Genomic DNA, 55,506 nt, shown 5'->3' with positions numbered 1-55,506 from the left:
ACCGGCCGCGAAAAAGCCAGTGAAAGCCGCACCGCAGGGTAGGAAAAGTCCTACACGGCGCGGAGGCGTAAACTTGCCGGTCTAATCCCCAGCTCGAGGCTATCCATGGACGCCAGCAAGGTCGACCGCTACGTCAGCGAAAAATGGGACGACGAAATCGTCCCGCAACTGGTTGAATACATTCGTATTCCCAACAAATCGCCGATGTTCGATGCGGACTGGGTCAAGCACGGCTACATGGACGACGCGGTCAAGCTGATGGAGTCCTGGGCGCGCGCCCAGACCATCCCGGGCATGCAGATCGAGGTGGTGCGCCTGGAAGGCCGCACGCCGCTGATCTTCATCGACATCCCGGCCTCCCAGGGCGGCAGCAACGAGGATTGCGTGCTGCTGTACGGCCACCTCGACAAGCAGCCGGAAATGACCGGCTGGGACGCCGACCTCGGCCCCTGGAACCCGGTCATCAAGGGCGACCGCCTGTACGGCCGCGGCGGCGCCGACGACGGCTATGCGATCTTCGGTTCGCTGGCCGCGATCATGGCCCTGCAGGAACAGCAGCTGCCGCACGCGCGCTGCGTGATCCTGATCGAGGCCTGCGAGGAATCCGGCAGCTACGACCTGCCGGCCTATGTCGACCACCTCGCCGACCGTATCGGCAAGCCTTCGTTGGTGGTGTGCCTGGATTCGGGCTGCGGCAACTACGAGCAGCTGTGGTGCACGACCTCGCTGCGCGGCCTGGCCGGCGGCAACTTCACGGTCAAGGTGCTCAGCGAAGGCGTGCACTCCGGCGACGCGTCCGGCATCGTGCCGTCGAGCTTCCGCCTGCTGCGCCAGCTGCTGTCGCGCCTGGAAGACGAGACCAGCGGCAAGATCCTGGTCGAAGGCCTGTACGTGGACGTGCCCGAGGAACGCCTGGAGCAGGCGCGCCAGGCTGCCAAGGTGCTGGGCAACGCGGTCTACGACAAGTTCCCGTTCCTGCCCGGCATGAAGCCGATGGCCAGTGAGCTGTCGGAACTGGTGCTCAACCGCACCTGGCGCCCGGCGCTGTCGGTCACCGGCGTGGACGGCATGCCGCCGCTGTCGTCGGCCGGCAACGTGCTGCGCCCGCACACCTCGGTCAAGCTCAGCCTGCGCCTACCGCCGACCCTGGACGGCAAGCGCGCCGGCGAGCTGCTCAAGGAAGTGCTGGAACGCGACCCGCCGTACGGCGCGCAGGTGACGATGGAGCTGGAGAAGGCCTCGACCGGCTGGAACGCGCCGGCGCAATCGGGCTGGCTGACGCGCGCCATCGACGCCTCCAGCCGCGAGTTCTTCGGCCAGCCGGCGATGTACATGGGCGAAGGCGGCACGATTCCGTTCATGGGCATGCTCGGCGAGAAGTTCCCGGGCGCGCAGTTCATGATCACCGGCGTGCTCGGCCCGCACTCCAATGCGCACGGCCCGAACGAGTTCCTGCACATCCCGATGGGCAAGCGCGTGACCGCCTGCGTCGCGCGCGTGGTCGCCGAGCACCATGCGGCCAGCCAGCGCGGCGAAACCAGCGGCGTGGCCGCGGTGGCCGGCGGCGAGCAGCACGGCGATCACGGCTGCTGCTGATCGCGACAGCGCCGATCGGGAGACCACCGATCGGCGCGATGCGCCGTGCCGGAGCCGACAGGTCCGGCGCGGTCGGATGAAGCGGTGCACGGTATGCGTCGGCTTGCGATGGATCGCGGCGCACCGGGGTCACTGCACGGACCCGCCGCTGCGGTCGTGGAGCGAGACGACGCGGCCGGTGTTGGCGGCATCAGGTTGGTGCCGATGAACGGCCGATCGCCAGGCAGCTCGCCGGCGACAGGCACGCTTGTAGTGCCCGCACTGAGATCGCGCCCCCGAAGCGCCGCGCCGCGACACCGCGCTCACCCTCCTGACTGCTAGGATCGCCTGGCATCACCACGACCCTGAGGAGGGGAAGGCTATGGGCGGTATCGTTTATACGATCATCATCGGTGCGGTCATTGGTGTGCTGGCTCGTTTCTTCAAACCGGGCGCCGACCCGATGGGTTGGATCCTGACCATCCTGCTCGGCATCGCCGGCGCCTACATCGGTAGCCTGCTCTATGGCGGCGCCGGACTGATCGGCTTCATCGTCTCGATCATCTGCGCAATCGTGTTGCTGTTCCTCTACGAGATCATCCGCAGCAAGACCGCGAAACGCTGACGACGGTTCGCGCGGCGATACGGGCGCCCCGGCTTTGGTCGGGGCGTTTGCGTTTTTGGGGGGAGTTATCGCGCTGCTGCAGCGCCCCCTTCTCCCGCTAGCGGCGCCCGAAGGGTGTGCAAGGCTGAGAAGCTGCCCGGAGGGCGGATGAGGGTGGTGGGGCGAGGTTGATCTGCGCACTTGCGGCGCTGCCCTCACCCCAACCCCTCTCCCGCAAGCGGGAGAGGGGCTCCAGTGCGTAGTTGAATGGATCGGCAGCGCGCGTTTGCGGCAGCGGCAGGATCCCCTTCTCCCGCTAGCGGCGCCCGAAGGGTGTGCAAGGCTGAGAAGGTGCCCGGAGGGCGGATGAGGGTGGCGGAACGAGGTTGAACTGCGCGCTTGCGGCGCTGCCCTCACCCCAACCCCTCTCCCGCCAGCGGGAGAGGGGCTCAGGTGCGCAATCGTTCGAGAGGGAGCACGCGATTGCAGAGTCGGCGGTGAGCGAGGCTCGGGCTCGCGGAGCCATGCACCGCCCGCTCACCCCAGCAACCGATCAATCACCCGCTGCGCCAACGCCTCGGCATCCTGCTCCACCGTGCTCAGCACCAGCTCCGGCGACTCCGGCGCTTCGTAAGCCGAATCGATGCCGGTGAAATTGGGAATCTGCCCGGCGCGGGCCTTGGCGTACAGGCCCTTGACGTCGCGTTGCTCGGCCACCGCCAACGGCGTGTCGACGTAGACCTCGACGAACTCGTCCGGACCGAACAGTTCGCGCGCCATGCGCCGCTCGGCGCGGAACGGCGAGATGAAGCTGACCAGCACGATCAGGCCGGCGTCGGTCATCAACCGCGCGACTTCGGCGACGCGGCGGATGTTTTCGACCCGGTCCTCGTCGGTGAAGCCCAGGTCCTTGTTGAGGCCGTGGCGGACGTTGTCGCCGTCGAGGATGTAGGTGTGGTGGCCGAGCGCGTGCAGGCGCTTCTCGACCAGGTTGGCGATGGTCGACTTGCCCGAGCCCGACAGGCCGGTGAACCACACGCAGCGCGGCGTCTGCGCCTTGCTGCGCGCGCGTGCGGCCTTGTCGACGTCGACGTGCTGCCAATGGATGTTGCCGGCGCGACGCAATGCGAAATCGAGCGTACCAGCGGCGACGGTGGCGTTGTCTTCGCGATCGATCAGGATGAAGCCGCCGAGCGCGCGGTTGTCGCCGTAGGCCTCGAACGCGACCGGCTGGTCGAGGTTGAGGTTGCAGTAGGCGACCTCGTTGAGTTCCAGATGCTTGGCGGCGAGCTGCGCCTGGGTGTTGACGTCGATCTTGTGCTTGATCTCGGTGACCGTGGCGCTGACCGTGCGCGTGCCGATCTTCAGCCAGTACGGCCGCCCAGGCAGCAGCGGGCTCTCGCCCATCCACAGCAGGTGCGCGGCGAACTGATCGGCGACCTGGGCCGGCGCGGCCGCCGAGGCGATCACGTCGCCGCGACTGATGTCGAGTTCGTCGTCCAGGGTCAGGGTGATCGCCTGGCCGACGCCGGCCACGGCGAGGTCGCCGTCGGCGGCGACGATGCGCGCGACCTTGGAGCGCCGGCCCGAGGGCAGCACCGCGATCTCGTCGCCGGGCCGCACTTCGCCCGCGGCGACGGTGCCGGCGAAGCCGCGGAAGTTCTGGTTCGGCCGGTTGACCCACTGCACCGGCAGGCGGAAACCGATGTCGGCTTCGTCGCGGCCGACGTCGACGGTTTCCAGGTGCTCGAGCACGCTGATCCCGCGGTACCAGGGCATGGCTTGCGAGCGCTGCAGCAGGTTGTCGCCGCGCAGCGCCGACAGCGGAATCGCGGTCACCTGGGTGATGCCGCGCTGGGCCGCGAGTTCGCGGTACTCGCCGGCGATGGTTTCGAACACGCCCTGGTCGTAGCCGACCAGATCCATCTTGTTGACCGCGAGCAGGACGTGGCGGATACCGAGCAAGGCCGCGATATAGGTGTGGCGACGGGTCTGGGTGAGCAGGCCCTTGCGCGCATCGACCAGGACCACGGCCAGGTCGGCGGTGGACGCGCCGGTGGCCATATTGCGGGTGTACTGCTCGTGGCCCGGGCAGTCGGCGACGATGAACTTGCGCCGCTCGGTGCCGAAGTAACGGTAGGCGACGTCGATGGTGATGCCCTGCTCGCGCTCGGCGGCCAGGCCGTCGACCAGCAGCGCGTAGTCGATCTCGCCGTTCTGGGTGCCGTGGCGGCGGCTGTCGGCGCTGAGCGCGGCGAGCTGGTCGTCGAACAGCAGGCGGGTGTCGTGCAGCAGGCGCCCGATCAGGGTGCTCTTGCCGTCGTCGACGCTGCCGCAGGTGATGAAGCGCAGCAGGCCCTTGGATTCGTGCAGATGCAGGTAGGCGGCGATGTCTTCGGCGGCGGCCATCAGAAATAGCCCTCCTGCTTCTTCTTCTCCATCGAGGCGGAGGGATCGTGGTCGATCACCCGGCCCTGGCGCTCGGAGGTGGTCGCGACCAGCATCTCGGCGATGATCTTCTCCAGGCTGTCGGCCTCGGATTCGATGGCGCCGGTCAGCGGATAGCAGCCCAGCGTGCGGAAGCGCACCCGGCGCAGTTGCGGGCGTTCGCCCGGCTCGAGCGGCAGGCGTTCGTCGTCGACCAGGATCAGCGCGCCGTCGCGTTCGACCACCGGACGCTCGGCGGCGAAGTACAGCGACGGCACCGGGATGCTCTCGCGGTAGATGTAGAGCCAGACGTCGAGTTCGGTCCAGTTCGAGATCGGGAACACGCGCACGCTCTCGCCGCTGCGGATGCGGGTGTTGTAGAGGTTCCACAGTTCCGGGCGCTGGTTCTTCGGGTCCCAACGGTGTTGTTCGTTGCGGAACGAAAAGATCCGCTCCTTGGCGCGCGACTTCTCCTCGTCGCGGCGGGCGCCGCCGATCGCGGCGTCGTGGCGCGCCGCATCCAGGGCCTGCTTCAGGCCCTGGGTTTTCATCACGTCGGTGTGGACGCTGGCGCCGTGGCTGATCGGGCCGATGCCGCGGGCCAGGCCGTCGGGATTGGTGTGCACGCGCAGGTCGACGCCGGTTTCGGCGGCGCGGCGGTCACGGAAGGCGATCATCTCGCGGAACTTCCAGCCGGTGTCCACGTGCAGCAGCGGGATCGGCGGGCGCGCCGGGTAGAAAGCCTTGAGCAGCAGGTGCAGCAGCACCGAGCTGTCCTTGCCGACCGAATACAGCATCACCGGGTTGCGGAACTCGGCCGCTACCTCTCGAAGAATGTGGATGCTCTCGGCTTCCAGGCGGTCGAGATGGCTCAGATCCAAGGTCGGGCTCGTGGCTGTGGGACGTGCGAAGTCGCCGCGCCGGGGCCCGGCGCGACCGGGACTATCTGACCACAGAAGGGAATCGGGAGACATGCCAGAGGACGACGTACCAGCGAACGGGCCGCCATTAGGCGGTCGCGGCCGCCTGGGCCGGAAATGAGCGCAGGGCATGAATGCATAACCGAGCATCCTTTCCGCGCGCGCCGCCCGGGTCCTAGCCTGCAGGCTCCGAACCTTGCCGTTCCCTACCCCGAGCCCGCCCTCGCCATGCCCGCGCCCGCGTCCGCGCTACTCGCCAACCCAGCCTCCCCGCTGACCGAGGACCGGCAGTCTGCGCTGCTGCGCCTGACCGACGGCCTCGACCGCGACGGCCTGTGGTGGTTGTCCGGCTACGCCGCCGGCCTGGCCGCGCGCACCGCCGGCGGCGCCCCGGCGCCGTCCCCGCTCGCGCCCGAGGCCCGCACCGGCGAGCGCCTGACCGTGGTCTACGGCAGCCAGACCGGCAATGCCAAGCGCCTGGCCGAACAGCTCGCGGCCCAGGCCGAACAGGCCGGCCTGTCGGTGCGCCTGCTGCGCGCCGACGCCTACCCGACCCGCGAACTCAAGAACGAGCGCCACCTCTACCTGGTCGTCAGCACCCAGGGCGACGGCGATCCCTCCGACGACGCCCGCGGCCTGGTCGAGTTCATCGCCGGCAGGCGCGCACCCGAGCTCAAGCAACTGCATTACGCGGTGCTCGGCCTGGGCGACTCCAGCTATCCGCAGTTCTGCGCGATCGGGCTCAAGCTCGACGCGCGCCTGGCCGAACTGGGCGCGACCCGGCTGCTGGCCCGCGCCGATGCCGACCTCGACATCGAAACCGTCGCCACGCCCTGGCTGCAGAACGCTCTGGCCGCGGCCAAGGAAGCGCTGAAGCCGAGCACGCCGCGCGCCACGGTGACGCCGCTGCGCCCGCTGGCGGCCACGCCGGCCCACAGCCGCGAGACGCCGTTCGCGGCCGAGCTGCTGGTCAACCAGCGTCTGACCGTGGGCGGCAGCGACAAGGACGTGCGCCATATCGAGCTGTCGCTGGAAGGCTCCGGCCTCAGCTACGCGCCCGGCGATGCGCTCGGCCTGTGGCCGCGCAACCCGCCGGCGCTGGTCGAAGCGGTGCTGCGCAGCCTCGAGCTGGACGGCGACGGCGAGGTCGAACACGGCGGCCAGCGCCTGCCGCTGCGCCAGTGGCTGGGCGAGAAGCGCGAACTGACCAAGCTGGCGCGGCCCTTCGTCGCCAGTCACGCCGCGCATGCGCGCAGCGACGAACTCAACCGCCTGCTGGCGCCGGACAACGCCGCCGCATTCACCCGCCTGCTCGCCGACAGTCAGGTCATCGACCTGCTGCAGCGCTACGAAGGCCATTGGTCCGGCGAGGAACTGGTCGCCGCGCTGCGTCCGCTGACGCCGCGCCTGTACTCGATCGCGTCCAGCCAGAAGCTGGTCGGCGACGAAGTGCACCTGACCGTCGCCCATGTCGAATACGCCAGTGCCGGCGGCACTCGCTGGGGCGCCGCCTCGCACCTGCTCGCGCGCAGCGAAGAAGGCGCGCGCCTGCCGGTCTTCGTCGAACACAACGAACGCTTCCGCCTGCCCCGCGACGGCGCTCGCGACGTGATCATGATCGGCCCCGGGACCGGCGTCGCGCCGTTCCGCGGCTTCGTCCAGGAACGCGCCGCCGACGGCGCCGACGGCCGCAACTGGCTGCTGTTCGGCAATCCGCATTTCCGCAGCGACTTCCTCTATCAGACCGAATGGCAGGCGGCGCTCAAGTCCGGCCAGCTGCATCGCCTGGACCTGGCGTTCTCGCGCGACCAGGCCCACAAGATCTACGTCCAGGACCGGCTGCGCCAGGCCGGCCGCGATCTCTACGACTGGCTCGAAGGCGGCGCCCATTTGTACGTCTGCGGCGATGCCACGCGCATGGCCCGCGACGTGCACGCCGCGCTGCTGGCGGTCATCGCCGAACACGGCGGCAAGAGCGCCGAAGACGCCGAAGACCACCTCAACGCCTTGCAGCAACAGGGCCGCTACGCCCGGGACGTGTACTGATATGGCCGCGCATTCGGTCGAAGACATCAAGCGCGGAAGCTTGCGCCTGCGTGGCAGCCTGCTCGACAGCCTGGCCGACCCGGTCACAGGCAGCCTGCGCGAGGACGACCAGACCCTGATCAAGTACCACGGCAGCTACCAGCAGGACGACCGCGACATCCGCGAGGAACGCCGCCTGGCCAAGCTGGAACCGGCCTACAGTTTCATGATCCGTACCCGCACCCCGGGCGGCGTGGTCAGCCCGGCGCAGTGGCTGAAGCTGGACGCCATCGCGACCACCTACGCCGAACGCGGCCTGCGCATCACCACGCGCCAGGCGTTCCAGTTCCACGGCGTGATCAAGACCGAACTCAAGCCGACCATGCAGGCGATCAACGCCGCGCTGATCGATACCCTGGCCGCGTGCGGCGACGTCAACCGCAACGTCGCGGTCGCCGCCAATCCGCAGCGCTCGCAAGCGCATGCGGCGGTGTACGCGCAGGCCGCCGCATTGTCCGAACACCTGCTGCCCAACACCCGCGCCTACTACGAGATCTGGCTGGACGAGGAGCGCGTCGTCGGCAGCGGCGGCGAGGAAGAACCGATCTACGGCAACGCCTACCTGCCGCGCAAGTTCAAGATCGGCTTCGCGATCCCGCCTTACAACGACGTCGACGTGTTCGCCCAGGACCTGGGCTATATCGCGGTGCTCGACGAAGCCGGCGAACTGCTCGGCTACAACGTCAGCGTCGGCGGCGGCATGGGCGCGACCCACGGCGATCCGGAGACCTATCCGCGCCTGGGCAACGTGATCGGCTTCGTCACGCCCGACCAGGTCGTCGCGGTCGGCGTAGCGGTGGTCACCGCCCAGCGCGATCATGGCAACCGCGCGGTGCGCAAGCGCGCGCGCCTCAAATACACCATCGACGACCATGGGCTGGACTGGTTCCAGGCCGAAGTCGAACGCCGCGCCGGGTTCCCTCTCTCCCCGGCGCGGCCGTTCGCCTTCATCCACAACGGCGACCGCTTCGGCTGGGTCGAAGGCGAGGACGGGCGCGCGCACCTGACCCTGCGCATCCCCGCCGGCCGCATCGTCGACGGCGAATCGGCCGACGGCAGCCAGGTGCGCCATCTCAGCGGCCTGCGCGAACTCGCGCAATTGCTGAGCGAACACGAAGACGGCGCGACCGCGGAATTCCGCATGACGCCCAACCAGAACCTGACCGTGGCCGGGATCGCGCCGGGCCTGCGCGAGCGCGTCGACGCGCTGATCGCGCAGTACGCGCTCGACGGCTATCGCGAGGCCAGCCCCTTGCGTCGCAACGCCCTGGCCTGCGTCGCCCTGCCGACCTGCGGCCTGGCCATGGCCGAAGCCGAGCGTTACCTGCCGGAGCTGATCGGCAAGGTCGAAGGCCTGCTGCATAACCATGGCATCGGCGACGCGCCGATCCATCTGCGCATCAGCGGCTGCCCGAACGGTTGCTCGCGTCCCTACCTGGGCGAGATCGCCCTGGTCGGCAAGGCGCCCGGCCGCTACAACCTGATGCTGGGCGCCGATCACCGCGGCCAGCGCCTCAACACCCTGTACCGCGAGAACATCGCCGAGCCGGAGATCCTGGCCGCGCTCGATCCGCTGTTCGCCGGCTACGCCGCGCAACGCCAGCCCGACGAAGGCTTCGGCGACTACCTGCTGCGCAGCGAAACCGTCGCGATTCCGCCCCACGCCATCCGACCGGGCATCCCCGTCACGGTCGTCGCCACCGAGGTCCGCGCATGAGCCCTCCCGATCCGATCACCGCCGCCGAATCGCCGCGCGCGCTGGCCGATCTCAACCGTTGGCTGGAGCGCCTGAGCGCGCAGGACCGCGTGGCCTGGGCGCTGGAGAACACCGCCGGCGAGCATGCGCTCTCGTCCAGCTTCGGTGCGCAGGCCGCGGTATCGCTGCACATGGTCACCCGGCAGGCACCGAAGATTCCGGTGATCCTGGTCGACACAGGCTATCTGTTCCCGGAGACCTATCGCTTCGTCGACGAGATGAGCCAGCGCCTGGACCTCAACCTCAAGGTCTACCGTCCGCAGATCGGCGTCGCCTGGATGGAAGCGCGCATGGGCCGTATCTGGGAACAGGGTGTGGACGGCATCGAGCGCTACAACCGCTTACGCAAGGTCGAACCGATGCAGCGCGCCTTGAACGAACTCGGTGTGCGCACCTGGATCGCCGGCCTGCGCCGCAGCCAGTCCAGCACCCGCGCCAACCTCGACATCGTGAGCCTGCGCGACGGCCGCTGGAAACTGCATCCGCTGGCCGACTGGACCGATCGCGACGTCTGGCATTACCTGCAGACGCACGACCTGCCCTACCACCCGCTCTGGCACGACGGCTACGTGTCGATCGGCGACGTCCACACCACCCGCAAGCTGGAAGCCGGCATGCGCGAGGAGGACACGCGCTTCTTCGGGCTCAAGCGCGAGTGCGGCCTGCACTTCGACGATGAAGGGACGGCGGAGCAGGCGGCTTAGGGCGCGCGGGTTTCAAGAGCCCCCTCCTGCCCCAGCAAAGCCGCGCAATCCCGCAGCGCCATCTCGCGCAGCACGCGCGCCAGTTCCGGCGCCCCCAGCACCAGATCGCCGGCCAGCCATGCGCTGATCGTGCCGAACATCGCCTCGGCCACGTAGACCGCCGCCGCGCGACGGCGTGGTGTCGGCGCCGACGGATGCAGGCGCGCCAGCTGCCGCTCGATCAATATCGCCAACACTCGCGCCATCGCACGCCGCGACGACTCGCGCCGGTACGCGCGCGCGTTGGCGCGATTGCCCCAGAAGTGCTGCAAGGTCGCCAGCACCCGGGCCGGATCCGCGTCGGCATCGACCGCCACGGCCAGGCCCTCGAACGGGTAACGCACGGTATCCAGCAGCAGGTCTTCCTTGCCCCGATAGTGCTCGTACAGGGTCGAGCGGCCGACGCCGGCACGCGCGGCGATGTCGGCCACCGAAATCTCGTCGTAGCCATGCGCGAAGAACAATGCGACGAAGGCCTGGCGCAGGGCTGCGAGCGTACGCTCGACGCGCGGGTCGTCGGGGGCGGCGCTCATGCGCTTTCCGGACAATCGCGCGGATGCGTCCGGAAACGCCCGCGACCGCGTCCGCCGCACCAGCGACCACGGCTAGGCTGCGCAGCAACGCAGACCGGAACCCCGACGCCGATGAATTTCCCTAGCGACATGCACGCCCCCGTCCGCATCCCGTCCAGCGATCGAGCGATCGGCTCGATCATCGGCATCGCCACCTTGTTGGCGATCCTGATGATGGCACACCACCCGACCGTGTCCGCTCACGGCATGCCCGAGGTGGTCGCCGAGATCGCGCGTAAAGCCGCGCTCGACCGTTACGTCCACGGCGGCCTGATCGCCTTGCTGGCGGCGTTGCTGTTCGGCTTCGGCGAATACTCGGCGCGCGCGGGCATGGATCGGCCATTGGTGCGCGCCGCCTTGCTGGCCTACGCCATCGGCGTGGCCGCCAGCATCGGCGCGGCGCTGATCAACGGCATCGTCGCCCCCGAACTGAGCCTGCGCTATGTCGGCGCCGACGCTTCCGCATTGGAGCAACTGCGCCACCTGCTGCGCCTGTGCTGGCGCGGCAACCAGGCCTTGGCCGGCCTGGGCGAGATCGGACGCGGGCTGGGCGTGGTGCTGTGGTCGTGCGCCTTGCTGCACTTGCGCCGCAATCGCGTGCTCGCCGCGTTCGGCCTGTTGGCCGGCGGTGTGCCGGCGCTGGCGATCGCAGCGGGCGCACTGCGCCTGGACTTGCACGACGCGATCCTGGCCCTGTCGGCGCCGGCGGCGTGGAATCTCGCGCTGGCGGTGCAATTGCTGCGCGGCAAAGCCTGAGCCGAACGCTACGCTCAGGCAGCGGTCGTGCGCATCAGTTCTTCCCAGCTCGGCGCGAGCGGCCACTGCGCTTCCAGGTTGCCCTCGAGCACCCGGCGCAGGTCGCGACGGTCGATGTGCGGGGCCAGGCCGTGCAGCAGTTCCAGCGCGTAGTCGCGCAGCACGCGCGCGCGCGGGATCACCGCCCAGGTCACGCATTCGGGCAGCGCGTCGGGCGCGGTGAGCGCCTTGAGGTCCTCGTCGCGGCCGGTCACGGCCATTTCGGCGAGCACGCCGACGCCGAGGCCGGCGCGCACGTAGGTCTTGATCAGGTCGGCATCGCGCGCGGTCATCGCCAGTTGCGGCTCGAAACCGCCAGCCGCGAAGGCGCGCCGCAGCGAGGACTCCGGACGGGTCGAGGATTCGTAGCTGATCAGCGGATGCGCGGCCAGTTCGGCCAGGGCCGGAGCGCGCTTGAGCGACGCCAGCGCATGCGTGCGCGGCACCAGCACCACCCGCCGCCAACGGAACAGCGGCACCGCCAGGCCGCCCTCGGGCGCGGCGCCGGCGGTGCTGATCACCGCCAGATCGGCGTTGCCGTGCGACAGATGCTCCAGGACTTCGCCGTCGGCGGTCGCCTGCAGATGCACGCTGACCTCCGGGAAGCCGCGCTTCACGTTCGCGATCACCGGCGGCAGCACGTAGCGGGCCTGGGTGTGGGTGGTCGCCAGGACCAGGCGGCCGGCGTGCTGGCCGCGTTCGTTGGCGGCGTAGGCGCGGATGTTGCCGGCCTCGTCGAGGATGCGGCGCGCATGCGCGAGCACGCGTTCGCCGGCCGGGGCGATCGCCTCCAGGCTGCGGCCCTTGCGCACGAACAGCTGGAAGCCCAGTTCGTCCTCCAGCTGCTTGAGCTGCTTGGACAGACCGGGCTGGGTCGCGTGCACGCGCTCGGCGGCCAGGGTGATGTTGAGGCCGGAGTCGGCGATCGCGACGAGGTAGCGGAGTTGGGTCAGGGTCATAACGGCGGTATCCGAAGCAGGGAGATCACGGGACGACGGCAGGCGGCGGCGCGGCGGCAACACCCGGGCATCCGGCAGGACCTCGCGTTCACGTTTATCTCTCTATTCGGATGAAAGGATTTATAGCCTAAGCCGCCCCATGGCTCCTGTCCAGTAGTGTCCGCCCGCCGGGGGCGCGGCGCTCATGCCGTTAGGGCATGGGCACAGGCGGGGGCGTCATTTCCCCCGCCGGGCCGGGATTTGTAGGTTCGATCCATCGTCCCCGGCCTGTCGCGCCCCGACCCAGCCCATGAGCACCCGTCTTTTTCCCTTGTTCGCCGCCCTGCGCGGCCGCGCCGTTCTCGTGGTGGGCGGCGGCGCGGTCGCGCAGCGCAAGGCCGAGGCCTTGCTGGAGGCCGGCGCGCAGGTGCGGGTCGGCGCGCCCGCGCTGCAGCCGGCCCTGGCCAAACTGGCCGCGCAGGGACGCATCGAGCACCTGCCCGGCGAATTCGCCGAGCACTGGCTGGACGAGGTCTGGCTGGCGATCGCCGCCACCGACGACGTAGCGGTCAACCGCGCCGTCGCCGCGGCCGGCGAAGCGCGCCGGGTCTGGGTCAACGTAGTCGACGACGCTGAGGCCTCGAGCTTCCACGTGCCGGCCAGGGTCGAGCGCGGACCGCTGCAGATCGCGATTTCCAGCGGCGGCGGCGCGCCGATGCTGGCGCGGCACCTGCGCGAACGCCTGGAGACCCAACTCGATCCCTCGCTGGGCGAACTGGCCGAGTTGCTCGGCCGCGAGCGCCTGCGCATCCGCGCGCGCCATCCCGAACTGGGCGCGCGCCGGCGCTTTTTCGATCGTCTGCTCGACGGCCCGCTGCCGGCCCTGCTGCGCCAGCGTCGCGAACGCGCGGCCGAACGCGCCTTCGCCGCCGCGCTCGAAGAACGCGACCCGGGCGCGCGCAAGGGTTCGGTGGTGCTGGTCGGCGCCGGCCCCGGCGACCCGGGCCTGCTGACCCTGCGCGGCCTGCGCGCGCTCAACGAAGCCGACGTGATTCTGCACGACCGCCTGGTCAGCGCCGACGTGTTGCGTCTGGCCCGGCGCGACGCCGAGCGCATCGAAGTCGGCAAGCAAGCCGGCGACCACCACACCAGCCAGGACCGCATCCACGAACTGATGCTGGAACACGCACGCGCCGGCAAGCGCGTGGTCCGGCTCAAGGGCGGCGACCCGTTCGTGTTCGGTCGCGGCGGCGAGGAAATCGAAGTGCTGCGCGCCCACGGCATCGCCTACGAGGTGGTGCCCGGCATCACCGCGGCGCTGGCCTGCGCGGCCTATGCCGGCGTGCCGCTGACCCATCGCGAGCACGCGCAGTCGGTGCGCCTGGTCACCGCGCACTGCAAGGATTCCGACGACACGCTCGACTGGGCCGCGTTGGCGCAGGAGCGGCAGACGCTCGCGGTCTATATGGGCGTGGCCGGCCTGGACAAGCTGCGCGACCGCCTCATCGCCCACGGCCGCGCGCCCGACACGCCGTTCGCGCTGATCGAGAACGGCTCGCGCGCCAACCAGCGCACCGTCGTCGGCAGCCTGGCCGAACTGCCCGATGCCGCGCTCGCTCACGACGTGCGTTCGCCGGCGCTGCTGATCCTGGGCGAAGTCGCGGCCCTGGCCGAACGCCTGCACTGGCACGGCGCACCGCCGCTGCGCTACGCGCCGGCGCTGGCCGCGGCGGCCTGAGCTGCGTCCCTACCCCTCTCTCCGCTCTTTCCGGATCGCCGCCATGGCCCTGTACGACAGCATCCTCGATACCATCGGCAACACGCCCATCGTCAAACTGCAGCGGATCGCGCCGGCGCACGTATCGCTGTACGCCAAAGTCGAATCCTTCAATCCCGGCGGCTCGGTCAAGGACCGCCTGGCGCTGGCGATCGTGCTCGACGCCGAACGCAGCGGCGCGCTCAAGCCCGGCCAGACCATCGTCGAAGCGACTTCGGGCAACACCGGCATCGCCCTGGCGATGGTCGCCGCGGCGCGCGGGTATCCGTTCGTAGCGGTGATGACCGAAACCTTCTCGGTCGAACGACGCAAGTTGATGCGCGCGTACGGCGCCAAGGTGATCCTGACTCCCGCCGCCGAACGCGGCAGCGGCATGGTGCGCAAGGCCGCGGAACTGGCGGCCAAGCACGGCTGGTTCCTGGCGCGCCAGTTCGAGAACCCCGCCAATCCGGCCTATCACCGCAGCACCACCGGTCCGGAAATCCTGCGCGATTTCGCCGGCAAGCGCCTGGACTACTTCGTCACCGGCTGGGGCACCGGCGGCACGCTCAGCGGCGCCGGCCAGGTGCTCAAGCTGGCCCGCCCCGACCTGAAGATCATCGCCTCCGAACCCGCCGGCGCCTCGTTGCTGAGCGGCAAGGACTGGCAGCCGCACAAGATCCAGGGCTGGACCCCGGACTTCGTACCGGCCGTGCTCGACCGCGGCGTCGCCGACGAGATCCGCCCGGTGGACGATGTGCTCGCCCGCGACACCTCGCGCCGCCTCGCCGCCGAAGAAGGCGTGTTCGTCGGCATCTCCGCCGGCGCCACCGTCGCCGCGGCGTTGCAGGTCGCCGAGCAGGCACCGGCCGGCACGGTGCTGCTGGCGATGCTCCCCGATACCGGCGAGCGCTATCTCTCGACGTTCCTGTTCGAAGGCGTCGCCGAGGGCTCGGATGACGAATGGCTGGCGTCGTTGGAACGGGAAGCCGTAGAAGCCTGACACCGGCGCGTTCGCGTTACGGCTGGATGCGAGCCATCAGCACGTAGTTCTCTCCTCCGCACCTTCGTTCACCACGGGCGCGAATACCGCGCTGAAGTCAGCGTATCCCCGCCCTGCGCGGGGTGACGGAAACCGGGCATCGCCACGATGCCCGTAAGCCCACTGTCGCGGCCTCCCTAGCGCCCTCACCGCCATGCCGCTCAACGATCGCGGTTGCGGTTGCGGTTGCGGTTGCGGTTGCGGCTGCGGCTGCGGCTGCGGCTGCGGCTGCGGTTGCGATTGCCGTTGCCGTTGCGGTTGCGGTTGCCGTTGCGGTTGCGGTTGCGGTTGCGGTTGCGGTTGCGGTTGCGGTTGCCGTTGCCGTTGCCGTTGCCGTTGCCGTTGCATTGGAATCCATTGAGCCGCACTACGACGAGCAACCGTAGACCCGAAGGGCGGCGCGCAGGACGCGCGCCGTTTTTCGAGGAACAGGATGTTCCTTCGAAAAATCACCGCGCCAGCTCCGAATTCGCACGGGAGGGNAGACCCGAAGGGCGGCGCGCAGGACGCGCGCCGTTTTTCGAGGAACAGGATGTTCCTTCGAAAAATCACCGCGCCAGCTCCGAATTCGCACGGGAGGGTTGTCTAGGCAAGCCCTTCTCTTTGGTTACTTTCTCTTGGGCTAGCAAGAGAAAGTGACCCGCTCGCGCAGCGGGCGGAAGCCTTTGCTTAAGAACGAAACCCACGAAGTAGCTGGGATTCGCAATCGCGGCTTACGCCGCTCCCACAGAAAGCGAAGCAAAGCCAATCCGAATCGAAGCCAGCGCGTTAGCCGAAGGTCGCGGTCGCGGCTCACGCCGCTCCTACCCCAAGGCGAGTGGCAAGAGAAAGTGACCCGCACGCGCAGCGGGCGGAAGCTGTTGCTTAAGAACGAAACCAACGCAGCAAACGGAATTCGCGATCGCGACTTACGCCGCTCCCACAGAAAGCAGAAAGCGAAGCCGATCCGAATCGAAACTCGCGCAGCAGCCGAAGGTCGCGGTCGCGGCTCACGCCGCTCCTACCCCAAGGCGAGTGGCAAGAGAAAGTGACCCGCACGCGCAGTGGGCGGAAGCTGTTGCTTAAGAACGAAACCAACGCAGCAAACGGAATTCGCGATCGCGGCTTACGCCGCTCCCACAGAAAGCAAAAAGCAGAAAGCGAAGCCGATCCGCATCGAAACTCACGCAGCAGCCGGAGGTCGCGGTCGCGGCTCACGCCGCGCCCACCCCAAAGCGAGCGGCTGACTCGCATGCCCATCGGACTGCAGCCTTCGACTTAAACCCAAGGCCATAGCGCACCCAGCCAATCAACTCCAAAAAGGCGAAGAGTGCGAACCGTCGGCGACCCCGCATACCTCCACCCCCACCTCAACGTTTACCCTGTGCCCTGGCGGCCCACCCCCGCCCGGAGCCCCCATGTCCCACCCCGAATCACCCGACCGCGCCGACGCGCGCCTGAACTGGGCCCGCGCCGCCACCGGCGACGAGGGCCTGCAACTGCAGCGCGCCTCGGTCGACGCCGGTTTCCGCAGCTACTGGCGCGCAGCGCCCGAGGCCGCCGGCACGCCGGCCAGCGTCATCGTCATGGACTCGCCGCCCGCGCTGGAGGACGTGCGCCCCTGGCTGCGTCTGCGCGAACTGCTGGAACGCGGCGGCGTGCGCGTGCCGCGGGTGCTGGTCGAGGACGTGGAGGCCGGCTTCCTGTTGCTCGAAGACCTCGGCGGCCCGACCCTGGCCCAGGTGATCGATGCCGACAACGCCGACACCCACTTCGAGGCCGCGATCGACCAGTTGCTGAAGCTGCAGGCGATCGCGCCGCCCGAAGGCATGGGCGAGTTCGGCGAGGCCCTGCTGCAGCGCGATGCCGGATTGTTCGAAGAATGGTTCCTGCGCCGCCACCTCGGCCTGGAACTGGACTGCGACGACAGCGATCGACTGGAACTGGTGCAACGCCGGCTGATGGACAACGCCCTGGCGCAGGCCCAGGTGCTCACCCATCGCGACTTCATGCCGCGCAACCTGATGCCGGTGCAGCCAGGCCCGGCGGTGCTGGATTTCCAGGACTGCGTGCGCGGGCCGGTGGCCTACGACGCGGTCAGCCTGTTCAAGGACGCGTTCCTGAGCTGGCCGCTGCAGCGCGTCGACGGCTGGCTGGCGCGCTACCACGAGCGTGCTGTGGCCGCCGGGGTGCCGGTGCCGCCGCTGGCGCGTTTCCGCCGCGACGCCGATTGGCTGGGCGTGCAGCGTCACCTGAAGATCCTCGGCATCTTCGCGCGCCTGCACTACCGCGACGGCAAGACCAAGTACCTGCCCGACGCGCCGCGCTTCATCGCCTACCTGGACGAAGTGCTGCCGCGTCATGCCGAGCTGCAACCGCTGGCGGAGTTGCTGGACGCCCGCATCCGCCCGGCGCTGGCGAGGATTCCGGCATGAAGGCGTTGATCTTCGCCGCCGGCCTGGGCGAGCGCATGCGCCCGCTGACCGACACCACGCCCAAGCCGCTGCTCGCCGTCGCCGGCAAGCCGCTGATCGAATGGCACCTGGAAAAACTCGCGGCCTGCGGCGTGCGCGACGTGGTGGTCAACACCTCGTGGCTGGCGCAGCAGTTCCCGCAGGCGCTCGGCGACGGCGCACGCTGGGGCCTGCGCATCGTCTATTCCTATGAAGGCGCCACGCCGCTGGAAACCGGCGGCGGCATGCTGCACGCCCTGCCCTTGCTCGGCGATGCGCCGTTCCTGCTGGTCAACGGCGATGTCTGGACCGATGCCGACTTCGCGCGCCTGCCGCGCGAGCCGGCCGGCCTGGCGCATCTGGTGATGGTGGATCGGCCGCCGCAGGCGACCCAGGGCGATTTCGCGCTCGACGCCGACGGCCTGGTGCGCAGCGACGGCGAGCAGCGCCTTACCTACGCCGGCCTGGGCGTCTACCGGCCGCAACTGCTCGACGGTTGGCGCGCGCACAGCCGCGACGCCGGCGCCGACGAAACGCCGCCGCGCTTCCGCCTGGCGCCGATCCTGCGCGCACACATGGCCGGCGGCCTGATCAGCGGCGAACACCACCGCGGCCGCTGGACCGATGTCGGCACGCCGCAACGGCTGGCCGAACTCGACGCGGCCTTGTCGGGCTAAGCGGATCTGATACACGCCAACGTCTGCGGCGGCGACACGCGGGACGAAGCGCTGCGACGGCGCTGCGGGCCGGCGAACCCGAGCCGCACAGGCGTCCCGCATAGGCACGGCGTAAGCCGCGATTCGTGTCGACGCACGAATGCGTTCGACGCAGGCCCGTGTTGCAGCCGCGGTGCGCCGCTCCTGCACAGAAGCCCCCCACCGCAACACGATCCAAGCTATGCAAGGTCACCGGATCTGGCACCACGAGCGAACGTCTTTCACTGTAGGAGCGGCGTAAGCCGCGACCGCGACACCTGCCTGCGTCGGATGCCCAGTGTTTCCGCGCTACTGCAATCGCGGCTCACGCCGCTCCCACAGGCCCGGAGATTCAGCGCTGCTCCAGCGTCTGCCGCAGGAACGGCACCGTGATCCGGCGCTGGGCCGCGAGCGAGGCGCGGTCGAGGCGGTCGAGCAGCGCGGTCAGGCCGGCCAGATCACGGTCGACGCGCTTGAGCAGCCATTCCAGCGCGGCCTCTTCCAGCACCAGGCCGCGGCGTTGCGCGCGTTGGCGCAGCACTTCGGCGCGGCCGTCGTCGTCCAGCGGCGACAGCGCGATGCGTGCGCATTGCGAGAGCCGCGAGCGCAGGTCCGGCAGGCTCAGGGCGAGGCCGTCGGGGGCGTCGCGGCCGGCGTAGATCACCGCGGCGCCAGCGGCGCGGGCGCGGTTGTGGGCGTCGAACAGGGCGACCTCGTCCTCGCGCGTGCCGGCGATGACGTCCAGGCCGTCCAGGGCGAGCAGGTCGTTGCCTTCCAGCGCGTCGAGCGCGTCGCGCAGGCGCCCGGCGGCCGCGACCAGCGGCAGGTAGGCGGCGCGGCGTCCGGCCGCTTCGGCGGCGGCGCAGGCGGCGAGCAGCAGGTGGGTCTTGCCGACGCCCGCGGGCCCGGCCAGGTACAGCCAGTCGCCGCCGGGCTGCTCGGCCAGCGCGCGCAGTTGCGCGATCGCCCCGGCCGGCGCGGCGACGAAGGTATCCAGTCGCTGATCCGGCGGGTAGCGCAGCGCCAGCGGCAGCTGCTTCGCGCTCATACGGACGTATTCACTCGGCTTCGCGCTCGCTCGGCGCCGTCACGATGTGCGGACCCGGCTCCAGCAGGATCGCCGACGGCGTGCCCGCGTACAGGCGGCTGTGGGTGTAGCGTTCCTGGGCGTAGCGCAGCAGCACGTTGGCGACCGCCGCCACCGGCAGCGCCAGCAGCATGCCGAGGAAACCGAACAGCTGGCCGCCGGCGAGCACGGCGAAGATCACCGCCACCGGATGCAGGCCGATGCGGTCGCCGACCAGCTTGGGCGTGAGCCAATAGCCTTCGATCAGCTGGCCGATGCCGAACACCGTCAGCACGCCGGCGACGTACCTCCAGTCGCCGTACTGGACCAGCGCGGCGATGGTGCCCAGGATGATGCCGCTGGCCGGGCCCAGGTAGGGCACGAAGGTCAGCAGGCCGGCGATCAGGCCGATCAGGATGCCCAGGTCCAGACCCACCGCCCACAGGCCCAGGCCGTACATCACGCCCAGGATCAGCATGACCAGGAACTGGCCGCGCAGGAACGCGCCGAGCACGTCGCTGGACTCGCGCGCGAGGCGGCCGACGATGTCGAGGTGGTTGCGCGGAATCAGCGAAGCCACGCGCGCGACCATCAGGTCCCAGTCGCGCAGGAAGAAGAAGGTGATCACCGGCAGCAGGGCGATGTTGGCGGCCATGCCGATCAGGGCGAAGCCCGAGCGCGACAGGTAGCCCAGCAGGGTGCTGGCGACGCCGCCGGCGCGCTCCCAGTTGCTGCGCAGCAGCTGGGTGATGTGTTCCAGGTCCAGCCAGTTGGTGATTTCCAGACCGCTGCGCGCTTCGACCCACGGCAGCGCGGTGTTCATGAACCAGTCGCGGTAGCTGGGCAGCGAGGCGATCAGGGTGGTGATCTGGCGTTCGATCAGCGGCACCAGGATCACCAGCACCAGCAGCACCAGCAATGCCATCGCGGTGAACACCAGGGTCACGGCGACGTTGCGCGAGCGTCCGGCGCGTTCGAGCCGGTCGACCAGCGGATCGCCCAGCCAGCCCAGCAGGGCCGCGACCACGAACGGGGTCAGGATCGGCGCCAGCAGCCACAGCAGCCAGCATGCGCCCAGGCCGAGCGCGGCCCACTGCAGGCGGCGCAGGAATTGGGCGATGTCGTGCAGGGGCGAGGTTTCCATCCGGGGATCCTGTCGGTTCGAGCGTGCGACGCGCCGAGGAGCGGCGCGTCGCGGTTCGTGATTCAGCGCAGCCGGTCGACCAGCCGGTCAATCCAGCTGGTTAACCCAGCCGATCAACGCAGCCGGTACACCGGCGGCTGGCCTTCCAGGCCTTCCTGCGCCTCGAGCACGTCGTCGCCCTGGGTCATGCGATTGAAGCCCTGCAGGCCGGAGATCAGGTCCAGCTCGAACTCGACCCCGCCCGGGGTCGCGCGCACCGGGGTGATCCGGCGCACCACGGCCAGCCGCTGCAGGTAGCCGGACAGGCGGATGAAGTCGTCGCTGCTGGTGAGGCCGGTGAAGGTGACGCGGTAGATGCCCGGCGGGCCCGCGGCGGTGCCGCGCTTGGCGTAGCGGCGCATCAGGGCGTCGGCGGCACCGTCGGCGCCGCCGGACATGGCGCGGCGGGCGTCGGGCTCTTCGCTGGACCAGGTCGACAGCACCTTGCCGCTGTCGACGAAGATCCAATCGGCCTTCCAGCCGGCCTTGGAGCGATAGAGCTTGCCGATCAGCTGCATCGGCGGGCTGTAGCGGGCCGAAGCGCGCGCCACCGCGGCGCTGTCGCCGCGCCAGATCGCACCGACCGTGGCCTGTTCAGCGGCGTTGCCGGTGGGCAGGCCGAGCCGGTAGCCGCGCTCGATCGCGCGGTTCAGGGTCGAACGGGCGGCGTTGGCCTGGGCCAGGCTGACCAGGCGCGGGCCGCTGCCGTCGTCGATGGCCAGCCACAGCACCGGCTTGGGGCGCGGGGTCGGCCAGACCGGCAGGCCCAGCACCGAGGCCAGGCTGTCGACCTGGGACTGGTCGAAATTGACCACCAAAGTCGTGCGGTAGCTGGGCGCCCCGGTCGGGCCCACGCCCTCGTCCTGGCGGTAGTCGTAGCCGGCCACGTAGTCCTTGGCGCGGCGCAGTTCCTGGCCCACGCCCGGGCGCGCGGCCGCGCCGCGGTCGCCGGAGAGCTTGCCCAGCACCTGCGCCAGCGCGCGCGCGAAACCGGCGTTGCGCTCGGCTTCGCCCTGGCCGTTGACCGGCACCTCGGCCGCATAGACGCCCTCAGCCTTGGCACGATCGCCTTCGACACGCTGCGCGAAGGCGGCAGAGCTCGCCAGCAGCAGGGTCGCGACCAGAAAAACGCGGATTGCCCGAACCATCGCTGTCCCTACATAGGTGCGTAATGGAGGAAATGGTGCCGTAGTGGGGCCGCAACGTCCATTCACACGCTCCGCGACTGTTAAAATATCGGGCTCGTCCTCTTCAAACGCGCCCGCCGGAGCCGCCGTGACCGCTTCCACCCCCGACGCTCCCACTCCCCTGACCTACCGCGACGCCGGTGTCGACATCGACGCGGGCAATGCCCTGGTCGAACGCATCAAGCCGATGGTCAAGCGCAGCTTCCGCCCCGAAGTCATGGGCGGGCTGGGCGGTTTCGGCGCGCTGTTCGACTTGTCCGGCAAGTACCGCGAGCCGGTGCTGGTCTCCGGCACCGACGGCGTCGGCACCAAGCTCAAGCTGGCGCAGCAGCTCGGCCGCCACGACAGCATCGGCATCGATCTGGTCGGCATGTGCGTGAACGACATCCTGGTGCAGGGCGCCGAGCCGCTGTTCTTCCTCGACTACTTCGCCACCGGCAAGCTCGACGTGGACACCGCCGCGGCGGTGGTGAGCGGCATCGCGAGCGGCTGCGAGCAGTCCGGCTGCGCGCTGATCGGCGGCGAAACCGCCGAGATGCCCGACATGTACCCGCCGGGCGAGTACGACCTGGCCGGCTTCACCGTCGGCGCGGTCGAGAAGTCGCAGTTGCTCGATGGCAGCCGTGTCGGCGAGGGCGATCTGCTGATCGGCCTGGCCTCCAGCGGCCCGCATTCCAACGGCTACTCGCTGATCCGGCGCATCTACGACCGCGCCGGCCGCCCGGCCGACACCGACCTGGGCGGGGTCAAGCTGATCGACGCGCTGATGGCGCCGACTCGCCTGTACGTGAAGCCGGTGCTGGAACTGCTGCGCGGCAACGGCGGCGAGCACACGATCCACGGCATGGCCCACATCACCGGTGGCGGCCTGACCGAGAACATCATCCGCGTGGTGCCCGACGGCCTCGGCCTGGACATCGACGCCGCGTCCTGGGAACTGCCGCCGGTGTTCCAGTGGCTGCAGCGCGAAGGCGCGGTGCCGCAGGAAGAAATGTGGCGCACCTTCAACTGCGGCATCGGTTTCGTGCTGATCGTGGCGCCGCAGGACGCCGCCGCGATCGAAGCCGAGCTGCAGCGCATGGAGCTGGCCCACTGGCGCATCGGCAAGGTGGTCGCGCGTGCCGATGGCGAACGCGTGCATATCGGCTGAGCCGCGGGTGAGGTACGCGCAGGGACGCATGAGCACGGTCCAACGGATCGCGCTGGGCGCGGTGCTGGTCGTGTTCGCGATCAGCTGGATCGCGCCGACCAGCCCGTTCGAACAAGGCATGCACAGTGTGCTGACGGTGGTCGGCCTGGCCTGGCTGTGGCTGCACAACCGGCGCTGGCCGATGCGCGACAGCCACTTCGTCGCGATCTGCGTCTTCATGATCGCGCACTGCGTCGCCGCGCGTTGGCTGTATTCCTACGTGCCTTACGACCGCTGGATCCAGTGGCTGAGCGGCGGCTGGTCGCTGGATCGCGCGCTGGGCTTCGAACGCAATCACTTCGACCGCCTGATCCATTTCCTCTACGGCGTGTGCTTCGCGCCAGCGGTGCGCGAATACTTCCGCCAGCGCTGGCCCGCCCTGAGCGCGCGCCAGGCGTTCGTGCTCGCGGTCGCCGCGATCATGTGCACCAGCCTGATCTACGAATGGATCGAATGGGCGATCGCGCTGGCTATGTCGCCTGAGGCGGCCGAGTCCTACAACGGCCAGCAGGGCGATGTCTGGGACGCGCACACCGACATGTTCCTGGCGACCCTGGGTGCGCTGGCGGCATGGCCGCGCCGCCGCCGGGCATGAGCGCGAGCGAGCCTTCGCCCCTGCACGACTTCGCAGGCCGCGTCGCCGCGGTCGGCTGGAACGCCTACGCCCGTCCCGATGGGATCGACGCCGCCGCGGTGCGCGACGCCCTGGCGCAAGCCCTGCACGCGCACGACCGCAGCAGCAGCGAGCGCGCCTATCGCGCCGTGCTGCAGGCGGTCGGCGACGATCGCGCCGGCAGCTACTGCGCGGTCGCGGTCGCGGTGCTGCCGTTCCTGGGCGAATTGATGCGCCACGGCGACAGCTGGCCGCGCAGCACGGCCCTGGAAGCCTTCGTCGACCTCGCCCTGTCGTTCGAGCCCGACGCCGGCCAGCAGGCGCTCGTCGCCGAACTGGCGCGGCAGGCGCGCGCCCTGCGCCCGGTGCTGGAAGCCATCGCCGCGCAAGGCGGCGCCGACGCGGTCACCGCCCATCAGGCCCTGCTGGGCCTGGAACCCGGCCCGGACTGAGCGCGGGCGCGCACGGCCCTGGGTTTCTTGCGACACTGGCCGCGCGGACGGCCTGGCCGCGCGGACCCGCGCGGCGCACGGCCGACCTTCATGGAGGATGCATGGGCGCCTGGGGCATCGGTTCGTTCGACAACGACAACGCCTGCGACTGGCTGCTGGACCTGATCGACGGTGAGGATCTCGCGCCGCTGCGCGTGGCGATTACGCAGGTGCTGGCCGACGACGACTATCTGGATTCGGATGTCGCGGTCGAGGCCCTGGCGGCGATCGAAGTGCTGGCCGCGACCCTGGGCCGCCCGACCGCCGCGATCACCGACGAGGACGATCTGCGGGCCTGGCTGGCGCGGCTGCAGCCGCAGGCCGACACGGCGCTGGTGCGCGAAGCCCTGCGCGCGATCGACCGGATCCTGGCGCCGGAATCGGAGCTGCGCGAGCTCTGGGAAGAAACTGAGGACTACGACGACTGGCGCGCCGACGTCGGACGCCTGCGTTCGCATTTGACCGCGTAACCCCGCGCGGCCGGGCGACGGCCGCCGCTCTGAACAGATTCGTTCGACCGGATTCGCCTGACCGGATTCGAGCCCAGCGAGCGGGCACGCTTCGCAACGCCTGGCGGCACTCGATCCGCGCACCGGCGTCGGCCGATGGCCCTCCGTGCGCCGCCGGCCGCGGCGGATCGCCTAAAATGCGCCTCCGCTCCCGAATCCCCGCCCGCATGCCCCAGCTTCCCCGGATCGCCGTCCTCGCCTCGGGACGCGGCAGCAACCTGCAGGCGGTGCTGGACGCGATCGCGGACGGCCGTCTGGCCGCCGAGGTGGTCGGGGTCTACTCGGACAAGCCCGAGGCCGCCGCCCTGCAGCGGGTGCCGGCCGCGCAGCGCTGGAGCGCCGATCCGCGCGCTTACGCCTCGCGCGAGGACTTCGACGCGGCGCTCGCCGACGCGGTCGCCGCATCCGCGCCGGACTGGGTGCTGTGCGCGGGCTACCTGCGCATCCTCGGCAACGGATTCGTGGACCGCTTCCGCGGCCGCCTGCTCAACATCCACCCCTCCCTGCTGCCGCTGCATCGCGGCCTGCGCACGCATGCGCGCGCGATCGCCGCCGGCGACCGCGAACACGGCGCCAGCGTGCATTTCGTGATCCCGGAGCTCGATGCCGGCTCGGTGATCGCCCAGGCGGTGGTACCGATCGTTCCCGGCGACGATGCCGACACCCTCGCCGCGCGCGTGCTTTCGGTGGAACACCCGCTGCTGTTGGCCACCTTGCAGTTGGTCATGGCGGGCCGGATTACTGAACAGGGCGCAAACGTGACCCTGGACGGTCATCCGCTATTTACCCCCCTGCGTTTAGATTCCGCCGGGAATTCGCTGAGCCGCTGAACCCGGAAGCGGACCACTTGGTCGAGGGCTCCGCGCCCATCGCACCGGGCCTTCACACCGATCCACCCCGTCCGTCGACGCCCTGCGCCCCAAGGACCTTCGCTCCGCTTATGAAGTCACTCCTGCCCCTGCTCGCGGCCGCCCTGCTCGGCGCGCTGCTCCCCGCACGTGCGTCCGCGCTGGAACCGTTCGTGGCCGACTATCAGGTCTACAACAGCGGCAAGGTGCTGGGCGACGCGACCATGCAGGTGGTGCCCTCCGGCGGCCACTGGCGCATCGACCTGGATATCCGCGCCGAGCACGGCATGTTGGGCCTGGCCGGCGCCGCCGCGCAGCAGAGCACCGTATTCGACCTGGTCGGCGAGACCTACCGTCCGCTCAGCCAGGCGCTGCTGCGCAAGGTGGCGTTCTCCAAGCGCCGAGTGGTCGGCGTCTACGACTGGAACAAGCTCAGCGCGCACTGGACCGGCGACGTCAAGGAAGCCCGCCAGAAGCCCATCGCCCTGCAGGAGGGCGACATGAGCGGCCTGCTGATCAATCTGGCGGTGATACGCGACGCCCAGCCCGGCAAGACCCTGAGCTACCGTTTCGTCGACGGCGGCCGCGCGCGCCCGCACCAGTACGTGGTCGCGCAGGAGCTGGAAAGCGTGTCGGTCGCCGACATGGGCTACAGCGCGATGCGCGTGAACCGGGTCCAGAGCGGCAACGAAGAGACCGTGATCTGGGTCGTGGAGGGCGTTCCGACCCCCGTTCGGATACTGCAGCGCGAAAACGGTCAAGATACCTACGACCTGCGTCTGGTCGAATACCGAGGAGTTCCCTGATGGCCCCTACCCCCAAGGTTCCGTCGCTGCGTCTGTCGCCCTGGCTGCTGGCCGGCGCGTTGCTGACGGCCAGCCTGCCCGCGCTGGCGATCAAGCCCTTCAGCGCCGACTACACCGCCAGCTACATGGGCATGCAGGGCAACGGCCGCATGACCCTGGCCGCGGCCGGCCCCGGCCGCTGGAAGTACAGCCTGGAAGTGAGCAGCGCCCTGGCCAATCTGAGCCAGTCGACCGTGTTCGAGGAAAAGGCCGGCCAGTGGCGGCCCCTGTCGGGCAACGACAGCAGCAAAGTGCTGACCCGCGGCAAGAACAAGACCGCGACCTACGACTGGAGCCGTGGCGTGGCGACCTGGGGCGGCGACGTCAAGCCCGACCGCGCCGGCCCGATCAAGCTGCAGAGCGGCGACCTGGACGCGCTGTTGATCAACCTGGCCCTGGTCCGCGACGCGCTGGCCGGCAAGCCGATGAGCTACCGCATGGTCGAGGATGGACGGGTCAAGCAGCTGACCTACACCGTGGCCGGCAAGGAAACCATCGACGTCGGCGGCAAGAGCCAGACCGCGACCAAGGTCACCAGCACCAACGGCGACAAGCAGACCATCGCCTGGGTCGTCGACGGCATGCCGGTACCGGCGCGGATCCTGCAGCGCGACAAGGGCCAGGACGCGATCGACCTGCGCGTGCGCGGCATGCGCTGACGCGGCCGGCGACGCGACCCAAACAAGAGCCCCGCGAGCGCGGGGCTTTTTTTATGCATCGCGCCCGAACCAAAAAAAGCCCCGCGGCAGCGGGGCTTTCGATCGCTGCACCGCCGACCCGAAGGTCAACTCACGCGACGGATCTTCGCGCCCAGCTTGGACAGCTTGGCCTCGATGTTCTCGTAGCCGCGATCCAGGTGGTAGATGCGGTCGATCGTGGTTTCGCCGTCGGCGACCAGGCCGGCCAGGATCAGCGAAGCCGAGGCGCGCAGATCCGTGGCCATCACCGGCGCGCCGCTGAGCTTGGCGACGCCGCGCACCACCGAGGTGTGGCCGTCGACGCGGATGTCGGCGCCCAGGCGCAGCAGCTCGTTGACGTGCATGAAGCGGTTTTCGAAGATCGTTTCGTTGATCACGCCCGCGCCTTCGGCGATGCAGTTCAGCGCCATGAACTGCGCCTGCATGTCGGTCGGGAACGCCGGGTACGGCGCGGTGGTCAGGTCGACCGAGCGCGGCCGGCGGCCCTGCATGTCCAGGGTGATGCGGTCGCCGTCGACTTCGATCTTGGCGCCGGCGTCGCGCAGCTTGTCGAGCACGGCGTCGAGGGTGTCGGCGCGGCTGCTGGTGGTGGTGACGCGGCCGCCGGTCATCGCGGCGGCGACCAGGAAGGTGCCGGTCTCGATGCGGTCGGGCAGCACGTCGTGGCTGCCGCCATGCAGGCGTTCGACGCCGTGGACGACGATGCGGCCGCTGCCGGCGTGTTCGATGTTGGCGCCCAGGGCGTTGAGGCAGTCGGCCAGGTCGACCACTTCCGGCTCCATCGCCGCGTTCTCGAGCACGCTGGTGCCTTCGGCCAGGACCGCGGCCATCAGCACGTTCTCGGTGCCGGTCACGCTGACCACGTCGAAGACGAAGCGCGCGCCTTTGAGGCGGCCGTTGCGGTGGGCCTTGATGTAGCCGTTCTCGACCGTGATCTCCGCACCCAGCGCCTGCAGGCCCTTGATGTGCTGATCGACGGGACGCGAACCGATCGCGCAACCGCCGGGCAGCGAGACTTCGGCCTCGCCGTACTTGGCCAGCAGCGGGCCCAGCACCAGCACCGAGGCGCGCATGGTTTTGACCAGCTCGTAGGGCGCGACGTGGCTGTTGACCGTGGTCGGATCGACGGTGATGGTCGCGCCGTCGGTGACCACGCCGGCACCGAGCTCGCCCAGCAGCTTGGCGGTGGTGACCACGTCGTGCAGGTGCGGCACGTTGCGGATCGTCACCGGCGCATCGGCCAGCAAGGTCGCGCACAGGATAGGGAGCACGGCGTTCTTGGCGCCGGAAATCTGGACTTCGCCGTTCAGTGCCGGCCCGCCCTCGACCACGATCTTCTGCATGGAATGTCTACTCGGTTCAGGCCGCGGCGGCTTCGTCGGGGGTGAGGGTCTTCAGGGCCAGGGCGTGGATCTCGCCGCCCATGCGGTCGCCCAGGGTCGCGTAGACCAGGCGGTGGCGGGCCAGCGGCAGCTTGCCGCGGAAGGCTTCGGCCACGACCGTGGCTTCGAAATGCACGCCGTCGTCGCCGCGCACGTCGGCGCGGGCGCCGGGCAGGCCCTGTTCGATCAAGGATTGGATGGTTTCGGCGTTCACGTTCGGGGCACAGCCTTGGATTCGGACGGAGGACGACGGTACGCCGGTCGGCGCGATTGCGCGCGCGGCACGGCGAGCCGTGGAGAGTGGGGGTAACGCCCGGGTGGACGGGCATTCAGCGGACGAACCGCATAGAATTCACGGATTAGCCTAGCGGAAAGCCCCGCGGTCCGGAATGGCGGCAAAGGAACGGCCCGTCCCAGCGGTCGCCCCGCCCCAGCATTCGGGCAACGCGCGGCGAGCCAGGCCCGCCGACGCGGCCCCGGCCGCCGGCCCCTTTCCGACCCGGAGCGCCCGGCGCTTCGTCCCCAGAGCGACCTGTGCCGATGACGATCTCCCCCCTCACCGCGGCGTCCGCGCCGCACCCGGTCACCGATGCCGGCCTGGCCGCCAGCGGCCGGCGCGTGTTCGAGATCGAGGGCCAGGCCCTGGCCGCGGTCGCCGCGCGCATCGACGGCGCCTTCACCGCGGCCTGCCGGCTGATGCTGGCGGCGCACGGGCGGGTGGTCTGCACCGGCATGGGCAAGTCCGGCCACGTCGCGCGCAAGATCGCCGCGACCCTGGCCTCGACCGGCACCCCGGCCTTCTACGTGCACCCGGGCGAAGCCGGCCACGGCGACCTGGGCATGATCACCGACGCCGACATCGTGCTGGCGCTGTCCTACTCGGGCGAGAGCGACGAAGTGCTGATGCTGCTGCCGGTGCTCAGGCGCCAGGGCAACAAGCTGATCTCGATGACCGGCCGCGCCCAGTCGACCATGGCCCGCGAAGCCGACGTTCACCTCGACGTCAGCGTCCCCGCCGAGGCCTGTCCGCTGGCGCTGGCGCCGACCTCCAGCACCACCGCCTCGCTGGCGATGGGCGACGCGCTCGCGGTCGCGCTGCTGGAAGCGCGTGGCTTCACCGCCGACGATTTCGCCCGCTCGCACCCGGCCGGCGCGCTCGGCCGGCGCCTGCTGCTGCACATCACCGACATCATGCACGCCGGCGACGACGTGCCCAGGATCGCTGCCGACGCCAGCGTCAGCGAGGCGCTGGTGGAAATGAGCCGCAAGCGGCTGGGCATGACCGCGGTGGTCGACGAGGCCGGCCGCCTGCTCGGCCTGTACACCGACGGCGACCTGCGCCGCACCCTCGACGACCCGGGCGTGGACCTGCGCTCGACCCGCATCGTCGAAGTCATGACCCGCGCGCCCAAGACCATCGGCCCCGAGGCGCTGGCGGTGGAAGCCGCGCAGCTCATGGAAACCCACAAGATCAGCGGCCTGCTGGTGGTGGACGCTGAACAGCGCGTGGTCGGCGCGCTCAATATTCATGACTTGTTGCGCGCTAGAGTGGTTTAAAGGCCAGGATTCGGGATCCGCGATCCCTTTCCCCGCACTACCCGCCTCGCGGCTCCCTCCCATTCCGAATCCCCACGTGCCCTACAGCCACCTCAACGACTATCCCGCCGAAGTCCGCGAACGCGCCGCCCGGATCCGGCTGGCCTGCTTCGACGTCGACGGCACCCTGACCGACGGCCGCCTGATCTACGACAGCGATGGCCGCGAGCTCAAAGCCTTCCACGTCCACGACGGCCAGGGCCTGGTGCTGCTGCGCAAGGTCGGGATCGCCGTGGCCTTCGTCACCGCGCGCGCCAGCACCATCGCCGAGCAGCGCGCGGCCGAACTCGGGGTCGAGGCGCATACCCGCGTCGCCGACAAGCTGGCCTGCGTGCGCGAGATCGCGCAGCGGCTGGGCCTGGGCCTGGACGAGGTCGCCTTCATGGGCGACGACCTGCCCGACCTGAAAGTGCTGGCGCACGTCGGCCTGGCGGTCGCGCCCGCCAACGCCCACCCCTGGGTGCGCGAGCGCGCGCACTGGCGCACCGGCGCGCAGGGCGGCGCCGGCGCCGGACGCGAACTGTGCGACCTGTTGCTGGCCGCGCAGGGTCACGCCGAGCGCCTGCTGGCGCAGGTGCTGGCATGAGCTGGCGCGGCCTGATCACCGCGATCCTGCTGCTCGGCGCGCTCTCCAGCGGCTGGGCGCTGTGGTCGCAGCGCCACAAGGACCGCGGCATTCCGGCCAGCGGCGGGCGCTCGGACTACGTGCTCAACGACTTCGAAGTGGTCGTGCTGGACAAGCAGGGCAAGGAGTCCTTCACCCTGCGCGCCCCCAAGCTGGTGCGCGATCCCAATATCAAGACCATGGACATCGCCACTCCGACCTTCCTGATCCCGCCGCGGGCCGAAACCCAGGGCGGCGCCTGGGAAGTGCGCTCCAAGAGCGCCTGGGTCAGCGCCAAGGCCGACGAGGTGCGCCTGCGCGGCGCTGTCCAGGCCGACAGCACCGACGCCTCCGGCAAACCGGTCGCCATCACCTCCGAGGAGCTGAACGTGTTCCCGGACACGAACAAGGCGACTTCGGCGGCCCCGGTTAAGCTGGTTCAGCCGGGCACTATAATGACCGGCTCGGGACTGCAGGCCGATCTCGATACCAAGAACGTCAACATCCCCAACGTCAAGGTCCGCTATGAAGCGAAAGCCCGCTAAGCCGCAGGTGCTGTGCCTGGTCGTCGCCCTGCTGGCGGCCACCGCGGCGCATGCGCGTTCTTCGGACCGCAACCAGCCCATGGACGTCGGCGCCGACCAGAGCAACTGCTCGGTCAGCAGCGACAGCGGTCCGTGCCTGCTCAGCGGCAACGTCAAGATCGTCCAGGGCACCTTGGTCATCAACGCCGCCAAGGCCGACATCAAGCGCGCCGACGGCGACATCAGCTACGTCACCATGACCGGCTCGCAGGTCACGCTGAAGCAGGAAATGGACGACGGCTCGCCGTTCAACGGCCGCGCCAACAAGGTCGACTACGACATGCCGAAGGACACCGTGATCCTCACCGGCAACGCCTACGTCGACAAGGGCGGCGATACGATCAAGAGCGACCGCATCGTCTACAACATGAAGACCGGCCAGATCGAAAGCGGCGGCACCGGCGGCCGCGTCAACATGACGCTCAAGCCCAAGAGCAAGCCCGCCGCGCCGCCCAAGGGAGGCCGCTGATGCTGGTCGCCCGCGGCCTGCGCAAGGCCTACCGTTCGCGTGAAGTGGTGCGCGATTTCGGCCTGACGCTGGACGCCGGCGAAGTGGTCGGCCTGCTCGGTCCCAACGGCGCCGGCAAGACCACCTGCTTCTACATGATCGTCGGACTGGTCCCGGCCGATGCCGGCCAGATCGTGCTCGACGGCAAGGACATCACCAGCGAACCGATGTACGCGCGCGCCAAGTATGGCGTCGGCTACCTGCCGCAGGAACCCTCGGTGTTCCGCAAGCTCAGCGTCGCCGACAACCTGCGCCTGGTGCTGGAACTGCGCGACGACCTCGACCGCAACGGCCGCGAGCGCGAGCTGGCCAACCTGATGGACGAACTGCAGGTGACCCACGTCGCCGACCAGATCGGCGCCAGCCTGTCCGGCGGCGAGCGCCGCCGCGTCGAGATCGCGCGCGCGCTGGCGGCCAAGCCCCGCCTGATGCTGCTGGACGAACCCTTCGCCGGCGTCGACCCGATTTCGGTCGGCGAGATCCAGCGAATCGTGCGCCACCTCAAGAATCGCGGCATCGGCGTGCTGATCACCGACCATAACGTGCGCGAGACCTTGGGCATTTGCGACCGGGCGTATATCCTCAACGAAGGCGGCGTGCTCGCGCAGGGGGCTCCGGACGCGCTGCTGGCCAATCCCGACGTCCGTCGCGTGTACCTGGGCGAAACCTTCCGTCTGTAACCTTAGCTCGATTGTGCAGGGTTCCAGGCGTCGTTTTTCGCCAGACCTGGAACGCGCTTGCGGCCGCCCGCCCCATCAGGTCGCGTTAGAAGCCGAGCATGAAGCCCCGCCTCCAAGCCTCGCTAGGCCAACAGCTGGTGATGACGCCGCAATTGCGTCAGGCCATCCGTCTGTTGCAGTTGTCGGCGGTGGAACTGGAAGCCGAGCTGGTCACCGCGGTGGAAAGCAATCCGCTGCTGGACTGGACCGAGACCGCGATCAGCGTCAGCAACGGTGCCGACGGCGGCGGAGACGAGCGCGAAAGCTCCTCTCCCGAGTCCTCCGGCGAAGATCGCGAAGTCCTGCCGCCGGAAGCCGACTGGGGCGCCAGCGACGGCGAACCCTGGTACCAGCGCATCGGCCCGTCCGACCAGGACGACGACGGCCCGGCCGCTGAACAGGTCGCCGACGCCGACACCCTGCACGACCACCTGCTGTGGCAGCTGCACCTGAGCCCGCTGACCGCGCGCGACCGCCTGCTCGGGGTGTCCCTGATCGAGGCCATCGACGACGACGGCTACCTGCGCGAGCCGCTGGACGCGATCGCCGCCTCGCTGGGTCCGGCCATCGACGCCGGCGTGGACGAGCTGACCACGGTCCTGCACCAGATCCAGCGCTACGACCCGGTCGGGGTCGGCGCGCGCTCGCTGGGCGAATGCCTGAGCCTGCAGCTGGCCCAGCTGCCCGCGGAGACGCCCGGCCGCGAACTGGCCGACCGCCTCGCCAACGGTCCGCTCGAGCGCCTGCCCAAGATCGGCGCGGCCGGGCTGGCCAGCGAACTCAAGCTGGAAGTGGCCGAGGTCGAGACCGCCGTCCAGCTGCTGCGCTCGCTGGACCCCCGCCCGGGCGCCCAGATCGGCGCGATCGCGGCCGATACCTACGTCGCCCCGGACGTGGTGATCTGGCGCCAGCACGGCCTGTGGCGGGTCGCCCTGGCCGACGGCATGCGCCCGCGGGTGTCGATCCACCGCGCCTACGAGGGCATGATCCGCCACGCCAGCGCGGCCGACGCCAGTTACCTGCGCGGCCACCTGCAGGAAGCGCGCTGGCTGCTCAAGAGCCTGGAAGCGCGCGGCGACACCCTGCTCAAGGTCACCCGCTGCCTGCTCAAGCAGCAGGCCGCGTTCCTGGAATTCGGCGACAGCGCGCTGCGCCCACTGACCCTGCGCGAAGTCGCCAACGAGATCGGCCTGCACGAATCCACGGTCTCGCGCGCGATCTCGCGCAAGTACGCGCGCACCCCGCGCGGGACCGTGCCGCTGCGCGCCTTCTTCGCCTCCGGCATCGACACCGGCGCCGGCGGCGAGGCCTCCAGCACCGCGATCCAGTCCATGATCCGGCGCCTGATCGAGGCCGAAAACCCGCGCAAGCCGCTGTCCGACGCGCGCCTGGCCGAGACCCTCAAGGCCACCGGCGTGCCGGTGGCGCGCCGCACCGTCGCCAAGTACCGCGAGGCGATGAGCATTCCGTCGTCGCAGGACCGGGTGCGAATGGGCTGAGGCCGGCCGCGAACGCGGAACGCCGCCTCATCGACTGCCTCATCCGCCCTTTCGGGTAACGTCTACCGCAAGCGGAGAAGAAAGAACGGAAACGAAGGCCGCCTTCGCCGCGTGGAGCCATCGCCTCCGCCTCGTGGAACATCCTTCACCTTGCCTTTTAACCTCGTTTTTACTCCCGCACCCGACTTTGGTCGCAACCCGCGGTCGTAGTGCACGCGAAATCCGCATCGGATCAAGGCTTTTCACGCCAGCCGCCCGATTTCGTGTCTTCCACCCCTTGCGCCTTGTCGCCAGCGTGCGATGCTGGGCTCGTGGCTCCGGCTACGGAGCCGCATTCCCTAGTTGATGTGTAAGGAGGCCTCCGATGCGTATCGAAACCCACGGCCAGCAGCTCGAAGTCACCAGTGCGCTGCGTGACTACGTCGAATCCAAGCTGGCGCGGCTGCAACGTCACTACGAACAGCCTTTCGACATTCGCACCCAACTCAGCCTCGACAAGCCCGACCATCGCGCCGAAGCGACCGTGAACCTCGCCGGCCGCACCCTGCACTGCGACGCCGCCGCCATCGACATGTACGCGGCCATCGACCTGCTCGCAGACAAGCTCGACCGCCTGCTGATGAAGCACAAGAGCAAGCTCGTCGACCACCACCGCGGAGAAAGTCTCGCCCGGAACGGCGAATTAACCTGATCGTTCGAGGATAATGCGGCGCCTCCCGACGCTGTGTTGAACGATGCCGCTTCATGAACTGCTGAGCGCGCAACGGGTCGCGATCCTGGAGCAATCCAGCGATCGCGACGCCGTGCTGGAAGCCGCTGCGCGCCTGCTGGCCGACGGCACGCCGGCGGCGACCGGCGCCGTCGCCGACAGCCTGCGCGCGCGCGAGCGCCTCGCCAGCACCGCCATCGGCCACGGCGTGGCCATCCCGCACGGCCGCAGCGCCCTGTTCGGCGACAGCCGCGGCGCCTTTCTGCGCCTCGAACAACCGGTAGACTTCGGCGCTGCCGACGGCGAAAAGGTCGACCTGGTGCTCGCCATGACCGTACCCGAACACTACGTGCAACAGCATCTGCAACTGCTGGCCGAACTGGCCGAGCACTTCGGCGACGCCGAATTCCGCGCCGCCCTGCGCGGCGCGGCCGACGTCGACGAGCTGAGCCGGCGCCTGCTCGGCGGCGACGCCCTGCGCAGCGGGGCGCGCGCATGACCACCAGCATCAGCGCCGGGGAACTGTTCGAACAGCAACGCGAACGTCTGAGCCTGCGCTGGCTGGCCGGGCAACGCGGCGACGACCGCGTGGTCGAAGCGGTGGAGACGGTCGCGCGGCGCCCGTCGCTGGCCGGTTATCTCAACGCGATCTACCCCAACAAGGTGCAGATCCTCGGCAGCGAGGAACTGTCCTGGCTGGACGGGCTGGACTCGCGCCTGCGCTGGGAAACCATCGAAAAGATCATCCAGTTCCGCCCGCTGGCGCTGGTGATCAGCAAGGACCAGGCCTGTCCCGAGGACCTGCGCCAGGCCGCCGAGGAAAGCGGCACCGCGCTGTGGGTCTCGCCGCGGCGCGGCCACGAACTGCTCAACCATCTGCAGTACCACCTGGCCCGCACCCTGGCGCCGCGCATCACCATGCACGGCGTGTTCATGGAGATCTACTCGATCGGCGTGCTGATCACCGGCGAGTCCGGATCGGGCAAGAGCGAGCTGGCGCTGGAACTGGTCACGCGCGGCCACCGCCTGGTCGCCGACGACGCGCCCGAGTTCACCCAGATCGCGCCCGACGTGCTCGACGGCACCTGCCCCGAGATGCTGCAGGACCTGCTCGAAGTGCGCGGCCTGGGCGTGCTCAACATCCGCCAGATGTTCGGCGACACCGCGGTCAAGAACAACAAATACCTGCGCCTGATCGTGCACCTGACCAAGCCGATGACCGAGCCCCTGCCCTCGGGCATCGAGCGCCTCACCGGCGACACCGGCCTGCGCCGCGTGCTCGACCTGGACGTGCCGGTGATCACGCTGCCGGTCATGCCCGGCCGCAACCTCGCGGTGCTGACCGAAGCCGCGACCCGTCTGCACAGCCTGCGCATGAAGGGCCTGGATCCGGCCGCGGCCTTCATCGCGCGCCACAGCAATTTCCTCGAGCGCGGCGAATCATGAACCAGAACGTCGAACCGATCCTGATCATCGTCAGCGGCCTGTCCGGCTCGGGCAAGTCGGTGGCGCTGCACACCTTCGAGGATCTGGGTTACTACTGCGTCGACAACCTGCCCGCCGAGCTGCTGCCCGCATTCGTGCGCAGCGTGGTCCAGGCCGGCGACGGCGCCCCGGCCAAGCTCGCGGTCAGCATCGACGTGCGCAACCGCCATAGCGATCTGGCCAATATTCCCGGCTGGCTGTCGACGGTGGGCGCGCTCGGGGTCGATCCCAAGCTGGTGTTCTTCGATGCCCGCGACGAGGTACTGCTCAAGCGCTACGCCGACACCCGCCGCCGCCATCCGCTGAGCCAGCTCGGCCTGGCCCTGGCCGACGCGATCGCGCTCGAACACCAGGTGCTGCGTCCGCTGCGCCAGATCGCCGACGCCGTGGTCGATACCAGCGACCTCAACGTGCACCAGTTGCGTCGCTACGTGATCACCGAATTCGGCATGGGCGGCGAGACCGGCATGTCGCTGCTGTTCGAATCCTTCGCCTACCGGCGCGGCGTGCCGGCCGACGCCGATTTCGTGTTCGACGCGCGCGCCCTGCCGAATCCGCACTGGGACCCGACCCTGCGGCCGCTGTCCGGCCGCGACGCCGGCGTGCGCGAGTACCTTGAAGGGCAGCCTTACGTGCAGCAGTTCGTCGAGCAGATCGGCCAGTTCCTCGACACCTGGCTGCCGCGCCTGCAGGCCGACAGCACTCGCAGCTACGCCACCGTCGCCTTCGGCTGCACCGGCGGACGTCACCGCTCGGTCTACCTCGCCGAACGCCTGGCCGAACACGCACGCGAACGCGGTTGGAACGAAGTCGCGGTGCACCATCGCGAGTTGGACTGAACGCCGCGGCCGCGCGGCCGTCGGTCGCGTCGCATCGCATCGCGCGATCGGCGGCGCGGCGCATTCATCGCCCGCCCCGCCACGTCGACCAGGTGAATCGGCGCTAAGCGCGGAGTTCCTTACGAAACTTTTGCGCATCCGTACCGCGTTTCTACACGCGCGACCGTACGGTGAGGCTGCGCTGTCCGCAGCGCACTGCGTCCACACCGGAGCACCGACGATGACCTCACCCATTCGCACCCCGCTGCCGTGGTTGATCGCGCTGTCCGCAGCATTGGCGACGCCTCTGGCGCTCGCTCAATCCAACTCGCCGCAGGACCCGCCGCCGACCGCCCGCGGCGAGGTCTCGCAACCCCTGCCGTCGAAGGACGCCGCCGGCATCACTCCCACCTTCGCCGAGTACGACGTCGACAGCGACGGCAAGATCAGCAAGGCCGAAGCCGCGATCGACAGCAAGCTCAGCGCCGAGTTCGTCGCCCGCGATCAGGACGGCGACGGCGCGCTCAGCCAAGCCGAGTACCTCGCCGGGCGCGACCGCCACGACGGCGAAAAACGCAAGTAAGCCGATGCCGGCGAGCGCACTGCGCTCGCGGGCCGGCCCGAAACCAAGGAGCCCCACATGAACACTTTCGCTTATCGCAAGTTGGCGCTGGCCCTGGGCGCGCTGCTGGCCACCGTTGCGCTCGGTGCCTGCAACAAGCCCGAACCGCCGGCCGGGGAACTGCCGCCGCCGGCCGCCGACACCGCACCGGCCGACACCACCGCGCCGCCCGCGGACACGGCCGCCCCACCGACCGACACCACCACCCCGCCACCGCCGGCCACCGATACCGGCACACCTCCCCCGGTCGAAGGCACCTCCACCCAGACCCCGCCGGACGAGCCCAAGACCGACACCAAGCAGCCGGCCCACTGACGGCCCCGCCGCCGGTCCGCCCCATGCACGGGCAGCCTCCGGGCTGCCCGTGCCGCAGCAGTCGCCGACGCCGCTCGCAAAATCGCATCCGCAGCGCTTCAGACGCTTCCGGCCTGTCACCGGCGTCTGTTAAGTTGGCTGCATGAGCGTCGGCATCCTCCTCATCACCCACGAAGGCATCGGCAACGCGCTGGTCGCGGTGGCGAGCCGTTTGCTGCGCCCGCTGCCGCTGAAGGTGGAAGCGCTGGAAGTGCCGTTCGACGCCGATCACGACCTGCTGCTGCCGATGGCCAGCGCCGCGCTGCGCCGCGTCGACGGCGGCCAGGGCGTGCTGGTGCTGACCGACCTGTACGGCGCATCGCCGAGCAACCTCGCCGCCCGCGTCGCCCGCCTGGGCACGCCGGTGCGCCGGGTCTCGGCGCTGAGCCTGCCGATGCTGCTGCGCGTATTGAACTATTCCGACCTCGAACTGGACGAACTGCCCGCGGTCGCCGCGGCCGGCGCGCGCAACGGCGTGATCATCGACGAGGCCTGATGTCCTACCCCAGACCACACCGCAACACCGCAACGACGAGACGGCTTTTGAGGAACCCGCAATGATCGAACGCGAACTGACCGTCTCCAACCGCCTGGGCCTGCACGCGCGCGCCACCGCCAAGCTGGTGCAGGTGCTCTCCGGCTTCCGCAGCTCCGCCACGCTTACCGCCAAAGGCCGCGAGGTCAACGCCAAGAGCATCATGGGCGTGATGCTGCTCGCCGCCGGCCAGGGCACCTCGGTCAAGCTGCGGGTCGAGGGCGAAGACGAAACCTCCGCGGCCGACGCGGTGATCGCGCTGTTCGATCGCCGTTTCGACGAAGACAGCTGAGCGAGGGCGCGGCAGTGAGGCAGACTCGATGAGGCAAGCGTTCTTCGGACATGGCGCGTCGCGTGGCAGCGCCCTGGGCCGCGCCCGGGTCCGCCTGCCGCATGCGCTGGAAGTCGCCGAGGAACGGATCGAGCCGGCCCAGGTCGAGGCCGAACTGGCACGCCTGCACGCCGCCATCGAAACCGTGCGCGGGGAAATGCACTCGCTGCGCGACCGCCTGCACGGCGCGCTCGCGCACGAGGTCGGCGAGTTCCTCGACCTGCACACCCTGCTGCTCGACGACCCCGAACTGCTGCATGGCCTGGACGAACTGATCCGCACCGGCCGCTACGCCGCCGACTACGCCCTGCGCCTGCAACGCGACCGCATCGCCGCGGTGTTCGAGGCCATGGACGACGCCTACTTCCGCAGCCGCGTCGACGACATCGACCAGGTGATCGGCCGCATCCACGCCGCCCTGCACCGCCGCGCCGGCGAGATGCAGGGCGTGGCCGGCGAAATCCTGGTCACCGACAACGTCGCGCCGGCCGAACTGGCGCAGCTGCAGGCCCAGGGCGTGCTGGCGATCGTCACCTCCGCCGGCAGCGCGCTGTCGCACAGCGCCATCCTGGCGCGCAGCCTGCACTTGCCGCTGGTGGTCGGCGCCGCCCAGGCCCTGCTCAAGATCAACGACGGCGATGCCCTGACCGTCGACGGCAGCAGCGGCACGGTGATCCTGGAACCCGACGCCGACGACCTGCGAGCGCACCGCGACCGCATGCGCGAACACGCGCGCGAGCGCAAGCAGCTGCACCGCCTGCGCCGCGAACCGACCCGCACCGTCGACGGCGTCGACATCCGTCTCTACGCCAATGCCGAATCTCGCGAGGACGTGGCCGAAGCGCACGCCCTGGGGGCGGCCGGCGTCGGCCTGTACCGCACCGAATTCCTGTTCCTGCAGCGCAACGAGCTGCCGACCGAGGAAGAACAGTTCCGCGCCTACCGCGACGTGGTCCTGGGCATGACCGGTCGCTCGGTCACCATCCGCACGCTCGACCTGGGCGCGGACAAGGCCGACCGCACCGGCCTGGCCTTGCGCGACGAACCCAATCCGGCCCTGGGCCTGCGCGGCGTGCGCCTGTCGCTGGCCCGCGACGGCCTGCTCGAAACCCAGCTGCGTGCGCTGCTGCGGGCTTCAAACTACGGCCCGCTGCGGGTGCTGGTGCCGATGGTGAGCTCGCGCGAGGAGGTCCGGCGCGTGCGCCGCATGCTCGACCGGGTCGCGGTCGACCTGCGCCGCGAAGGCCACGACATCGCCGAGCAGGTCCCGCTGGGCGCGATGATCGAAGTGCCCGCGGCCGCCATCGCCCTGCCCAGCTTCATCGGCGCGATCGACTTCCTGTCGATCGGCACCAACGACCTGATCCAGTACCTGCTCGCCGCCGACCGCAACAACGAAGCCCTGGGCGAGCTCTACACGCCGCTGCACCCGGCCGTGCTGCGGCTGATCCGCGACGTGATCCGCCTGTCCAAGGCGCGCGGCAAATCGGTGGCGGTATGCGGCGAGATGGCCGGCGACCCGGCGTTCGCGCCGCTGCTGCTGGCGCTGGGGCTGGAGGAATTCAGCCTGCACCCGGCGACCTTGCTGGAACTGCGCCGTGCGATCCGCGAACTGGACCTGGGCGCGCTGCGCGCGCGCGCGCCGGCCCTGCTGCGCGCGCGCGACCGCAAGGCGATCGAGGCCTGGTTGCGCTCGTGTTGAGTCGGGCGGTTGCGGCCGCGAGACCAAATCCGTCGTCGATGAGCGATGCAGGAGCAGCCTCTGCCGCGACCGTACCGGCAGTCGAAGCGAGCTAGCGCGGCTCACGCCGCGCCCCACGGCAACGGGACCGCGGCGGCGTTCAGCGCCAGCCGTCGAAGTGGAAACTCCCGGTCACGCAGTTGCTGTTGAGCTTCTGGCACCTCTGCGCGCTCTTGGCGCAGCGCGCGAGCGCAGTCGCCAGCGCCTGCGCTTCGCTGCGGCCCTTGTCGGCGAACAGCGCGGCGTTGCCGTCCGCGCCCATCCCCACCGCGATCGCCGCGCATTCGGAGCGGTAGCTCAGCAGGATCGCGCAGCCGGTGCCGCCGCCGTTGTCGCGGCAGGCTTCGAGCGCGGCCTGCTCGGCTTCCTTTTTCTCGCTGATGCCGTTGTCCTGCCCGGCCATGCCCAGACTGCGCTTGCCCGGGTCGTGGGCGATCGCGGCCCAGGCCTTGTACTCGCGCTTGATCGCCTGCGGCGTGTCGGGCGCCGCGTCGGCGGGTTTGCTGTCGCCGTTGAGACCGTAGCCGGGGAGCGGAATGCACAGCTGCCCGGTCGGATTGCCGCCCGGATATTGGCCGTCCGGGCAACCCTGCTCGGCGTGGGCGTCGCCGATCGCGACGATCAGTCCGAGCAGGACCAGCGTTCTGATGTTCATGCATCCTCCTGATGCGTAGACGCCGCGATCTCGCCGGCACGCGCATTGTGGCCAACATGCGCGGCCGGGCCCGATGCGGGACCGGACTGTCCCGCGAAAGTGCGGCGAGCCGGTCGCCAGCGCGCGTTCGCATCGGGCCCATGGCCTGCGAACACGCATCCGCACGCGACACGAGTCATCGTCGTAACGCCGATTTTGCTGGGCTTTGCCGCCGACGCGGGCGATAATGCCCCTATGAACGCTTAACCCAGTCGCCGCCCTCGTGGCCGCGACGCGCCAACGGAAGTACCGCATGGCCGAAGCCGTCCGCCACGACAAGACCGCACGTCAGCTGCGACTGCTTTCCGACGCGCTCGACAGCGGCCGTCTGGGGCCGGTCCGCCGCCTGGTCAACACCCTCTCCCCCGCCGAGATCGGCAACCTGCTCGAATCGCTGCCGCCCGCCAAGCGCGTGGTGGTCTGGGGCCTGGTCGATCCCGAAGACGACGGCGAGGTGCTGGTCCACGTCGGCGACGAAGTGCGCGAAAGCCTGCTCGCGGACATGGACACCGACGAGATCGTCGCCGCGGTCGAAGACCTCGACATCGACGACCTCGCCGACCTGGTCGAAGACCTGCCCGACACCGTCATCGACGAAGTCCTCAAGTCGATGGACCGCGAGAACCGCGAGCGCCTGGAGCAGGTGCTGTCGTACCCGGAGGACACCGCCGGCCGCCTGATGAACCCGGATGTGGTCACGGTGCGCGCCGACACCACCATCGACGTGGTCCTGCGTTACCTGCGCCTGCGCGGCGAACTGCCCGAACACACCGACCACCTGTACGTGGTCAGCCGCCGCCACCAGTACCTGGGCCGGATCGCCCTGGCCGCGTTGCTGACCCACGAGCCCGGCACCCCGATCAACAAGCTGATCGACGACGAGCAGCCGGCGATCGACATGACCGAGACCGCGTCCGAAGTCGCGCGCCAGTTCTCCGACCACGACTGGATCAGCGCCCCGGTCGTCGACGACAACAACATCCTGCTCGGCCGCATCACCATCGACGACGTGGTCGACATCATCCGCGACCAGGCCGAGCACCAGGCCTTGAGCGCGGCCGGCCTGGACGAGGACGAGGACCTGTTCAGCCCGGTGCGGCGCGCGTTCCGGCGCCGCCTGATCTGGCTCAGCGTCAATCTGTGCACCGCCTTCCTGGCCGCCAGCGTGGTCGGCCAGTTCGAGGACTCCATCGCCAAGCTGGTCGCGCTGGCCGCACTGATGCCGATCGTCGCCGGCATGGGCGGCAACGCCGGCACCCAGGTGCTGGCGCTGATGATCCGGGGCCTGGCCCTGGGCCAGATCGGCGCTTCCAACGTCGGCGTGTTGCTGCGCAAGGAACTCTCGGTCGCTCTGATCAACGGCCTGGTGCTGGGCGTCGGCCTGGGGCTGATCGTGCTGCTGTGGTTCCGCCAGCCGGGGCTGTCGCTGGTGATCGGCGTCGCCCTGACCGTCAACCTGCTGACCGCCGCCGCCGGCGGCGTGCTGGTGCCGGTCACGCTCAAGCGCCTGGGCTTCGACCCGGCCCTGGCCGGCGGCGTAGTGCTGACCACGCTGACCGATGTGATGGGCTTCCTGAGCTTCCTCGGCCTGGCGACGCTGATCCTGCTGCGTTGAGTGCGGCGCACAGGGCTGGCTTATCGCCGGCGCCATCCTTCGAGCGAATCCGATGCCGCCATTCGATCGCCCAACCATCCGCACGATTGAGCAGGCCGGCGCGATTACGCGGCGGAACGTGACCGCGGACTTGTCCCGATGTGGCGGTCGCGTCAAATCGCCGAATCGCGCATGGACAGCGCCGAAATCGCGCGGAATCATGCGACCAACAAGGACGCCCTGGACAGCACGATGCTGCGCGCACTACCCGCCCGCCAATGGGCGATCTTCCTGTTGTTCGCGCTGATGGCCGCGGGCTCCTGCACGCACACGCCGGCGAGCCGCCAGCACGGGGCCTTCGTCGCCCGTGCCCTCGACCTGGACGGCAGGACGTATCGCTATCAGGTGTTCGTGCCCTCCCGCAGCGCCGGCGGGGCGCGGCCGCCGGTCGTGCTGTTCCTGCACGGCTCGGGCGAGCGCGGCGACGACAACCAGCGCCAGCTCGCGGCCGGGCTGGGCCCCTACATCGGCCGCATGCGCGACGACTTCCCCGCGATCGCGGTGTTCCCGCAGTCGCCCGAGGGCGCCTCCTGGACCGGCGAGACCGCGCGCATGGCGCTGGCCGCCCTGGACGCGGCGATGGGCGAATTCGGCGGCGACCCCGACCGGGTCGCGCTGACCGGCCTGTCGCGTGGCGGCTACGGCGTCTATGAACTGGCCCTGATGCAACCCGACCGCTTCGCCGCGCTGGTTCCGATCTGCGGCGGCGTCACCGCGCCGGCCGCGATCGGCGATCTGTACCTGCACGAGGTGGCGACGGCCGACGACCCGTTCACCATCGCCGCCCAGCGCCTGCACCGCATTCCGGTGTGGGCCTTCCACGGCGCGCGCGACGATGTCGTGCCGCCCGAACAGTCGCGACGCATGGTCGAAGCCCTGAAGCAGGCCGGCGGCGACGTGCGCTACACCGAGTTCGCGCAAGCCAACCACAACGCCTGGGACCCGGCGTACGCGACCGCCGAACTGTGGGCGTGGCTGTGGCGGCAGCGTCGGCACTAGGGGATTGCGCCCCTCGCCGCCGATCCAGCCTTCTTCAGGTCAAGCCTTCTTCAGGAACTCGGTCCGCAGCACCAGCCCTTTGACCTTTTCGACGTTGCATTCGATCAGCTCTTCGTCGTCGGTCAGGCGGATGTTCTTGCACAGGGTGCCGCGCTTGAGCGTCACTGAAGTGCCCTTCACCTTCAGGTCCTTGATCACGAGCACCGAGTCGCCGTCGGCCAATGTGGTGCCATTGCTGTCTTTCACGATCATCTTGCAGTCCTTCCGGCCGCGCAGGGATGGGCGGCGTCTTTAGTGTGGGATCAGCCCTTGAGCAGGGCTTCGAGTACCGCCATGCGCGCGGCGACGCCGTTGGCGACCTGGGTCAGGATCAGCGATTGCGCGCCGTCGGCGACTTCGTCGGTGATCTCGACGCCGCGATTGATCGGGCCCGGATGCATGACCACCGCGTCCGCAGCGGCACGCTTGAGGCGCGCCGCAGTGAGGCCGTAGTCGCGGTGGTAGTCGTCCAGCGACGCCACCAGGCCCTCTTCCATGCGTTCGCGCTGCAGACGCAGCATCATCACCGCATCCACGCCCTCCAGCGCAGCGTCGAAGTCCTGGGAGACCGTGCAGCCGCGCAGCGTGCCGTCGTCGGGCAGCAGCGAGGCCGGGCCGCAGATCCGGATCTCGCCCGTGCCCAGCGCGCGCAGCGCATGCAGGTCCGAACGGGCGACGCGCGAATGGCGCACGTCGCCGACGATCAGCACGCGCAACGCCGAGAAATCGACGCCCTTGGCCTGGCGCAGGGTCAGCATGTCGAGCAGACCCTGGGTCGGATGGGCGCTGCGGCCGTCGCCGGCGTTGACCAGGCTCGTGCCCGGATTGACGTGCTCGGCCAGCGCGGCGACCGCGCCGTCCTCGTGGTGGCGGATCACGAAACCGCGCACGCCCATGGCTTCGAGGTTCTTGAGCGTGTCCAGCGCGGTCTCGCCCTTGCGCGTGGACGAGGTCGAGGCGTCGAAGTTGATGGTGTGCGCGCCCAGGCGCTGGGCCGCGAGCTGGAAGCTCATGCGGGTGCGCGTGGACGGCTCGAAGAACAGCGTGCACACCGCCAGCCCGTCCAGCGCCCGGCGGTCGTAATGGCCTTCGGCGAAGGCCTGGGCGCGGATCAGCAACGCGGTCAGCGCGTCGCGCGACATCCCGTCCAGGGTCAGCAGATGGCGCGGCGGGGAAGCCGGCGTCGGATGCGAAAGCGGAGAATTCATGCGATGGGCAGTTGGTTCAGGTCGGTGGCGTCGTCGGGGGCGGCCAGGTAGCGCTCGACGATCACCGCCGCGGCGACCGCATCCAGCGCCTCGGCGTCGCGCCGGCGCTTGCGGCCTTCGGCGCGGTCGGCGGCGAAACGCTGCGCGGCCTCGATCGAGCTGGAGCGCTCGTCGACGAGCACCACCGGCAATTTGTAGCGTGCGTGCAGCTCGCGCGCGAAGGCGTGGGCGCGGGCGCGGGCGGGCTGATCGCCGCCTTCCAGGGTCATCGGGTCGCCGACGATCAGCCCGTCCGGGCGCCATTCGCCGCGCAGGCGGTCGAGCGCGCTCCAGTCCGGGCCGTGGCCGTGCACATCGACCACCGCCAGTGCGCGCGCGCCATGGCCGAAGGCGCTGCCGACGGCCACGCCGATCCGGCGCGCGCCGACATCGAAGCCCAGGACCGTGCCGTCGCGCCGGATGCCTGTGCGCTGGTCGGCGTCGGCGTTCATGCGTGGCCGGCGTAATCGGCCAGGTGCGCGAAATCGACGCCGATGCGGCCCGCGGCGGCCTGCCAGCGCGCGTCCAGCGGCAGATCGAACAGCAATTCGGCGTCGGCCGGCGCGGTCAGCCAGTCGTTTTCGGTCAGTTCGTGTTCGAGCTGGCCCGAACCCCAGCCGGCGCAGCCCAGCGCGACGATCGCGTTGTCCGGACCTTCGCCGCGCGCCATCGCTTCGAGGATGTCGCGCGAAGTGGTCAGGAACAGCGCATCGGCGATCGCCAGGGTCGAATCCCACTGCATGCCGCCGTCGTGCAGCACGAAACCGCGCTCCGGATGGACCGGACCGCCGGCGAGCACGACCTGCGAGCGCAGCGAATCGTCGCCGCCGTCCACGCCCATCTGGCCGAAGACCTCGCCCAGGGTGTACTCGGACGGGCGGTTGACCACGATGCCCATGGCACCGTCGCCGTCGTGCTGGCAGATCAGAGCGACGCTGCGCGAAAAATTGGTGTCCGACAGCGCGGGCAGCGCGATCAGGAGCTGATTGGCCAGGGGCGTGGGCATCACGGACATGGGGCCCATTCTAACGTGGGCGCCGCGCTCGCGGGTCGCGGCCGATCCGTCGTAGCATGGGGTTTGCCCCTTCGGAACCGCGCCATGCCCCGGTCGCCCCTCCGTGTCCCGGCGCCGGCCGCGGCCGCCGTTTCGCGCCCTCGCGGAAGCTCCTGAACCATGTCCGGCTATTGCGACTACGCCCCGGGCCATCCTCTGCACGGCCCTTACCACGACCGCGAATACGGCTTCCCGCAACGCGCCGAGGCCGAGCTGTTCGAGCGCCTGATCCTGGAGATCAACCAGGCCGGCCTGAGCTGGGAAACCATCCTGCGCAAGCGCGAGGGTTTCCGCCTGGCCTACGACGGTTTCGACGTCGACACCGTGGCGGCCTACGGCGAGCGCGAACGCGAGCGCCTGCTGGCCGACGCCGGCATCATCCGCAACCGGCTCAAGGTCGATGCGGCGATCCACAACGCCCAGGTCGTGCAGACCCTGCGCGCCAGCCATGGCGGTTTCGCGCAGTGGCTGGACGCACACCTGATCCTGGACGACCGCCCGCGCGACAAGGCCGGCTGGGTCAAGCTGTTCAAGAAGACCTTCCGCTTCACCGGCGGCGAGATCACCAACGAATTCCTGATGAGCCTGGGCTACCTGCCCGGCGGCCACCGCGAGACCTGCCCGGTGTACGCCACGCTGGCGAAGCTGCGGCCGCCGCCGCCGTGGATACGGGCGGCGAAGGGCTGAGCGAGCCGGGTTCTGCCCAAGCGCCGAATTGCGGCATTCAAGCACAGCGGTTGTGCCGCCCCGCACAACTGCCCGAAGAAGCAACCGACCGCTGCCAATTGCGCAACCGAACGTCTCTCCTGCTGCGACGACGGCGGGCGAAAATGCCCATCGTTTCCGCCGTCGCGCTCGAACGCATCGGCATCGTTCGGCGCGCGCCGGTTTTATCCGGTGATCGCGTTCTTCTTCAAGGAGCTTCCTGTGAGCAAAACCCTCTACCTCGCCGTCGCCGTTCTATGCACTGCGTTTTACGGACACGCCAACGCAACGAGTTTCGACGACGGGGAACTGTTGTTCGATCAGCCGGGCTGGGACTATTCGCCCAGCGCCATGCTGGACCTGGACGGAAAGGAGAAGGTCTGGTGGTGCGGACATCTCGACGGCCATGACGTCATCAAGTACCGGGAGCGCACGGCGACGGGCCCCTGGAGCCCCGCCCAGGTGGTCCTGCAATCCAATCGCTTCCTGCCCAGTGCGGACCTGCCGTGGGAAGGCATCCACACTTGCGACCCCAGCGTGACCCGCGGAACCTGGAACTACTTCGGAACGACCTACACCTATGCGCTCTACTACACCACGGAGCGCCCCGGAACCGCCGGTCTCGACAATAGGATCGGCGTGGCTTTCTCGAACGACGGAAAGCTTTGGATCAAGCACGAAGCACCCGTGATCGATGAAGGCATTACCGGCACCTATGGCACCGGTCAATCCGTCGCATGGAGCGCAAGCGGCGGCGCCGGCGTTCGCACCACCTACACCTTCGTCGACGGCGCCGGCCTCATTAAGTACTACTACCGAGAGTCTGCCGACGGCGTCAATTTCGGAGCCCGGCGCGAACTGAGCCAAGCAGGCCTCACGCTCAACGGCGTGCCGGGCATCTCGCATGCCAACTCTGCGATCGGATTCGCTCCGGGCGCCTATCAGGACCATTACTTCTACTATCTGGTCAACGTCTGCGAGACCCACAACGATGGCCCGTTCGGGCCCAACCACCCTGAATGGGGAACCGCCAAGGCCGTCTGTGTCTATCGCGCAGAAGGCGAAGATGCGTTCACCGGCACGTGGACGCGGGTACTGGACAGCACCCATGTCAAACCGGTCGAGGTCGAGCCCGGCTTCCTCACCAATCTATACGGCAGTCTGGATGGACAACTGCCCAACATTTCCGTCAACCACGGCTGCAGCGGCAGCGGCGACCCGAACAGCTGGGAGATCTGTTGGTACGAAGGGACGCTACCGTAGGCCGGCAAGCACCTTCGGGCCGATCGAGCGAAGGACACCTCCGCTTTGGTGCGTAGGCGTCCTTGCGGACTTCGCGGCACAACGGCTACGGAATCCAAATCCACCGCAGACGGCGGCGTCCGAGCGGCGCCTCTGCCGGTAGCTACGGAGACGCATTCGGCAACCACAGTTCGATCACGCGCTCCTCGGGCTTGAACGCGCCGGGCAGCTTGAGCAGCTCGATCTCGGTCGTGCCGGCGTACCAGGCCGCGATGTTCGGCGTCAGCCAGTCCTTGAGCGCGGCCGCGCAAGCGCCCTGGTCGTCCATGCGATGCACGACCAGGGTCGGCTGCAGGTAGGACTTGGGCGGATCGGCATTGCGCGCGCGCGCCGAACGCACCACGTTCTCGATCCCGGGCATGGTCGCGGCGGGCTTCAGCTGGGTCCAGGGCAAGGCCGCCGCGCGCTTGCGCGTCGCCTCGTCGTAGACCTGCACGTAAACCACCACTGGATAGGCACCGCAGGCCTGCTGCACGGCCAGTGTCGGCGATGGCCGCGCTGGCTCGACGCTGGCCTGCTTCTCGGCGCCGACCTGCTTCTTGGCGCCGGTTTGTTGCGGCGGTGCGGTGGTCACCCCCGCCGGTAAGTCGGACGCGCTCGGCAAAGCGCCGCCCGGCGCAGCGGCGCCGCGCACCATGGGTCGGCCGGCATCGGTCGCGGCATCGGTCGCGGCTGCGATGGCGCCGAGCGGCACCGCCAACGCGGTCGCCGCGGTGCTGCGCTCCCAATACGGATCGCGCGCAGGCGGATCGCAGACCGCCTCGCACAGCGTGCGATGCGCGCTTTGCACCGCCGGACAGGCCTTGGCCACCGACCGCGACGGCGCCAGGCCGCAACTGGCCTGCACCTTCTTGACCAAGCCGCCGCCGGCACTGACCTGGTCGCGCTCGCGCCGCACTTGCTGATAGACGCCGTTGAGCAGCGCCTGCAGATCCTCGTCGATATCGGCGTTTTCCTCGCCGGCCGGCGCCAGGGCACCGGCGCTGGCCCAGGACGGCAGCTTTTGACGCAGTTCCTTGAGGCGCACGCCGGAGGCGGTCGCCTCCTGCCGGCGTTGTTCGGAGAATTTGTCGAACGCGGTCCAGGCCGGCACCAGCAGGGTCGCGACCAGGCCCGCGCCGAGGCCTGCGCTGATCGCCGCGGCCTTGGTCTCCGGCCGCCAGAATGCCTTGACCGCTTCGTCGGCCTGCGCCGTGGACGGACGCAGGCGGCGCAGCGAGGGCAGCGCGTCCTGCGGCTCGACCGGTGCCGACCATCCCGGCAGTTGCTCCAGCCAACCCGGCTTCAGGGCGCGGCCGAAGTCCTCGCCGAGCCGGTGGTAACTCTCCCACTGCGCCTCGTCGAAGAACTGGTCCGCGGTCGGCTGCTGCGGGAATTCGGGATTGCGGCGCGCGTAGGCCAGCACATCGCTGTCGAGCGCGAAATGCAGGTTCGGCTTCACCACCAGCAAGGTGCCCTGCTTGCTGCGGCCTTGCCGGTCGGGACGATAGCGGATGCGCGCCAGCATCACCCCGCGCGCGGTGTAGTTGTCGTGCAGCTTCTCCGGCGCCAGCACGCAGATGTGCTCGTCCTGCATCAGCGGCAGGTGGCAGGCGCTGTCCTCGGTGTAGAACTCGATCTCGGCGCCGAAGTCGATGCGCGCCTTGCGGATCAGGTTCTCCAGATCGGCGTACTCGTAGTGGGGGTCGGCGCCGCAATCGGCCAGCACGATGAAATCGAGCTGGCGCCGCAGCAGCGAGTGCACGCCGGTGTTGTCGAAGTGACCGCCGTCGGACAGGTACCAGGCGCGCGCGGCGGCGCCGTCGAACGACGCCAGGGCTTCCGAAACCAGGCGCCCGAACTTGGAATTGCGACAGCTGCGCGCCAGCGCCAGCGTCCATTTGCCGGGGCCGTGAGTGCGCGCCGGCCCGACCCCGGCCATCGGCGGATCGAGCTGGGCGTTGCCGCGGCCGGTATCGAACCAATATCCAAGACGCGCCCCGACCAGGAACAGCAGCATCGCCCAACCCGTGGTGGTGTTGGAGCCCGCGCCCGGCGAAGCCGCGGCGCCGGAGATCGCGATCCAGCGGCCGAGCTTGTCCAGCCGCTGCGGCGTGATCTGGGCGCGTTCGCCGTCGCGGCCGACCTCCAGACCGAACGCGCTCGCCACCAACGGCACGCCCTTGCGGTCGGCGTTGTAGAGCTTGCTGCTGGCGCCGCGGGTCTGGTTGAGGCAGGTGTTGACCAGATGCAGCGGGCCGCCGCGAAGGTCGGGCCGGTACTGCGCCATGGCGACATCGTCGTCGTCCACGGTCTCGACGATGTTCGACACTTCTTCCGGACTGGCGCGCCGCGCGCCGAGCACGGCCTCGCCCGGGAACCGGCGCCGGCTGCCCACCGCCAGGTAGGCACGGGTGAGACGCGAGCGATAGAAACCGTGCAGCGAAGTGGTGTTGACGGTTTCGGTGTGCAGGCCGGTGCCGATGAACCAGACCAGCAGCCCCAGCATCAGCCAACCCACGCGTTGCAGGGTCGACTGCTGCATCGCCCAGATGCGCCAGCCGGACTCGCCGGCGTGATCGCCGAACACCCACCACTGCACCACGGTCACCCACAGCACCAGCAAGACCAGGGTCGCGCCCAAGCCGAGCACGTTGATCAGCAAGGGCATCAGGCCGGGGCGCGGCCCCTCGTCGCTCGACAGCAGGCGCTGGATCGGCTCGCCGAACGCGCGGACCACGATCACCAGCAGGCTGCCCAGACCGACGCTGCCGTACACCCAGAGCGCGCCGGACTCCAGCGTCTTGAGCAGGCTCCAGCTGGCCCAATCGAGCAGGCCCGCGAACGCCGGCAGCAGGGCGGCGATATTGATCCAGCGCAGATGCGCGGTCAGTCGATCGCGTTCGCGCGCGTTGACCGTGTCGCGATCCTCGCGCGCACGCGCGATCCGCAGCCATAGCCACAAGCCGTAGGCGGCGATACTGACCAGCGCCACGCAGGCGAGGAACTTGCCCGAGTAGCCGGGCAGCGGCACCGCGGCGCTGGGCAGACTCAGATACAGCAGCACCGCCAAGGCGGCCGGGCCCAGCACCATGGCCATGTCCCAAAGCCGGAAACGCGCGCGCTCGCTGAGCACGGCCGCGTTCTTCGGCGCCACATCGCGCAACGCCCAGTAGGCCATCAGATTGCCCGGCGCCAACGACAGCCAGACCAACGCCGTCAGAGGCCACCACGCGCTGCGCCACGCACTCCAGTCCTGCGGCGAAAGCAGCGAAGTGTGGCTCTGGACCATGTGCGGCAGGACCACGATCGCGCCGATCGCGATCGCCAGCAGCGCGAATTCCAGGTGCACCGCCAAGCCGGCGCGCAGATAGGTGGCGATGGCGACGCCGTAGTCGCGCGCACCGCGCGGAACCAGGTAGCGGCCGTAGCGGCGCAGCCAGCCCAGCAGTAGGGTATCGCTGCGACGCAGCAGTTCCTGCGCCTGGGCCACGCCGACGGACGCGATCAACCGCCCCAGCGCCGCGCCCGCGTAACCGCCGCCGGAGACCGTGGACAGGTAGTCGAAGCGCGGCAACAGACCGTTCTGGGCCAGGCCGCGGATCAGGCCCAGGCAGAAGGTCGCGCTACGAACGCCGCCGCCGGACAAGGCCAGGCCGATGGTGCTGGTCGGACCGCTTTCGGGGCCGGCGACACCGGCGACTGCGCGACGGGCGTCGATCGCGGCGCGCTCGGCGGCGTCGATCGCCGCGGCCATCGCGTCCGCGTTCGCATCGGCGTTCGCGTGTTGCGGACCCGTGCCGCGCTCATGCGCACCGGCAGGCGTGGGCGTGCGGTCCGGGCCGGACGCTGCGGGTCCGTGATCGGTGCTGGTCATGCGACATGCTCCGTGTCGTTGGCTACATCCCTGCTAGCGGCTAACGATACAGATGCGCGCGACAGGACACGGCGCCGGCCGTCGGGCGGGCCGACGCGCCCGGCGATGCCGATGGAACCGGAGGCGCGTGGGCCCGTTGCACCGAGATTTGCGCCGAGATTGCGCCGAGATCTAGGACTCTCGCGGCACCGATCGCCCGGCGCCTGCGTAACGCCCAAACGGCAAGAAGCCCGGACCAGCCGGGCTTCTTGTTGCGACGGAAACCGCGGCGCGGCGTCAGCGCACTTCCGCGACCTCGACGCCGTCCAGGCCCTGGGCCAGGGTGCGCGCGTCGCCGCCCTGGGCGAGTTTGATGCGCAGACGCACTTCGTTCTGCGAGTCGGCGTAGCGCAGCGCGTCTTCGTAGCTGATCTCGCCGGCCTGATAGAGCTCGAACAGGGCCTGGTCGAAGGTCTTCATGCCCAGGTTGGTCGACTCCTTCATCACTTCCTTGAGCTTGTGGATCTCGCCTTCGCGGATGTAATCCTGGATCAGCGGCGTGCCCAGCAGGATTTCCATCGCCACCCGGCGGCCCTTGCCGTCCGGAGTCGGGATCAGCTGCTGCGCGACCACGCCCTTGAGGTTCAGCGACAGGTCCATCAGCAACTGGCCGCGGCGGTCCTCGGGGAAGAAGTTGATGATGCGGTCCATCGCCTGGTTGGCGTTGTTGGCGTGCAGGGTGCACAGCACCAGGTGACCGGTTTCGGCGAAGGCGATCGCGTGGTCCATGCCCTCGCGGGTACGCACCTCGCCGATCATGATCACGTCCGGCGCCTGGCGCAGGGTGTTCTTGAGCGCGGCGTCCCAGCTGTCGGTGTCGATGCCGACTTCGCGCTGGGTGATGATGCAGCCCTCGTGCTTGTGCACGAACTCGATCGGGTCCTCGATCGTGATGATGTGGCCGGTCGAGTTCAGGTTGCGGTAGCCGATCATCGCCGCCAGCGAGGTCGACTTACCGGTACCGGTCGCGCCGACGAAGATGATGATGCCGCGCTTGGTCATCGCCAGCGTCTTGATGATCGGCGGCAGGTTCAGCTCTTCGACGGTCGGGATCTTGGTCTCGATGCGGCGCAGGACCATGCCGACCTGGTTGCGCTGGTAGAAGCAGCTGACGCGGAAGCGGCCGACGCCGGTCACGCCGATGGCGAAGTTGCACTCGTGGGTCTTCTCGAACTCCTCGCGCTGCTGAGGGTTCATGACGTTGAGCACGAGATCGCGGCTCTGTTGCGGGGTCAGCGGATTCTGGGTGATCGGCGAGATCTTGCCGTGGACCTTCATCGACGGCGGCATGCCGGCGGTGATGAACAGGTCCGACGCCTTCTGGTGCGCCATCAGCTTGAGGAACGAGGTGAAGTCGATGGTGCTCATGGGGCTGCCTCCTCGGGAGGTCTGAAACTTGAAAGACGATGCCGTGCCGCTGCGGTTGAGGGGTCGGCGCCGGCACTGTGCCAGCAACCGACCGCAGGCAACCGGGACCTGCTTCACTTAGTCGAACAGACGCTTGTCCTTGGCGTACTCGCGGGCCTGCGGGCGCAGGATCATGCCGCGCTTCACCAGGTCCTGCAGGTGCTGGTCCAGGGTCATCATGCCGTGGTTCTGGCCTGTCTGGATCGCCGAATACATCTGCGCGACCTTGTCCTCGCGGATCAGGTTACGCACCGCCGGGATGCCGACCATGATCTCCCAGGCCGCGGTACGGCCGCCGCCGACCTTCTTCAGCAGCGCCTGCGAGATCACCGCGCGCAGCGATTCCGACAGCATCGAACGCACCATCGGCTTTTCGCCGGCCGGGAACACGTCGATGATGCGGTCCACCGTCTTGGCCGCGGACGAGGTATGCAGGGTGCCGAACACCAAGTGGCCGGTTTCGGCCGCGGTCAGCGCCAGGCGGATGGTTTCGAGATCGCGCAACTCGCCGACCAGGATGTAGTCCGGGTCTTCGCGCAAGGCCGAACGCAGGGCCTCGTTGAAGCCGTGGGTGTCGCGGTGGACTTCGCGCTGGTTGATCAGGCACTTCTGCGAGGTGTGCACGAACTCGATCGGATCCTCGACCGAGAGGATGTGCGCGTACTCGTTCTTGTTGATGTGGTCGATCATCGCCGCGAGCGTGGTCGACTTGCCCGAACCGGTCGGTCCGGTCACCAGGATCAGGCCCTGCGGCTGCTCGATCAGTTCCTTGAAGATGCGCGGGCAGCCCAGGTCTTCCAGGCTCAGCACTTCCGAAGGAATGGTACGGAACACCGCACCGGCGCCGCGGTTCTGGTTGAACGCGTTGACGCGGAAACGGGCCAGGCCGGGAATCTCGAACGAGAAGTCGACCTCGAGGAATTCTTCGTAGTCGCGACGCTGCTTGTCCGACATGATGTCGTAGACCAGCGAATGGACCTGTTTGTGATCCAGTGCCGGAATATTGATGCGTCGCACGTCGCCGTCGACGCGGATCATCGGCGGCAGGCCGGCCGACAGGTGCAAGTCGGATGCCTTGTTCTTGACCGAAAACGCCAACAGTTCGGCGATATCCATGCGTGCTCCCCCGCACTGCAACAGAACTTCAGATGGAAACTTCAGACGAAACGTATCGTAGCTACAGCGGAAACGCTAAAACGCGAACGAGCGACGAATGTGGCCAACCGCAAGTAGCGGGAAGCGTCCCCTGCGAGGCAGTATAGCCCCGTACCCGCATTGCCGAACCAGCCCTCTTTCACAGGATTCCCTACGTGCGCGCGCACGCCCTGCACGGCATCTTGCACCAGTTGGATAACGCCGCGAGCCTTGCGCAGCGGCCAGTACCGCAGTTGTTGGCGGTGAGCAAGACCCAGGATGCGACCGCCGTCGCGGAACTGGCGGCGGCCGGCCAGCGCGCCTTCGGCGAGAACTATGTTCAGGAAGCGGCGGCCAAAACCGCGGCCCTGGCCGGCCTGGAACTGCAGTGGCACCTGATCGGCCATCTGCAGTCGAACAAGGCCGAGCAGGCCGCGCACTTGTTCGACTGGGTGCAGACCGTGGACCGGCCCAAGCTGGTCGCTGCGCTGGCGCGCCACCGGGACCCGGCACGCGCGCCCTTGCAGGTGCTGATCCAGGTCAACATCGACGACGAGGCCAGCAAGCACGGCTGCCGCCCCGAAGACGTGCCGGCGCTGGCGGCGGCGATCGCGGCCGAACCGCGCCTGCGGCTGCGCGGGCTGATGGTGATCCCGACCCCGCACGAGGACCCGGAGCGGCGCCGGCCCGCGTTCCGCCGCAGCGCTGCGCTGTTCCAGGCCCTGCGCAGCGCCGATCCCGGCGTCGATACCCTGTCGATGGGCATGAGCGACGACTACGCCATCGCGATAGCGGAAGGCGCGACCATGGTCCGGATCGGCACCGCGTTGTTCGGGGCCAGGCCGCCGAAAGCATCGGCATGAGCGGGCAGCGGATCGGCGAGCGCCGCCTGCGCTGCATCGGCGATCCACACTTCGAAA

General features: G+C 69.3%; 54 protein-coding genes and 1 pseudogene. 37 read left to right on the top strand and 18 right to left on the bottom strand.

The genetic code is table 11. From position 1 onward, the window contains the following. Positions 1–105 precede the first annotated feature (105 nt). Positions 106–1,596, top strand: coding sequence for a M20 family metallopeptidase (locus ASD78_RS06240; protein ID WP_055903195.1), 1,491 nt, complete (start codon positions 106–108; stop codon positions 1,594–1,596). Positions 1,597–1,957: 361 nt separating this feature from the next. Beyond that, positions 1,958–2,200, top strand: a complete 243-nt coding sequence (locus ASD78_RS06235; protein ID WP_055903196.1) for a GlsB/YeaQ/YmgE family stress response membrane protein — start codon at positions 1,958–1,960, stop codon at positions 2,198–2,200. 516 nt (positions 2,201–2,716) lie between these two features. On the opposite strand, the gene cysN is transcribed toward ASD78_RS06235, so the two are convergent. Together cysN and cysD are read right to left on the bottom strand one after the other, a co-directional pair. Beyond that, a complete protein-coding gene (cysN, locus tag ASD78_RS06230; protein ID WP_056099210.1) occupies positions 2,717–4,588 on the bottom strand; it encodes a sulfate adenylyltransferase subunit CysN in 1,872 nt (623 codons plus the stop codon). Further along, positions 4,588–5,487 carry a sulfate adenylyltransferase subunit CysD gene (cysD, locus tag ASD78_RS06225; protein WP_056099207.1) on the bottom strand — a complete coding sequence of 300 codons (900 nt, stop codon included), beginning with the start codon at positions 5,485–5,487 and terminating at the stop codon, positions 4,588–4,590. The genes cysN and cysD overlap by 1 nt, the downstream gene beginning before the upstream one ends. Before the next feature lie 267 nt (positions 5,488–5,754). On the opposite strand from cysD, the gene ASD78_RS06220 reads away from it, so the two are divergent. Genes ASD78_RS06220 through ASD78_RS06210 form a run of 3 tightly spaced genes read left to right on the top strand, consistent with a single transcriptional unit; the run spans position 5,755 to position 10,071 of the window. Further along, positions 5,755–7,572, top strand: a complete 1,818-nt coding sequence (locus ASD78_RS06220) for an assimilatory sulfite reductase (NADPH) flavoprotein subunit (protein ID WP_056099204.1) — start codon at positions 5,755–5,757, stop codon at positions 7,570–7,572. A gap of 1 nt (position 7,573) precedes the next feature. Beyond that, positions 7,574–9,328, top strand: a complete 1,755-nt coding sequence (cysI, locus tag ASD78_RS06215; protein WP_056099201.1) for an assimilatory sulfite reductase (NADPH) hemoprotein subunit — start codon at positions 7,574–7,576, stop codon at positions 9,326–9,328. After that, on the top strand, positions 9,325–10,071 hold the full coding sequence (locus ASD78_RS06210; protein ID WP_055903207.1) for a phosphoadenylyl-sulfate reductase: 747 nt from the start codon (positions 9,325–9,327) through the stop codon (positions 10,069–10,071). Before cysI ends, ASD78_RS06210 begins: the two co-directional genes overlap by 4 nt. Here ASD78_RS06210 and ASD78_RS06205 read toward each other — a convergent pair. Further along, a complete protein-coding gene (locus tag ASD78_RS06205; protein ID WP_056099198.1) occupies positions 10,068–10,643 on the bottom strand; it encodes a TetR/AcrR family transcriptional regulator in 576 nt (191 codons plus the stop codon). The two genes, ASD78_RS06210 and ASD78_RS06205, sit on opposite strands and share 4 nt — an antisense overlap. 129 nt (positions 10,644–10,772) lie before the next feature. Between ASD78_RS06205 and ASD78_RS06200 the strand changes: the two genes are divergently transcribed. Beyond that, a complete protein-coding gene (locus ASD78_RS06200) occupies positions 10,773–11,438 on the top strand; it encodes a hypothetical protein (protein WP_056099196.1) in 666 nt (221 codons plus the stop codon). 14 nt (positions 11,439–11,452) lie between these two features. On the opposite strand, the gene ASD78_RS06195 is transcribed toward ASD78_RS06200, so the two are convergent. Beyond that, entirely contained in the window at positions 11,453–12,436 is a 984-nt protein-coding gene (locus ASD78_RS06195) for a LysR family transcriptional regulator (protein WP_055903214.1), read from the bottom strand. A gap of 289 nt (positions 12,437–12,725) precedes the next feature. Here ASD78_RS06195 and cysG point away from each other — a divergent pair, with 289 nt between their 5' ends. Beyond that, on the top strand, positions 12,726–14,153 hold the full coding sequence (gene cysG / locus ASD78_RS06190) for a siroheme synthase CysG (RefSeq protein ID WP_056099193.1): 1,428 nt from the start codon (positions 12,726–12,728) through the stop codon (positions 14,151–14,153). 43 nt (positions 14,154–14,196) lie between these two features. Further along, entirely contained in the window at positions 14,197–15,174 is a 978-nt protein-coding gene (gene cysK / locus ASD78_RS06185; protein ID WP_056099190.1) for a cysteine synthase A, read from the top strand. A 200-nt stretch (positions 15,175–15,374) separates the two neighbouring features. Here cysK and ASD78_RS20570 read toward each other — a convergent pair whose 3' ends face one another. Next, complete coding sequence (locus ASD78_RS20570) at positions 15,375–15,593, bottom strand: hypothetical protein (protein ID WP_056099187.1); 219 nt, start codon at positions 15,591–15,593, stop codon at positions 15,375–15,377. Between the two features lie 1,017 nt (positions 15,594–16,610). Between ASD78_RS20570 and ASD78_RS06175 the strand changes: the two genes are divergently transcribed. Beyond that, on the top strand, positions 16,611–17,627 hold the full coding sequence (locus ASD78_RS06175; RefSeq protein ID WP_056099184.1) for a phosphotransferase: 1,017 nt from the start codon (positions 16,611–16,613) through the stop codon (positions 17,625–17,627). After that, positions 17,624–18,322, top strand: coding sequence for an N-acetylmuramate alpha-1-phosphate uridylyltransferase MurU (gene murU, locus ASD78_RS06170; RefSeq protein WP_056099180.1), 699 nt, complete (start codon positions 17,624–17,626; stop codon positions 18,320–18,322). The genes ASD78_RS06175 and murU overlap by 4 nt, the downstream gene beginning before the upstream one ends. 370 nt (positions 18,323–18,692) lie before the next feature. Here the strand turns inward: murU and hda are convergent, their stop codons facing one another. The 3 genes from hda to ASD78_RS06155 form a co-directional block, all read right to left on the bottom strand. Further along, entirely contained in the window at positions 18,693–19,388 is a 696-nt protein-coding gene (gene hda / locus ASD78_RS06165; protein ID WP_055903224.1) for a DnaA regulatory inactivator Hda, read from the bottom strand. Between the two features lie 10 nt (positions 19,389–19,398). After that, on the bottom strand, positions 19,399–20,550 hold the full coding sequence (locus ASD78_RS06160) for an AI-2E family transporter (protein WP_056099176.1): 1,152 nt from the start codon (positions 20,548–20,550) through the stop codon (positions 19,399–19,401). Positions 20,551–20,663: 113 nt separating this feature from the next. After that, a complete protein-coding gene (locus tag ASD78_RS06155) occupies positions 20,664–21,737 on the bottom strand; it encodes a DUF2066 domain-containing protein (protein WP_055903228.1) in 1,074 nt (357 codons plus the stop codon). Positions 21,738–21,864: 127 nt separating this feature from the next. Between ASD78_RS06155 and purM the strand changes: the two genes are divergently transcribed. The 7 genes from purM (at position 21,865) to ASD78_RS06120 (ending at position 26,930) form a co-directional block, all read left to right on the top strand. Continuing rightward, positions 21,865–22,926, top strand: coding sequence for a phosphoribosylformylglycinamidine cyclo-ligase (purM, locus tag ASD78_RS06150; protein WP_056099174.1), 1,062 nt, complete (start codon positions 21,865–21,867; stop codon positions 22,924–22,926). Positions 22,927–22,954: 28 nt separating this feature from the next. After that, on the top strand, positions 22,955–23,560 hold the full coding sequence (locus ASD78_RS06145; RefSeq protein WP_056099171.1) for a DUF2238 domain-containing protein: 606 nt from the start codon (positions 22,955–22,957) through the stop codon (positions 23,558–23,560). Continuing rightward, positions 23,557–24,030, top strand: coding sequence for a hypothetical protein (locus tag ASD78_RS21080; protein WP_162250132.1), 474 nt, complete (start codon positions 23,557–23,559; stop codon positions 24,028–24,030). The genes ASD78_RS06145 and ASD78_RS21080 overlap by 4 nt, the downstream gene beginning before the upstream one ends. A 101-nt stretch (positions 24,031–24,131) precedes the next feature. Beyond that, complete coding sequence (locus ASD78_RS21075; protein WP_055903320.1) at positions 24,132–24,539, top strand: DUF4259 domain-containing protein; 408 nt, start codon at positions 24,132–24,134, stop codon at positions 24,537–24,539. Positions 24,540–24,745: 206 nt separating this feature from the next. Next, complete coding sequence (gene purN / locus ASD78_RS06130) at positions 24,746–25,408, top strand: phosphoribosylglycinamide formyltransferase (protein ID WP_056099167.1); 663 nt, start codon at positions 24,746–24,748, stop codon at positions 25,406–25,408. Between the two features lie 110 nt (positions 25,409–25,518). Further along, the gene (locus ASD78_RS06125) at positions 25,519–26,232 is read left to right on the top strand and encodes a DUF3108 domain-containing protein (RefSeq protein ID WP_082559677.1); all 714 of its coding nucleotides are present in this window, start codon (positions 25,519–25,521) and stop codon (positions 26,230–26,232) included. Further along, positions 26,232–26,930 carry a DUF3108 domain-containing protein gene (locus tag ASD78_RS06120; RefSeq protein WP_055903324.1) on the top strand — a complete coding sequence of 233 codons (699 nt, stop codon included), beginning with the start codon at positions 26,232–26,234 and terminating at the stop codon, positions 26,928–26,930. The genes ASD78_RS06125 and ASD78_RS06120 overlap by 1 nt, the downstream gene beginning before the upstream one ends. Before the next feature lie 125 nt (positions 26,931–27,055). Here the strand turns inward: ASD78_RS06120 and murA are convergent, their stop codons facing one another. Beyond that, positions 27,056–28,312: a UDP-N-acetylglucosamine 1-carboxyvinyltransferase gene (gene murA, locus ASD78_RS06115; protein ID WP_055903326.1), complete on the bottom strand. Its 1,257-nt coding sequence runs from the start codon at positions 28,310–28,312 to the stop codon at positions 27,056–27,058. Positions 28,313–28,328: 16 nt separating this feature from the next. After that, positions 28,329–28,565: a BolA/IbaG family iron-sulfur metabolism protein gene (locus ASD78_RS06110; RefSeq protein WP_055903328.1), complete on the bottom strand. Its 237-nt coding sequence runs from the start codon at positions 28,563–28,565 to the stop codon at positions 28,329–28,331. Between the two features lie 326 nt (positions 28,566–28,891). Here ASD78_RS06110 and ASD78_RS06105 point away from each other — a divergent pair, with 326 nt between their 5' ends. The 15 genes from ASD78_RS06105 (at position 28,892) to ptsP (ending at position 40,417) form a co-directional block, all read left to right on the top strand. After that, positions 28,892–29,908: a KpsF/GutQ family sugar-phosphate isomerase gene (locus ASD78_RS06105; protein ID WP_056099165.1), complete on the top strand. Its 1,017-nt coding sequence runs from the start codon at positions 28,892–28,894 to the stop codon at positions 29,906–29,908. A gap of 76 nt (positions 29,909–29,984) precedes the next feature. Then, on the top strand, positions 29,985–30,533 hold the full coding sequence (locus ASD78_RS06100) for an HAD hydrolase family protein (protein WP_056099162.1): 549 nt from the start codon (positions 29,985–29,987) through the stop codon (positions 30,531–30,533). Further along, positions 30,530–31,096 carry an LPS export ABC transporter periplasmic protein LptC gene (gene lptC / locus ASD78_RS06095; RefSeq protein WP_055903339.1) on the top strand — a complete coding sequence of 189 codons (567 nt, stop codon included), beginning with the start codon at positions 30,530–30,532 and terminating at the stop codon, positions 31,094–31,096. Before ASD78_RS06100 ends, lptC begins: the two co-directional genes overlap by 4 nt. Next, positions 31,077–31,604, top strand: a complete 528-nt coding sequence (gene lptA / locus ASD78_RS06090) for a lipopolysaccharide transport periplasmic protein LptA (protein WP_056099159.1) — start codon at positions 31,077–31,079, stop codon at positions 31,602–31,604. The genes lptC and lptA overlap by 20 nt, the downstream gene beginning before the upstream one ends. Next, a complete protein-coding gene (lptB, locus tag ASD78_RS06085; RefSeq protein ID WP_055903341.1) occupies positions 31,604–32,323 on the top strand; it encodes an LPS export ABC transporter ATP-binding protein in 720 nt (239 codons plus the stop codon). Before lptA ends, lptB begins: the two co-directional genes overlap by 1 nt. Positions 32,324–32,421: 98 nt before the next feature. Then, positions 32,422–33,861 (top strand): RNA polymerase factor sigma-54, encoded by a 1,440-nt coding sequence (locus tag ASD78_RS06080; protein WP_056099155.1) that lies wholly within the window; start codon positions 32,422–32,424, stop codon positions 33,859–33,861. Positions 33,862–34,225: 364 nt separating this feature from the next. Continuing rightward, positions 34,226–34,552 (top strand): ribosome-associated translation inhibitor RaiA, encoded by a 327-nt coding sequence (gene raiA / locus ASD78_RS06075; protein WP_055903344.1) that lies wholly within the window; start codon positions 34,226–34,228, stop codon positions 34,550–34,552. 43 nt (positions 34,553–34,595) lie between these two features. After that, the gene (locus ASD78_RS06070) at positions 34,596–35,069 is read left to right on the top strand and encodes a PTS sugar transporter subunit IIA (RefSeq protein ID WP_055903346.1); all 474 of its coding nucleotides are present in this window, start codon (positions 34,596–34,598) and stop codon (positions 35,067–35,069) included. Beyond that, complete coding sequence (gene hprK, locus ASD78_RS06065; protein ID WP_055903348.1) at positions 35,066–36,016, top strand: HPr(Ser) kinase/phosphatase; 951 nt, start codon at positions 35,066–35,068, stop codon at positions 36,014–36,016. The genes ASD78_RS06070 and hprK overlap by 4 nt, the downstream gene beginning before the upstream one ends. Then, positions 36,013–36,894 (top strand): RNase adapter RapZ, encoded by an 882-nt coding sequence (gene rapZ, locus ASD78_RS06060; protein ID WP_056099152.1) that lies wholly within the window; start codon positions 36,013–36,015, stop codon positions 36,892–36,894. Before hprK ends, rapZ begins: the two co-directional genes overlap by 4 nt. Before the next feature lie 220 nt (positions 36,895–37,114). Then, the gene (locus tag ASD78_RS06055) at positions 37,115–37,456 is read left to right on the top strand and encodes a hypothetical protein (protein ID WP_156087599.1); all 342 of its coding nucleotides are present in this window, start codon (positions 37,115–37,117) and stop codon (positions 37,454–37,456) included. A gap of 57 nt (positions 37,457–37,513) precedes the next feature. Then, positions 37,514–37,810 (top strand): hypothetical protein, encoded by a 297-nt coding sequence (locus tag ASD78_RS21170; RefSeq protein ID WP_056099148.1) that lies wholly within the window; start codon positions 37,514–37,516, stop codon positions 37,808–37,810. Between the two features lie 142 nt (positions 37,811–37,952). Beyond that, complete coding sequence (locus ASD78_RS06045; RefSeq protein WP_055903362.1) at positions 37,953–38,345, top strand: PTS fructose IIA subunit family protein; 393 nt, start codon at positions 37,953–37,955, stop codon at positions 38,343–38,345. 61 nt (positions 38,346–38,406) lie between these two features. Further along, a complete protein-coding gene (locus tag ASD78_RS06040) occupies positions 38,407–38,676 on the top strand; it encodes an HPr family phosphocarrier protein (protein WP_055903365.1) in 270 nt (89 codons plus the stop codon). 28 nt (positions 38,677–38,704) lie between these two features. Then, the gene (ptsP, locus tag ASD78_RS06035; protein WP_056099145.1) at positions 38,705–40,417 is read left to right on the top strand and encodes a phosphoenolpyruvate--protein phosphotransferase; all 1,713 of its coding nucleotides are present in this window, start codon (positions 38,705–38,707) and stop codon (positions 40,415–40,417) included. Positions 40,418–40,556: 139 nt separating this feature from the next. Here the strand turns inward: ptsP and ASD78_RS06030 are convergent, their stop codons facing one another. Continuing rightward, the gene (locus tag ASD78_RS06030; protein WP_056099142.1) at positions 40,557–41,111 is read right to left on the bottom strand and encodes a DUF4189 domain-containing protein; all 555 of its coding nucleotides are present in this window, start codon (positions 41,109–41,111) and stop codon (positions 40,557–40,559) included. A gap of 292 nt (positions 41,112–41,403) precedes the next feature. Here ASD78_RS06030 and mgtE point away from each other — a divergent pair, with 292 nt between their 5' ends. Continuing rightward, complete coding sequence (gene mgtE, locus ASD78_RS06025; protein ID WP_055903373.1) at positions 41,404–42,765, top strand: magnesium transporter; 1,362 nt, start codon at positions 41,404–41,406, stop codon at positions 42,763–42,765. Positions 42,766–42,996: 231 nt separating this feature from the next. Beyond that, the gene (locus ASD78_RS06020; RefSeq protein ID WP_055904018.1) at positions 42,997–43,803 is read left to right on the top strand and encodes a prolyl oligopeptidase family serine peptidase; all 807 of its coding nucleotides are present in this window, start codon (positions 42,997–42,999) and stop codon (positions 43,801–43,803) included. A 39-nt stretch (positions 43,804–43,842) separates the two neighbouring features. Here the strand turns inward: ASD78_RS06020 and ASD78_RS06015 are convergent. The 4 genes and pseudogenes from ASD78_RS06015 to ASD78_RS06000 all read right to left on the bottom strand — a co-directional run. After that, a pseudogene (locus ASD78_RS06015) lies at positions 43,843–44,052 on the bottom strand (alkylphosphonate utilization protein); the annotation flags it as partial. Between the two features lie 53 nt (positions 44,053–44,105). Continuing rightward, entirely contained in the window at positions 44,106–45,050 is a 945-nt protein-coding gene (locus ASD78_RS06010; protein WP_056099136.1) for an aspartate carbamoyltransferase catalytic subunit, read from the bottom strand. After that, a complete protein-coding gene (ruvX, locus tag ASD78_RS06005) occupies positions 45,047–45,541 on the bottom strand; it encodes a Holliday junction resolvase RuvX (protein WP_056099132.1) in 495 nt (164 codons plus the stop codon). Before ruvX ends, ASD78_RS06010 begins: the two co-directional genes overlap by 4 nt. Beyond that, entirely contained in the window at positions 45,538–46,104 is a 567-nt protein-coding gene (locus ASD78_RS06000; protein WP_055904021.1) for a YqgE/AlgH family protein, read from the bottom strand. The genes ruvX and ASD78_RS06000 overlap by 4 nt, the downstream gene beginning before the upstream one ends. A 159-nt stretch (positions 46,105–46,263) precedes the next feature. Between ASD78_RS06000 and ASD78_RS05995 the strand changes: the two genes are divergently transcribed. Both ASD78_RS05995 and ASD78_RS05990 read left to right on the top strand, forming a co-directional pair. Next, complete coding sequence (locus ASD78_RS05995) at positions 46,264–46,830, top strand: DNA-3-methyladenine glycosylase I (RefSeq protein ID WP_055903387.1); 567 nt, start codon at positions 46,264–46,266, stop codon at positions 46,828–46,830. A 240-nt stretch (positions 46,831–47,070) separates the two neighbouring features. After that, positions 47,071–48,111, top strand: coding sequence for a hypothetical protein (locus ASD78_RS05990; RefSeq protein WP_235565820.1), 1,041 nt, complete (start codon positions 47,071–47,073; stop codon positions 48,109–48,111). Between the two features lie 142 nt (positions 48,112–48,253). On the opposite strand, the gene ASD78_RS05985 is transcribed toward ASD78_RS05990, so the two are convergent. From ASD78_RS05985 to ASD78_RS05975, 3 genes are all read right to left on the bottom strand, one after another. Continuing rightward, entirely contained in the window at positions 48,254–52,006 is a 3,753-nt protein-coding gene (locus tag ASD78_RS05985; protein WP_056099128.1) for a hypothetical protein, read from the bottom strand. A gap of 276 nt (positions 52,007–52,282) precedes the next feature. Further along, positions 52,283–53,413 carry a PilT/PilU family type 4a pilus ATPase gene (locus ASD78_RS05980; RefSeq protein WP_055903394.1) on the bottom strand — a complete coding sequence of 377 codons (1,131 nt, stop codon included), beginning with the start codon at positions 53,411–53,413 and terminating at the stop codon, positions 52,283–52,285. Positions 53,414–53,530: 117 nt separating this feature from the next. Further along, a complete protein-coding gene (locus tag ASD78_RS05975) occupies positions 53,531–54,568 on the bottom strand; it encodes a type IV pilus twitching motility protein PilT (RefSeq protein ID WP_055903397.1) in 1,038 nt (345 codons plus the stop codon). Positions 54,569–54,798: 230 nt separating this feature from the next. Between ASD78_RS05975 and ASD78_RS05970 the strand changes: the two genes are divergently transcribed. Beyond that, complete coding sequence (locus tag ASD78_RS05970; RefSeq protein WP_056099895.1) at positions 54,799–55,449, top strand: YggS family pyridoxal phosphate-dependent enzyme; 651 nt, start codon at positions 54,799–54,801, stop codon at positions 55,447–55,449. The last annotated feature ends 57 nt before the right edge of the window (positions 55,450–55,506 follow it).

Source organism: Lysobacter sp. Root667 (genome assembly GCF_001427715.1).
Taxonomy (GTDB): Bacteria; Pseudomonadota; Gammaproteobacteria; order Xanthomonadales; family Xanthomonadaceae; genus Lysobacter.
The sequence above is the reverse complement of the archived record's forward strand: the minus strand, read 5'-3'. Positions and strand labels throughout refer to the sequence as shown.

Bases quoted from the DNA above. Each gene is read 5' to 3' on its own strand.
- ASD78_RS06240 (WP_055903195.1), top strand. From the start codon at position 106: ATGGACGCCAGCAAGGTCGACCGCTACGTCAGCGAAAAATGGGACGAC.
- ASD78_RS06235 (WP_055903196.1), top strand. From the start codon at position 1,958: ATGGGCGGTATCGTTTATACGATCATCATCGGTGCGGTCATTGGTGTG.
- cysN (WP_056099210.1), bottom strand. From the start codon at position 4,588: ATGGCCGCCGCCGAAGACATCGCCGCCTACCTGCATCTGCACGAATCC.
- ASD78_RS06220 (WP_056099204.1), top strand. From the start codon at position 5,755: ATGCCCGCGCCCGCGTCCGCGCTACTCGCCAACCCAGCCTCCCCGCTG.
- cysI (WP_056099201.1), top strand. From the start codon at position 7,574: ATGGCCGCGCATTCGGTCGAAGACATCAAGCGCGGAAGCTTGCGCCTG.
- ASD78_RS06210 (WP_055903207.1), top strand. From the start codon at position 9,325: ATGAGCCCTCCCGATCCGATCACCGCCGCCGAATCGCCGCGCGCGCTG.
- ASD78_RS06205 (WP_056099198.1), bottom strand. From the start codon at position 10,643: ATGAGCGCCGCCCCCGACGACCCGCGCGTCGAGCGTACGCTCGCAGCC.
- ASD78_RS06200 (WP_056099196.1), top strand. From the start codon at position 10,773: ATGCACGCCCCCGTCCGCATCCCGTCCAGCGATCGAGCGATCGGCTCG.
- ASD78_RS06195 (WP_055903214.1), bottom strand. From the start codon at position 12,436: ATGACCCTGACCCAACTCCGCTACCTCGTCGCGATCGCCGACTCCGGC.
- cysG (WP_056099193.1), top strand. From the start codon at position 12,726: ATGAGCACCCGTCTTTTTCCCTTGTTCGCCGCCCTGCGCGGCCGCGCC.
- cysK (WP_056099190.1), top strand. From the start codon at position 14,197: ATGGCCCTGTACGACAGCATCCTCGATACCATCGGCAACACGCCCATC.
- ASD78_RS06175 (WP_056099184.1), top strand. From the start codon at position 16,611: ATGTCCCACCCCGAATCACCCGACCGCGCCGACGCGCGCCTGAACTGG.
- murU (WP_056099180.1), top strand. From the start codon at position 17,624: ATGAAGGCGTTGATCTTCGCCGCCGGCCTGGGCGAGCGCATGCGCCCG.
- hda (WP_055903224.1), bottom strand. From the start codon at position 19,388: ATGAGCGCGAAGCAGCTGCCGCTGGCGCTGCGCTACCCGCCGGATCAG.
- ASD78_RS06160 (WP_056099176.1), bottom strand. From the start codon at position 20,550: ATGGAAACCTCGCCCCTGCACGACATCGCCCAATTCCTGCGCCGCCTG.
- ASD78_RS06155 (WP_055903228.1), bottom strand. From the start codon at position 21,737: ATGGTTCGGGCAATCCGCGTTTTTCTGGTCGCGACCCTGCTGCTGGCG.
- ASD78_RS06145 (WP_056099171.1), top strand. From the start codon at position 22,955: ATGAGCACGGTCCAACGGATCGCGCTGGGCGCGGTGCTGGTCGTGTTC.
- ASD78_RS21080 (WP_162250132.1), top strand. From the start codon at position 23,557: ATGAGCGCGAGCGAGCCTTCGCCCCTGCACGACTTCGCAGGCCGCGTC.
- ASD78_RS21075 (WP_055903320.1), top strand. From the start codon at position 24,132: ATGGGCGCCTGGGGCATCGGTTCGTTCGACAACGACAACGCCTGCGAC.
- purN (WP_056099167.1), top strand. From the start codon at position 24,746: ATGCCCCAGCTTCCCCGGATCGCCGTCCTCGCCTCGGGACGCGGCAGC.
- ASD78_RS06125 (WP_082559677.1), top strand. From the start codon at position 25,519: ATGAAGTCACTCCTGCCCCTGCTCGCGGCCGCCCTGCTCGGCGCGCTG.
- ASD78_RS06120 (WP_055903324.1), top strand. From the start codon at position 26,232: ATGGCCCCTACCCCCAAGGTTCCGTCGCTGCGTCTGTCGCCCTGGCTG.
- murA (WP_055903326.1), bottom strand. From the start codon at position 28,312: ATGCAGAAGATCGTGGTCGAGGGCGGGCCGGCACTGAACGGCGAAGTC.
- ASD78_RS06105 (WP_056099165.1), top strand. From the start codon at position 28,892: ATGACGATCTCCCCCCTCACCGCGGCGTCCGCGCCGCACCCGGTCACC.
- lptC (WP_055903339.1), top strand. From the start codon at position 30,530: ATGAGCTGGCGCGGCCTGATCACCGCGATCCTGCTGCTCGGCGCGCTC.
- lptA (WP_056099159.1), top strand. From the start codon at position 31,077: ATGAAGCGAAAGCCCGCTAAGCCGCAGGTGCTGTGCCTGGTCGTCGCC.
- lptB (WP_055903341.1), top strand. From the start codon at position 31,604: ATGCTGGTCGCCCGCGGCCTGCGCAAGGCCTACCGTTCGCGTGAAGTG.
- ASD78_RS06080 (WP_056099155.1), top strand. From the start codon at position 32,422: ATGAAGCCCCGCCTCCAAGCCTCGCTAGGCCAACAGCTGGTGATGACG.
- raiA (WP_055903344.1), top strand. From the start codon at position 34,226: ATGCGTATCGAAACCCACGGCCAGCAGCTCGAAGTCACCAGTGCGCTG.
- ASD78_RS06070 (WP_055903346.1), top strand. From the start codon at position 34,596: ATGCCGCTTCATGAACTGCTGAGCGCGCAACGGGTCGCGATCCTGGAG.
- hprK (WP_055903348.1), top strand. From the start codon at position 35,066: ATGACCACCAGCATCAGCGCCGGGGAACTGTTCGAACAGCAACGCGAA.
- rapZ (WP_056099152.1), top strand. From the start codon at position 36,013: ATGAACCAGAACGTCGAACCGATCCTGATCATCGTCAGCGGCCTGTCC.
- ASD78_RS06055 (WP_156087599.1), top strand. From the start codon at position 37,115: ATGACCTCACCCATTCGCACCCCGCTGCCGTGGTTGATCGCGCTGTCC.
- ASD78_RS21170 (WP_056099148.1), top strand. From the start codon at position 37,514: ATGAACACTTTCGCTTATCGCAAGTTGGCGCTGGCCCTGGGCGCGCTG.
- ASD78_RS06045 (WP_055903362.1), top strand. From the start codon at position 37,953: ATGAGCGTCGGCATCCTCCTCATCACCCACGAAGGCATCGGCAACGCG.
- ASD78_RS06040 (WP_055903365.1), top strand. From the start codon at position 38,407: ATGATCGAACGCGAACTGACCGTCTCCAACCGCCTGGGCCTGCACGCG.
- ptsP (WP_056099145.1), top strand. From the start codon at position 38,705: ATGAGGCAAGCGTTCTTCGGACATGGCGCGTCGCGTGGCAGCGCCCTG.
- ASD78_RS06030 (WP_056099142.1), bottom strand. From the start codon at position 41,111: ATGAACATCAGAACGCTGGTCCTGCTCGGACTGATCGTCGCGATCGGC.
- mgtE (WP_055903373.1), top strand. From the start codon at position 41,404: ATGGCCGAAGCCGTCCGCCACGACAAGACCGCACGTCAGCTGCGACTG.
- ASD78_RS06020 (WP_055904018.1), top strand. From the start codon at position 42,997: ATGCTGCGCGCACTACCCGCCCGCCAATGGGCGATCTTCCTGTTGTTC.
- ASD78_RS06010 (WP_056099136.1), bottom strand. From the start codon at position 45,050: ATGAATTCTCCGCTTTCGCATCCGACGCCGGCTTCCCCGCCGCGCCAT.
- ruvX (WP_056099132.1), bottom strand. From the start codon at position 45,541: ATGAACGCCGACGCCGACCAGCGCACAGGCATCCGGCGCGACGGCACG.
- ASD78_RS06000 (WP_055904021.1), bottom strand. From the start codon at position 46,104: ATGTCCGTGATGCCCACGCCCCTGGCCAATCAGCTCCTGATCGCGCTG.
- ASD78_RS05995 (WP_055903387.1), top strand. From the start codon at position 46,264: ATGTCCGGCTATTGCGACTACGCCCCGGGCCATCCTCTGCACGGCCCT.
- ASD78_RS05985 (WP_056099128.1), bottom strand. From the start codon at position 52,006: ATGACCAGCACCGATCACGGACCCGCAGCGTCCGGCCCGGACCGCACG.
- ASD78_RS05980 (WP_055903394.1), bottom strand. From the start codon at position 53,413: ATGAGCACCATCGACTTCACCTCGTTCCTCAAGCTGATGGCGCACCAG.
- ASD78_RS05975 (WP_055903397.1), bottom strand. From the start codon at position 54,568: ATGGATATCGCCGAACTGTTGGCGTTTTCGGTCAAGAACAAGGCATCC.